The 57,671-nt window shown below is 72.0% G+C and carries 49 protein-coding genes (2 of these 49 only partly in view); 26 read left to right on the forward strand and 23 right to left on the reverse strand.

What is annotated here, in order from left to right; translation table 11 throughout:
- On the reverse strand, positions 1–44 hold the 5' portion of the coding sequence (locus OIB37_RS08415) for a hypothetical protein (RefSeq protein WP_330456900.1). The gene continues 484 nt to the left of window position 1, outside the view; the window shows 44 of its 528 coding nt (coding positions 1–44); the start codon lies at positions 42–44; its stop codon lies off the left edge, out of view.
- A 151-nt stretch (positions 45–195) separates the two neighbouring features.
- On the opposite strand from OIB37_RS08415, the gene hmgA reads away from it, so the two are divergent.
- The 3 genes from hmgA to OIB37_RS08430 all read left to right on the forward strand — a co-directional run bounded on the left by hmgA (position 196) and on the right by OIB37_RS08430 (position 3,589).
- Entirely contained in the window at positions 196–1,545 is a 1,350-nt protein-coding gene (gene hmgA, locus OIB37_RS08420; protein ID WP_330456901.1) for a homogentisate 1,2-dioxygenase, read from the forward strand.
- Between the two features lie 45 nt (positions 1,546–1,590).
- Positions 1,591–2,340 (forward strand): GntR family transcriptional regulator, encoded by a 750-nt coding sequence (locus OIB37_RS08425; protein ID WP_330456902.1) that lies wholly within the window; start codon positions 1,591–1,593, stop codon positions 2,338–2,340.
- An 85-nt stretch (positions 2,341–2,425) separates the two neighbouring features.
- Positions 2,426–3,589, forward strand: coding sequence for a type ISP restriction/modification enzyme (locus tag OIB37_RS08430; RefSeq protein WP_330456903.1), 1,164 nt, complete (start codon positions 2,426–2,428; stop codon positions 3,587–3,589).
- Between the two features lie 341 nt (positions 3,590–3,930).
- Here OIB37_RS08430 and OIB37_RS08435 read toward each other — a convergent pair whose 3' ends face one another.
- Entirely contained in the window at positions 3,931–4,641 is a 711-nt protein-coding gene (locus OIB37_RS08435; RefSeq protein WP_330456904.1) for a TetR/AcrR family transcriptional regulator, read from the reverse strand.
- Positions 4,642–4,704: 63 nt separating this feature from the next.
- Here OIB37_RS08435 and OIB37_RS08440 point away from each other — a divergent pair, with 63 nt between their 5' ends.
- Together OIB37_RS08440 and OIB37_RS08445 are read left to right on the forward strand one after the other, a co-directional pair.
- Positions 4,705–5,661 carry an ATP-binding cassette domain-containing protein gene (locus OIB37_RS08440; RefSeq protein ID WP_330456905.1) on the forward strand — a complete coding sequence of 319 codons (957 nt, stop codon included), beginning with the start codon at positions 4,705–4,707 and terminating at the stop codon, positions 5,659–5,661.
- A complete protein-coding gene (locus OIB37_RS08445) occupies positions 5,658–6,440 on the forward strand; it encodes an ABC transporter permease (protein ID WP_330456906.1) in 783 nt (260 codons plus the stop codon). The genes OIB37_RS08440 and OIB37_RS08445 overlap by 4 nt, the downstream gene beginning before the upstream one ends.
- 308 nt (positions 6,441–6,748) lie before the next feature.
- Here the strand turns inward: OIB37_RS08445 and OIB37_RS08450 are convergent, their stop codons facing one another.
- The 3 genes from OIB37_RS08450 to OIB37_RS08460 form a co-directional block, all read right to left on the reverse strand.
- Entirely contained in the window at positions 6,749–7,018 is a 270-nt protein-coding gene (locus tag OIB37_RS08450) for a hypothetical protein (RefSeq protein ID WP_330456907.1), read from the reverse strand.
- Positions 7,019–7,143: 125 nt separating this feature from the next.
- Positions 7,144–7,962, reverse strand: coding sequence for an anti-sigma factor (locus tag OIB37_RS08455; RefSeq protein ID WP_330456908.1), 819 nt, complete (start codon positions 7,960–7,962; stop codon positions 7,144–7,146).
- Complete coding sequence (locus OIB37_RS08460; protein ID WP_330456909.1) at positions 7,959–8,501, reverse strand: sigma-70 family RNA polymerase sigma factor; 543 nt, start codon at positions 8,499–8,501, stop codon at positions 7,959–7,961. The genes OIB37_RS08455 and OIB37_RS08460 overlap by 4 nt, the downstream gene beginning before the upstream one ends.
- A 218-nt stretch (positions 8,502–8,719) precedes the next feature.
- Here OIB37_RS08460 and OIB37_RS08465 point away from each other — a divergent pair, with 218 nt between their 5' ends.
- From OIB37_RS08465 to OIB37_RS08480, 4 genes are all read left to right on the forward strand, one after another.
- A complete protein-coding gene (locus OIB37_RS08465; RefSeq protein WP_330456910.1) occupies positions 8,720–10,261 on the forward strand; it encodes a DUF4331 domain-containing protein in 1,542 nt (513 codons plus the stop codon).
- Between the two features lie 109 nt (positions 10,262–10,370).
- Entirely contained in the window at positions 10,371–11,981 is a 1,611-nt protein-coding gene (locus OIB37_RS08470; protein WP_330456911.1) for a tetratricopeptide repeat protein, read from the forward strand.
- Positions 11,978–13,687 (forward strand): HoxN/HupN/NixA family nickel/cobalt transporter, encoded by a 1,710-nt coding sequence (locus OIB37_RS08475; RefSeq protein ID WP_330456912.1) that lies wholly within the window; start codon positions 11,978–11,980, stop codon positions 13,685–13,687. Before OIB37_RS08470 ends, OIB37_RS08475 begins: the two co-directional genes overlap by 4 nt.
- Positions 13,688–13,714: 27 nt before the next feature.
- Positions 13,715–15,382, forward strand: coding sequence for a serine/threonine-protein kinase (locus OIB37_RS08480; protein WP_330456913.1), 1,668 nt, complete (start codon positions 13,715–13,717; stop codon positions 15,380–15,382).
- 69 nt (positions 15,383–15,451) lie between these two features.
- Here the strand turns inward: OIB37_RS08480 and OIB37_RS08485 are convergent, their stop codons facing one another.
- Positions 15,452–16,261: an SGNH/GDSL hydrolase family protein gene (locus tag OIB37_RS08485; RefSeq protein WP_330456914.1), complete on the reverse strand. Its 810-nt coding sequence runs from the start codon at positions 16,259–16,261 to the stop codon at positions 15,452–15,454.
- Between the two features lie 307 nt (positions 16,262–16,568).
- Between OIB37_RS08485 and OIB37_RS08490 the strand changes: the two genes are divergently transcribed.
- From OIB37_RS08490 to OIB37_RS08510, 5 genes are all read left to right on the forward strand, one after another.
- Positions 16,569–17,003: a hypothetical protein gene (locus OIB37_RS08490; RefSeq protein ID WP_330456915.1), complete on the forward strand. Its 435-nt coding sequence runs from the start codon at positions 16,569–16,571 to the stop codon at positions 17,001–17,003.
- A gap of 393 nt (positions 17,004–17,396) precedes the next feature.
- The gene (locus tag OIB37_RS08495) at positions 17,397–18,218 is read left to right on the forward strand and encodes a glycosyltransferase family 2 protein (RefSeq protein ID WP_330456916.1); all 822 of its coding nucleotides are present in this window, start codon (positions 17,397–17,399) and stop codon (positions 18,216–18,218) included.
- Positions 18,215–19,285, forward strand: a complete 1,071-nt coding sequence (locus tag OIB37_RS08500; RefSeq protein ID WP_330456917.1) for a glycosyltransferase family 2 protein — start codon at positions 18,215–18,217, stop codon at positions 19,283–19,285. The genes OIB37_RS08495 and OIB37_RS08500 overlap by 4 nt, the downstream gene beginning before the upstream one ends.
- Complete coding sequence (locus OIB37_RS08505) at positions 19,282–20,082, forward strand: polysaccharide deacetylase family protein (RefSeq protein WP_330456918.1); 801 nt, start codon at positions 19,282–19,284, stop codon at positions 20,080–20,082. Before OIB37_RS08500 ends, OIB37_RS08505 begins: the two co-directional genes overlap by 4 nt.
- On the forward strand, positions 20,075–23,992 hold the full coding sequence (locus OIB37_RS08510) for a lipopolysaccharide biosynthesis protein (protein WP_330456919.1): 3,918 nt from the start codon (positions 20,075–20,077) through the stop codon (positions 23,990–23,992). Before OIB37_RS08505 ends, OIB37_RS08510 begins: the two co-directional genes overlap by 8 nt.
- A gap of 18 nt (positions 23,993–24,010) precedes the next feature.
- Here OIB37_RS08510 and OIB37_RS08515 read toward each other — a convergent pair whose 3' ends face one another.
- Positions 24,011–25,441 carry a GH39 family glycosyl hydrolase gene (locus OIB37_RS08515; protein ID WP_330456920.1) on the reverse strand — a complete coding sequence of 477 codons (1,431 nt, stop codon included), beginning with the start codon at positions 25,439–25,441 and terminating at the stop codon, positions 24,011–24,013.
- A gap of 120 nt (positions 25,442–25,561) precedes the next feature.
- Between OIB37_RS08515 and OIB37_RS08520 the strand changes: the two genes are divergently transcribed.
- Positions 25,562–26,656 (forward strand): DUF5925 domain-containing protein, encoded by a 1,095-nt coding sequence (locus OIB37_RS08520; RefSeq protein ID WP_330456921.1) that lies wholly within the window; start codon positions 25,562–25,564, stop codon positions 26,654–26,656.
- A gap of 94 nt (positions 26,657–26,750) precedes the next feature.
- Positions 26,751–27,533, forward strand: coding sequence for a DUF72 domain-containing protein (locus OIB37_RS08525; RefSeq protein WP_330456922.1), 783 nt, complete (start codon positions 26,751–26,753; stop codon positions 27,531–27,533).
- Between the two features lie 86 nt (positions 27,534–27,619).
- On the opposite strand, the gene OIB37_RS08530 is transcribed toward OIB37_RS08525, so the two are convergent.
- Positions 27,620–27,988 (reverse strand): GntR family transcriptional regulator, encoded by a 369-nt coding sequence (locus OIB37_RS08530; protein ID WP_330456923.1) that lies wholly within the window; start codon positions 27,986–27,988, stop codon positions 27,620–27,622.
- A 72-nt stretch (positions 27,989–28,060) separates the two neighbouring features.
- Between OIB37_RS08530 and OIB37_RS08535 the strand changes: the two genes are divergently transcribed.
- Together OIB37_RS08535 and OIB37_RS08540 are read left to right on the forward strand one after the other, a co-directional pair.
- Positions 28,061–28,990, forward strand: coding sequence for a GNAT family N-acetyltransferase (locus tag OIB37_RS08535; protein ID WP_330456924.1), 930 nt, complete (start codon positions 28,061–28,063; stop codon positions 28,988–28,990).
- Positions 28,971–29,471, forward strand: a complete 501-nt coding sequence (locus OIB37_RS08540; RefSeq protein ID WP_330456925.1) for a DUF402 domain-containing protein — start codon at positions 28,971–28,973, stop codon at positions 29,469–29,471. The genes OIB37_RS08535 and OIB37_RS08540 overlap by 20 nt, the downstream gene beginning before the upstream one ends.
- A 70-nt stretch (positions 29,472–29,541) precedes the next feature.
- On the opposite strand, the gene OIB37_RS08545 is transcribed toward OIB37_RS08540, so the two are convergent.
- From OIB37_RS08545 to OIB37_RS08555, 3 genes are all read right to left on the reverse strand, one after another.
- Positions 29,542–30,042 carry a GNAT family N-acetyltransferase gene (locus tag OIB37_RS08545; protein ID WP_330456926.1) on the reverse strand — a complete coding sequence of 167 codons (501 nt, stop codon included), beginning with the start codon at positions 30,040–30,042 and terminating at the stop codon, positions 29,542–29,544.
- 186 nt (positions 30,043–30,228) lie between these two features.
- Positions 30,229–31,092: an esterase/lipase family protein gene (locus OIB37_RS08550; protein ID WP_330456927.1), complete on the reverse strand. Its 864-nt coding sequence runs from the start codon at positions 31,090–31,092 to the stop codon at positions 30,229–30,231.
- 167 nt (positions 31,093–31,259) lie between these two features.
- Complete coding sequence (locus tag OIB37_RS08555) at positions 31,260–31,706, reverse strand: MarR family winged helix-turn-helix transcriptional regulator (RefSeq protein WP_330456928.1); 447 nt, start codon at positions 31,704–31,706, stop codon at positions 31,260–31,262.
- Positions 31,707–31,790: 84 nt separating this feature from the next.
- Here OIB37_RS08555 and OIB37_RS08560 point away from each other — a divergent pair, with 84 nt between their 5' ends.
- Positions 31,791–32,165 carry a cupin domain-containing protein gene (locus OIB37_RS08560; protein ID WP_330456929.1) on the forward strand — a complete coding sequence of 125 codons (375 nt, stop codon included), beginning with the start codon at positions 31,791–31,793 and terminating at the stop codon, positions 32,163–32,165.
- Positions 32,166–32,182: 17 nt separating this feature from the next.
- Here the strand turns inward: OIB37_RS08560 and OIB37_RS08565 are convergent, their stop codons facing one another.
- The 7 genes from OIB37_RS08565 to OIB37_RS08595 all read right to left on the reverse strand — a co-directional run bounded on the left by OIB37_RS08565 (position 32,183) and on the right by OIB37_RS08595 (position 43,257).
- Complete coding sequence (locus tag OIB37_RS08565; protein WP_330456930.1) at positions 32,183–33,157, reverse strand: DNA polymerase Y family protein; 975 nt, start codon at positions 33,155–33,157, stop codon at positions 32,183–32,185.
- Positions 33,154–36,585: a DNA polymerase III subunit alpha gene (locus tag OIB37_RS08570; protein WP_330456931.1), complete on the reverse strand. Its 3,432-nt coding sequence runs from the start codon at positions 36,583–36,585 to the stop codon at positions 33,154–33,156. Before OIB37_RS08570 ends, OIB37_RS08565 begins: the two co-directional genes overlap by 4 nt.
- A 563-nt stretch (positions 36,586–37,148) precedes the next feature.
- Complete coding sequence (locus OIB37_RS08575) at positions 37,149–38,231, reverse strand: S1 family peptidase (protein ID WP_330456932.1); 1,083 nt, start codon at positions 38,229–38,231, stop codon at positions 37,149–37,151.
- A 378-nt stretch (positions 38,232–38,609) separates the two neighbouring features.
- Positions 38,610–39,512: a S1 family peptidase gene (locus tag OIB37_RS08580; RefSeq protein WP_330456933.1), complete on the reverse strand. Its 903-nt coding sequence runs from the start codon at positions 39,510–39,512 to the stop codon at positions 38,610–38,612.
- A gap of 211 nt (positions 39,513–39,723) precedes the next feature.
- Positions 39,724–40,506, reverse strand: coding sequence for a DUF1684 domain-containing protein (locus OIB37_RS08585; RefSeq protein WP_330456934.1), 783 nt, complete (start codon positions 40,504–40,506; stop codon positions 39,724–39,726).
- A 139-nt stretch (positions 40,507–40,645) separates the two neighbouring features.
- On the reverse strand, positions 40,646–42,403 hold the full coding sequence (locus OIB37_RS08590; protein WP_330456935.1) for an FAD/NAD(P)-binding protein: 1,758 nt from the start codon (positions 42,401–42,403) through the stop codon (positions 40,646–40,648).
- Positions 42,400–43,257, reverse strand: a complete 858-nt coding sequence (locus OIB37_RS08595) for an amino acid ABC transporter permease (RefSeq protein ID WP_330456936.1) — start codon at positions 43,255–43,257, stop codon at positions 42,400–42,402. The genes OIB37_RS08590 and OIB37_RS08595 overlap by 4 nt, the downstream gene beginning before the upstream one ends.
- Before the next feature lie 470 nt (positions 43,258–43,727).
- On the opposite strand from OIB37_RS08595, the gene OIB37_RS08600 reads away from it, so the two are divergent.
- Entirely contained in the window at positions 43,728–44,684 is a 957-nt protein-coding gene (locus tag OIB37_RS08600) for a transporter substrate-binding domain-containing protein (RefSeq protein WP_330456937.1), read from the forward strand.
- Positions 44,685–44,694: 10 nt separating this feature from the next.
- Here OIB37_RS08600 and OIB37_RS08605 read toward each other — a convergent pair whose 3' ends face one another.
- Entirely contained in the window at positions 44,695–45,834 is a 1,140-nt protein-coding gene (locus OIB37_RS08605; RefSeq protein WP_330456938.1) for a DUF5685 family protein, read from the reverse strand.
- A gap of 311 nt (positions 45,835–46,145) precedes the next feature.
- On the opposite strand from OIB37_RS08605, the gene OIB37_RS08610 reads away from it, so the two are divergent.
- The gene (locus OIB37_RS08610; RefSeq protein WP_330456939.1) at positions 46,146–46,583 is read left to right on the forward strand and encodes a cell division protein SepF; all 438 of its coding nucleotides are present in this window, start codon (positions 46,146–46,148) and stop codon (positions 46,581–46,583) included.
- Positions 46,584–46,619: 36 nt separating this feature from the next.
- Here the strand turns inward: OIB37_RS08610 and OIB37_RS08615 are convergent, their stop codons facing one another.
- Both OIB37_RS08615 and OIB37_RS08620 read right to left on the reverse strand, forming a co-directional pair.
- Positions 46,620–47,810, reverse strand: a complete 1,191-nt coding sequence (locus tag OIB37_RS08615; protein ID WP_330456940.1) for an acyl-CoA dehydrogenase family protein — start codon at positions 47,808–47,810, stop codon at positions 46,620–46,622.
- A gap of 145 nt (positions 47,811–47,955) precedes the next feature.
- Positions 47,956–49,572, reverse strand: coding sequence for an MFS transporter (locus OIB37_RS08620; RefSeq protein ID WP_330456941.1), 1,617 nt, complete (start codon positions 49,570–49,572; stop codon positions 47,956–47,958).
- Between the two features lie 257 nt (positions 49,573–49,829).
- Between OIB37_RS08620 and OIB37_RS08625 the strand changes: the two genes are divergently transcribed.
- Positions 49,830–51,191 (forward strand): mannosyltransferase family protein, encoded by a 1,362-nt coding sequence (locus tag OIB37_RS08625; RefSeq protein WP_330456942.1) that lies wholly within the window; start codon positions 49,830–49,832, stop codon positions 51,189–51,191.
- 238 nt (positions 51,192–51,429) lie between these two features.
- Positions 51,430–52,458, forward strand: a complete 1,029-nt coding sequence (locus OIB37_RS08630) for a phosphatase PAP2 family protein (protein ID WP_330456943.1) — start codon at positions 51,430–51,432, stop codon at positions 52,456–52,458.
- 115 nt (positions 52,459–52,573) lie between these two features.
- Here OIB37_RS08630 and OIB37_RS08635 read toward each other — a convergent pair whose 3' ends face one another.
- A complete protein-coding gene (locus OIB37_RS08635) occupies positions 52,574–52,789 on the reverse strand; it encodes an I78 family peptidase inhibitor (protein WP_330456944.1) in 216 nt (71 codons plus the stop codon).
- Between the two features lie 379 nt (positions 52,790–53,168).
- Between OIB37_RS08635 and ctaD the strand changes: the two genes are divergently transcribed.
- Positions 53,169–54,857, forward strand: a complete 1,689-nt coding sequence (gene ctaD, locus OIB37_RS08640; protein ID WP_330456945.1) for an aa3-type cytochrome oxidase subunit I — start codon at positions 53,169–53,171, stop codon at positions 54,855–54,857.
- A gap of 190 nt (positions 54,858–55,047) precedes the next feature.
- On the opposite strand, the gene OIB37_RS08645 is transcribed toward ctaD, so the two are convergent.
- The gene (locus OIB37_RS08645; protein ID WP_330456946.1) at positions 55,048–55,779 is read right to left on the reverse strand and encodes a transglycosylase family protein; all 732 of its coding nucleotides are present in this window, start codon (positions 55,777–55,779) and stop codon (positions 55,048–55,050) included.
- 539 nt (positions 55,780–56,318) lie between these two features.
- Here OIB37_RS08645 and OIB37_RS08650 point away from each other — a divergent pair.
- On the forward strand, positions 56,319–57,131 hold the full coding sequence (locus OIB37_RS08650; RefSeq protein WP_330456947.1) for a hypothetical protein: 813 nt from the start codon (positions 56,319–56,321) through the stop codon (positions 57,129–57,131).
- Positions 57,132–57,302: 171 nt separating this feature from the next.
- A protein-coding gene (locus tag OIB37_RS08655) for a hypothetical protein (protein WP_330456948.1) crosses the window boundary here: on the forward strand, positions 57,303–57,671 show its 5' portion. It continues 30 nt past the right edge of the window; the window shows 369 of its 399 coding nt (coding positions 1–369); the start codon lies at positions 57,303–57,305; its stop codon lies off the right edge, out of view.

Here is a 57,671-nt window from a genome sequence, read left to right on the forward strand (position 1 = left end):
GCGAGCGCGGTGCGACTTGCGCGCGTCCACGACATCCACGACATACCAGCGACATTAGAACAACGCTGCGGCATTCGAATCCCCCAGGAGTCCGGTTCTCGCCCTCCTTCGGGCGGAGCAGCCGTCGCCCTCTTGCGTCCGTCTCCGCTCATTCCTACGGTGAAGCATAGGAATCAGGAGCGCAAGGGAGCGATCATGAGCGACGGGGGCACCTCCCGCACGAGCGGGTTCGAGCGTGGGGAAGCGCGGAAGGCCGCGGAGGGGCTGTCGTACCTCTCCGGTTTCGGCAACGAGCACGCCTCCGAGGCGGTGCCCGGCGCCCTGCCCGAGGGCCGCAACGCGCCGCAGCGCGCGCCGCTCGGCCTGTACGCCGAACAGCTGAGCGGTACGGCGTTCACCGAGCCGCGGGCGCAGAACCGCCGCTCCTGGCTGTACCGCATCCGCCCCTCGGCCGCGCACCCGGCGTTCACCCGGACGGGTAACGGCGCGGTCCGCACGGCCCCCTTCACCGAGACCGTGCCCGACCCCAACCGGCTGCGCTGGAACCCGCTGCCCGAGCCGCCGGCCGGGACGGACTTCCTCGCGGGCCTGTGGACCGTGGGCGGCAACGGCGACGTGGCCCAGCGCACCGGCATGGCCGTGCATCTGTATCACGCCAACTCCTCGATGGAGCGCGTCTTCTCCGACGCGGACGGGGAGCTGCTCATCGTGCCCGAGCGCGGCGGGCTGCTGCTGCACACCGAGTTCGGGCGACTTCATGTGGAGCCCGCACATGTGGCGCTGATTCCGCGTGGAGTGCGCTTCCGTGTGGAGCTGCTCGATGATTCCGCCCGCGGGTATGTGTGCGAGAACTATGGGGCGCCCTTCCGGCTGCCCGACCTGGGGCCGATCGGCGCCAACGGCCTCGCCAACGCGCGGGACTTCCGGGCGCCGGTCGCCGCGTACGAGGACGTGACGGGCCCGGTGGAGGTGGTGAACAAGTTCTGCGGCAACCTCTGGACGGCCGTCTACGACCACTCCCCCCTCGACGTGGTCGCCTGGCACGGCAACCATGTGCCGTACGTCTATGACCTTCGCCGTTTCAATGTGATCGGCACCATCTCCTACGACCACCCCGACCCGTCGATCTTCACGGTCCTGACCTCGCCCTCGGACACCCCGGGGCTGGCCGGCGTCGACTTCGTGGTCTTCGCTCCGCGCTGGCTGGTGGGTGAGGACACCTTCCGGCCGCCCTACTTCCACCGCAACGTGATGAGCGAGTACATGGGGCTCGTCGAGGGCGCCTACGACGCGAAGGCGGAGGGTTTCGTGCCGGGCGGCGGCTCGCTGCACAACATGATGTCCGCACACGGCCCGGACCAGGAAACCTTCGAGCGGGCGAGCGCCGCCGAGCTGAGGCCGCACAAGATCGACGACGGTCTGGCGTTCATGTTCGAGACCCGCTGGCCGGTCACCCTCACCCCCCAGGCGGCGCACGCGGATCACCTCCAGCAGCGCTACGACGACGTGTGGCGGGGACTCGAACCTCACTTCCGCGCCCTGTGACCCCTCCGTTGCGCCGACCGTTCGCCGACAGGTACGGATAGCACCGTGACCTCTTTCGCTCCGGATTCCATAGTCCTGAACCGCAAGCTGCCGCTCTGGTACCAGGTGTCGCAGTCGCTGCGCGCCTCGATCCTCGGCCGTTCGCCGCAGGACCCGCTGCGCCTGCCCACCGAGGAGCAGTTGGCGGAGCACTACGGGGTGAGCGTGCTGACCATGCGGCAGGCGCTGAAGGAGCTGGAGGACGAGGGCCTGATCAGCCGGCACCGGCGGCGCGGCACCTTCATCGAACCCGGTGTGCGGCGCGGCGCACCGGTGCGGCTGCTGGGCTCGGTGGACGCGATCGTGGCCCAGCAGTCCGGCATGACGACCGAACTGCTGGACCACGCCCGGGTGCCCGTGCCGCCCGACCTCGCGGAGCACTTCCCGGACCTCACCGAGGTGGCGGCCTACCACCGCCTGCGCGGCGACGAGAAGACCGGCGAGCCGACCAACCACGCCGTCAACCACGTACGCCCCGAACTGGCCGCGCGCATCGACCCGGCGGACCTGCTGCGCTGGCCGATGACCAAGGTGCTGCGGGACTTCGTGGGCGCCGACATCAGCCGTATCACGGACACCGTGGAGGCCCGGCTCGCCGACCCGGAGACGGCACGACTGCTCCAAGTGCCGTTGCTCAGCCCGATCCTGCACTACACGGGCATCACGTACGACGGCGGCGGCCGGGTGCTGGACGTGGCGGTGATCCACTACCGGGGCGACCGCTTCTCCTTCACCGTCACCCTGGAGGCCACCTGATGACCGACCGCGCCACCGGACACGGCACGGCGGGGCCCCGCGCGGCTGTCCGGCACCGGTGCCCGGTCCGGGTTCAGGTCGTACGATGCCCAGCGTGACGCACGACGACGCGCCGCCGCTGGCCGACCTCATGCCGTGGTCCGTCGCACCGCTGCGGCCCGGCCGCGCGTGGCCGACGGCGCCCGACCCGGCTTCCCTGAAGGCTCGCTGGGAGGCCCTGCTGAAGGCCCAGGGTCCGCACCGGGAGGCCCTGTTCGAGCCGACCCGGGCCCGCACTCCGCGCTCGGCGGTGGGCCAGCTGCCCGGCCGGCGGACCGGCACCGAGCGGCTGGCACGCGCCGAGGGGCCCTGCGCGGACCTGGTGCGCGTGCTGGCGGCACCCTTCGACGAGCAGTGGCTGATCCCCGACCACCGACTGCTCGACACGGCCCGTCCGGAGCTGTGGCGGGTGGCGGACGAGCGGCAGGTGTTCGTGGTGGAGACGGGCGGGGAGGCGGCCGGGCAGGCCCCTGTACTGGCGACCTCACTGTTCCCCGCCCTCCGTACGGGCCGCATCCGCCCGCTGTACCGCCGCCCGGACGGCGCCGAACCGAACCTGGCCCCGGGCCTGCTGGACCATCTGGGCGCCCGGCTCGGTGAACGCCCCTCCCCCGTGGACGTCCTGGCGTGGATCCTCGCCGCGGCCCGCCCCGACCTCACCGTGCCGCTCAGCGGGGACGCCGGAGTGTGGGCGGAAGGGGTGGAGCTGGGCCGTCGCATGCTGTGGCTCATGCGGCGCGACGGCGAGCGCCCCAAGCTGCCGGGCGGCCGCCGGCCCTACGTACGCGCGCCCCTGCCCGACCGCCCGCGCACCCTCGTCTACGACCGCGCCGAGGAGACCCTGTGCCTCGACGAGGGCCGCATCTCCCCCGTCCCGCCGCGGGCCTGGGACCACGAGGTGGCCCGAGTACGTGTCCTGGAGGGCTGGTTCGCGGCCCGCACCGCCACGGCCGAGCCCGGCACCCTCGCGGCGATCCGCCCCTCGGCCTGGCCGCAGTCCTGGACCTCGGAACTGCTGGAGCTGATCACGGTCCTGGCCCTGCTGGCGGAACTCCGCCCCCTGCGGGCCGACTTGACGATGACTTCACCGGTCACATCGACGGAACTGCGCCAAGCGGGCGTCCTACCCACCCCCTCGTCCTCCCACCGCCCCGCCTCGGTCCTGGACCACCAGGAGGAAGGCCCAGAGGGCCAGTTCGCCCTGCTCTAGCCCCCGCACAATGCCCCTCCACCCCACCAGCCCACCTCACGACAACCCCCCAAGGGGCGCGAGGAACTGCGCGACCAGCCCCACCCGACCCGCACCCCCCACACCACCGAGACCCCCCACCACACCAACCCACCTCACGACAACCCCCCAAGGGGCGCGAGGAACTGCGCGACCAGCCCCACCCGACCCGCACCCCCCACACGGCCGAGACCCCCCACGACCGAGACCCCCACACGCACCAACCCACCTCACAACAACCCCCTCAGGGGCGCGGGGAACTGCGCGACCAGCCCCAACCGACCCGCACCCTCCACACCACCCCGACCCCCAACAACCCTGAGCTAGCGCAGCGCATACGCGTCGAGGACTCGCTCCAGCGCCCGCTGGAACACCGCCTCCAGGTCGATCGGCCCCGCGTCCTCCGCGAACGCGGCCGCCATCCTCGGGTAGGCGCCGGAGCCGATCCGGCTGCCGAGGTAGGCGATGCGGACGGCGTTCTCCTGTTCCTCGGACCAGGGCAGCGCGCGCACCCGCTCGGCGGTGTCGAGCTCGTTGCGGACGTAGGTGGTCACGACACCGTTGATCATGGCGACGAGTTCGAGCTTGGTGCCGTAGGACGCGTCGAGCGGGTCCAGGCAGGCCAGGCAGTGCTCGAGGTAGCGCAGGGCGTGCGGGCTGAAGCCGTACGCCGGGGACATCAGGCGCGGCATCCACGGGTGGCGGTGCAGCAGTGCGCGCGTGTCGTGGGCCACCCGCAGCAGATCCGCCCGCCAGTCCCCGCTCGGTTCCCACGGTTCGTGCTCCGCGCTGACCGCGTCCACCATCAGCTCGTACAGGTCCTCCTTGCGGGGGACGTAGTTGTACAACGACATGGTCCCGCACCCCAGTTCGGCGGCGACGTGCCGCATCGACACGGCGTCGAGCCCCCCGGCGTCGGCGACCCGGACGGCAGCCGCCGCGATGTCGTCGCGCGTGTACGCGGGCTTGGGACCCCGGCCGGTGCGCTCGGGGCGCGCCCAGATCACTTCGGGAACGGCCCCTCGGACTGTCATCGGTCATCACCTCGCCCACCATCCTAGTTACGTACAGCGTACGTAGTGCGCTATGGTCGGCACATGGCTACTACGTACGCTGTACTTAGTGAAGGTCTGGAGAAGCGCTTCGGCGCGGTGCACGCCCTGCGCGGGCTCGATCTGGCCGTGGCCCGAGGCACGGTGTGCGGGCTGCTCGGCCCCAACGGGGCGGGCAAGACGACGGCTGTGCGGCTGCTGACCACGCTGCTGCGGCCGGACGCGGGCTCGGCCAGGGTGGCGGGGCACGATCTGGTGCGCGAGGCGGCGGCCGTACGGTCCCGGATCGGCGTCACCGGCCAGTACGCCTCGGTCGACGGCGACCTCACGGGCCGGGAGAACCTGCGGCTGTTCGCGCGGCTGCACCGGGTACGGGAACCGGCCCGGCGGGCCGGCGAACTGCTGGAGAGCTTCGGACTGACCGAGGCCGCGGACCGGAAGGCGGCCACCTACTCGGGCGGCATGCGCCGCCGGCTCGACCTGGCCGCGAGCCTGGTCCGGCGTCCCGAGGTGCTCTTCCTCGACGAACCGACCACCGGACTCGACCCGGCCAGCCGCGGCCAGGTCTGGGAGGCGGTCCGCCGGCTGAAGGCGGACGGCACGACCGTACTGCTGACCACCCAGTACCTGGAGGAGGCCGACCAACTCGCCGACGACATAGCCCTGGTGGACCGGGGACGGGTGGCGCACACCGGGTCACCCGCCGAACTCAAGGCGCTCATCGGGTCGTACGCGGAGGTCATCGTCGCGGACGCCGACGGGATGCCGCGGGCCGCCGCGGTTCTGGACCAACTCACCGGCAAGCTGCCCGCGTTGGACGCCGACCGCCGCACCGTCGGCGCGGTCACCACCGATCCGACCCTCACACTGCCGCGTCTCGTGCGCGAACTCGACGCGGCGGGCGTGGCGTTGCTGGACGTGAGTCTGCGGCCGCCCACTCTCGACGACGTCTTCCTGCGGCTCACCGGAGCGGCCGCCGACAGCAAGGAGCTGGTGACATGAGCGCGTTGGTGCACGACGGCCTGGCGATGACGGGCAGGCAACTGCGCCGGGTCCGCAACAGCCCGGGGCTGGCCGTCCTGACCCAGATGATGCCGGTGAACATGCTGCTGTTCTTCGGCTACGTGTTCGGCAGCGCGCTGGCGATGCCCGGCCGCGAGTACCGGTCCTTCCTGGTGCCCGGGCTGCTGGTGGCGACCGCGGCCGGCGGTCTGATGACCGGCATGTTCCAGGCCGCCCAGGACACGCACCGGGGCGTGATGGACCGCTTCCGGACGATGCCGGTGAGCCGGGCGGCCGTGCCGCTCGGCCAGGCGGTGGCGGACCTCGTCGTCACCGCCGTCGGCACTGTGCCGCTCCTGCTGGTGGGACTGGCCGTGGGGTGGCGGATCCACGGGTCCGCGGCGGAGGCGGCCGGCGCGGTGGGGCTTCTGCTGCTCTTCCGGTTCGCCTGCACCTGCGTCGGAATCCACCTGGGGCTGCTGACGCGCAGCGAGGACGCCGCCGGACAGCTCGGCGCCTCCTCCTTCGTGCTGCCGCTGCTGTCCAACGCGTACATCCCGACCGGCAATCTGCCCGGCTGGCTGCGCACGCTCGCCGAGTGGAACCCGATCAGCGCGGTGACGACCGCCCTGCGGGTGCTCTTCGGCGACGCGCCCGCCCCGGCCGGATCGGCCTGGCCGGTGGCCCATCCGGTCGCCGGGGCGCTCGCCTGGAGCGTGGCCCTGACGGCGGTGTTCCTGCCGCTGGCCGTACGGCGGTACGCGCGCGGCGGGAAGTGACCGCCCGCCCGAGAAGGGCGGAGGGGAGAAGCGGTGGGGAGGGGTGAGGAGAGTCTCGCCTCCCCTCCCGCTGCCGGGCGGGGTGGGGACGGGCTCGGAGGCGTACCCGCGTTCGGCCGGCACATCGCGACCTCGCCGCGCGCCGTGGGGATGACGGACGACGCGGTCGCGGCGTGACACCGAAACGGTGTGGTGACCTGAACGCGGGCTCTCGAGAAGAACTACGGGGAACACCGGTGCACTCGGGACGCGAACGGAACCCTCACCGGGTCCGCTCGGCGGCCACTCAGGACGTGCTCAGGATGTGCTCACTGTCCGCCGAACAGCGAACGGCGCAGCCTGCGCAGGGGCGCGAAGAGCGACACCCGGCTCACGCGCGTACCCCGGTCACTGCGCTGGTGCGCGGTGTCACGGGTGGTCAGCTCACGCATCAGCGAGGTCGCCTCGACCGTCTCCCGCTGCGGTATGGCGGGTCCGGCCAGCACCGACAGATGGCGGTCGAGGCGCGAACTGGTCGCGCTGCTCCCGCAGGTGATGGCAGGGATCCTGGCCCTGCTGCGCATTGCTATCTGCTCCATGTCACTCCCCACCCGTACGAGTCACCCGGCCCGGGCAGGGTAACCCTATCGCCCCATTGGGGCATGCGGGTATCTCGCCCACAGGATTCACCTTCCCCGCAAGGCGGTTGATCACCCGCATTTGACTACTCTCCGAATCCGACCGAATTCAGGGTGAGTTGGACAATCGGCTGGCCGGTGGGTTGCGATGAGCCGCCGTCGGGCTCGATGGTCACGGCGAGTGACGTGGCCGACTTCTCCAGACCTTTGGCGACCAAGGGCGTGTCGCCCGCCAGGAGCCCGAGGGAGCGCGGTTGCGCATGGGGGCGCATGACCCACAACTGGCGCACGCGTCCACCGGACGGGGTGCCGTAACCGCTGAGGGTGACGACGGCCCGGCCCTGCGCCGCCGACGCGATCACCGCCATGCCGCGCCCGCGCGCGTCCTCGCTGCCGGCCGCACGGGCGTCGGGGGCGGCGAGAACGTGGGCGATCTCACGTGCCTGGGCGCGCTCGGCGTCGAGCCGGTCCTGGGTCCGGCCCGCCTGGACCGCGAAGAGGGAGGCGACGACGAGGGCCGCCGCGGCGGTCGCCGTGGCCAGCGGTACGAACAGAGGGCGCGCGCGGGGTACACGGGTACGGGCCGGCGGGGGCTGGGTCCCCCAGACGTGTGGCGGCAGTTGGGGGGCACGGGTCCGGGCGGGGGCCGGCGCCTGTTCCTGCGGGGTGGTGCGGACGGCGGCCAGGACCCTGTCGCGCAGGGCGGCGGGGGCGGGAGCGGCGGTGGAGAGGGCGAGGCGCACGGCGTCCTCGGACAGGGCGCGGACCTCGGCCGCGCACCGGTCACAGCCTCCGAGGTGCTTCTCGAAGCGGCGCCGCTCGCCGGGTTCGAGGGCGTCGAGGGCGTAGGGGGCGGCGAGGGAGTGCGGGTCCTCGCGGCGCAGCAGACGGCCGAGGATGCTCATGCGGCGCCTCCCAGGCACTCGCGCAGCCGGGTGAGTCCGTCGCGCATCCGGGTCTTGACCGTACCGAGCGGCAGTTTCAGCCGCTCGGCCACCTCACGGTAGGTGTACCCGTCGTAGTAGGCGAGGGTGACGGACTGGCGTTGCAGGGCGGTGAGCCGGTCCAGGCAGCGGCGTACCCACTCGCGTTCCAGGGCGGCCTCGACCTCCTCGGCGACTTGGTCGAAGGCGGGTTCCCCGGCGCGCAGGGCCTCGCGCTGCTCGCGTTCGCCGGCCGCGCGGGCGCTGCGCACCCGGTCGACCGCGCGGCGGTGGGTGAGGGTGAGGATCCAGGACAGGGCGCTGCCCCGCACGGGGTCGAACCGGGCCGCGGAGCGCCACAGTTCGAGCAGCACCTCCTGGGCGACCTCCTCGGACTGGGCACGGTCGCGCACGATCCGCCGTACGAGACCGTAGACGGGTCCGTTCACCAGTCCGTACAGGTCCTCGAACGCCTTCTGGTCGCCGCCCGCCACGCGCACCAGAAGTTCTTCCGCCTCCAACCCGGCCCCCTCCGCCTGGCTTCCGTGGCCGCAGCCGGCCCTGCCTCTGACCCCACGCATCCGCACGAACGCACACCTCCGGTGGGTGGTACGGATCAGCGGGCCGGAAACGCGGGCCGGAAACCCGGAAAAGAAAATTCCCGTCCGACCAATCCGAACGGCGGCCCCGCTCCGTATACCCGTCCGTCAAAGGCAAGTCGGCACTGAGGACGGACGGCATGACTGCTCTCTTCTCCAGGAGCGACACAGGGCGCAAGGGCCTGGTCTCGCTCATCTGTGGTGCGCTGGCCGCCGGGGGGCTCGCAGCCGCCGGCGTCACCGCGCTGGAACCCGGGGCGGCCTCCGCCTCCTCCCACCGGGAAGCCCCGCTGATATCGGGGACCCCGCAGTACGACAACACGGACCTGTACGCGTTCGCCAGCCCGGACAAGCCCGACACGACGACGATCGTCGCCAACTGGATCCCGTTCGAGGAGCCGGCCGGCGGGCCGAACTTCTACACGTTCGCGGACGACGCCCAGTACGACATCCACATCGACAACAACGGTGACGCGCAGGGCGAGTTGCTCTTCCGGTACACCTTCAGGACCAGGACGAAGAACGGCAACACGTTCCTGTACAACACCGGTCCGGTCACCAGTCTGGACGACCCCGACCTCAACGTCACGCAGACGTACGACATCGATCTGGTCCGGCTCAGGAACCAGCGGGTGGTGTCGAAGACGAAGCTCGCGGACGACGTGCCCGTGGCGCCGTCGAACGTCGGCAAGGCCTCCATGCCGGACTACGGCAAGCTGCGCACGCAGGCCGTGTACAAGACGGCGGGCGGCGCGACGACCTTCGCCGGCCAGGCGGACGACCCCTTCTTCCTCGACCTGCGCGTCTTCGACCTGCTGTACGGCGGCAACCTCACCGAGGTCGGCCGGGACACGCTCAAGGGCTACAACGTCAACACGATCGCCCTCCAGGTCCCCAACGACCTGATCCGCGAGTCCTCCGGCCAGCCGGTGGTCGGCGTCTGGTCCACCACGCAGCGCCGCAACGCGCGGGGCGCCTACGCCCAGGTCTCCCGGCTCGGCAACCCGCTCGTCAACGAGGTGGTCAACCCGCAGAAGGACAAGGACAGGTTCAACGCGTCCGCGCCCTGGTACGACGCGCAGTTCCTGAAGAACGTCACCAACCCCGAGCTTCCCAAGCTCATCGAGGGCATCTACAAGATCAAGGCGCCCGCCGAACCGCGCAACGACCTGGTCGACGTGTTCCTCAAGGGCGTCAAGGGCCTCAACCAGCCGCCGAACGTGCGCCCTTCGGAGGAACTGCGCCTGAACACCTCCATCAAGCCGAGCATGCATCCCAAGCGGCTCGGAGTGCTGGACGGTGACAACGCGGGCTTCCCGAACGGCCGTCGGCTCACCGACGACGTGGTCGACGAGGCGCTCCAGGTCGTGGAGGGCGAACTGCTCGGCTCCAAGAACGACTTGGGTGACGCCGTGGACAAGAACGACAAGAAGTTCGAGAAGTACTTCCCGTACGTCGCCGAGCCCACCTCGGGTTCGCGCGGCCCGCTCGCCAAGGGCACGACCTCGGGTGCGGACGTGCGCAGCCAGCTCGGTGACGCGCTGCAGCCGACCGGCTCCTCGTCCGGCGGCACGGACGACACGATGCTGATCGCCGGCTCGGCCGCCTCGGGCGCCGCCGGGATCCTGCTGATCGGCACCGCCCTCGCGTGGTGGCGCCGCCGCATGCAGCGCCCGTACTGACCCTCACCCCACCGACCGGCGCGGCCCGTGACCCCACTCCCCCACGGCGGGCCGCGCCTTCCCTTCCGAACACCATCAGGCACTGGCACCAGGCGACCTAGGAGAGGGCATGGCCCCGCGTACGCATGACGAGGAGACGGGCGGGCGCCCCGCCGGGCGGGACGAGCAGACGGGCCCGCCTGCCGACGGACGGGACGAAGAAGCTCCCGCTCTCGCCGACGCGAGGGACGACGTGGAGACCGTGCCCGGCGACGGGCGGGACGCGGAGGCCGTGCCCGCCGACGAGCGCGACGCGGAGACTCACGGCCGTACCGACCGGCGCGACGCGGAGACTCACGGCCGTACCGACCGGCGCGACGAAGAGGCGAGTGCGTCGCGGCCCGACCGTGCCCGGACGCGTCTGCGGCGTGTCCGGCTGGCGGGCTGTGCCGTCCTGTTGTCCGTCGCCCTGACCGGCGGGGCGATCGCCTTCGGGGCCGGGCGGGGCGGGACGCCCGTGGCGGCGGCCGCCGCCTCCGGTGCCGTCGATCCGGGCGTGCTGGCCGGCGGCAACCTGGACGCGGGCATCGCCGCCCTGCAGACTCATCTCCGCTCTCAGCCGCGGGACTTCGGCGGCTGGTCCACGCTCGGCCTGGCGTACGTCGAGCAGGCGCGGACCAAGGGTGATCCTGGCAGGTACCCGCAGGCGGAGAAGGCGCTGAAGCGGTCCCTCGCGTTGGCACCCGGCAACGACCAGGCCCTGGCCGGCCAGGCCGCCCTCGCCGCCGCCCGCCACGACTTCACGGACGCCCTCACCTACGCGGACCGGGCGCTGGAACAGAATCCGTACAGCGAACGAGCGCTGTGCTCCCGGATCGACGCACTCGTCGAACTCGGCCGGTACGCCGAGGCGTCCAAGGCGGCCGAGACCGCCGACACACGCAGGCCGGGCGTACCGGTCTTCACGCGGTACGCGTACGTGCGCGAACTGCGCGGCGACGTGACCACGGCACGGCGGGTGCTCGAACAGGCACTCGCCGGGGCCGCCACACCCGGCGATGTCACGTACGTGGCCGCACAGCTCGGCCAACTCGCCTGGAACCAGGGCGACTACAAGTCCGCCCTCACGTTCTACGCGCGCGCCCTGGCCGCCGACGACAGTTACCTGCCCGCGCTCGAAGGACGAGCCCGCGCACAGGCGGCGAGCGGCCGGCGGGCGGAGGCGGTCAAGGGCATGGAGGCGGTGGTCTCGCGCGCTCCGCTGCCCGGCCCGCTCGTCGAGCTGGGCGAGCTGTACGAGGCCAGAGACGCGGCGGGCGACCCGACCCGGGCCCGCGAGCAGTACGCGCTGGTCGACGCGTGGATCGCACTGGCCCGCGCCAACGGCGTCGACGCCGACCTCGACACCGCGCTGGCCGCCGCCGACCACGGCGACAAGGCGTCCGCCCTGCGCGCGGCCCGGGCCGAGTGGGCCCGCCGCCACACCGTGCACACCGCGGACGCACTCGCCTGGGCGCTGCACGTCAACGGCCTTGACCGGGAGGCCCTCCCGCACGCCCGGCAGGCCACGGCGACCGGCTACCGCAACGCCGCCTTCCTCTTCCACCGGGGCATGATCGAGCTGGCGACCGGCCACGCGAAGGACGGCCGTGCCTCCCTGCGGGCGGCTCTGAAGCTGAACCCCGGTTTCTCCCCGCTGGGTGCCGCCGCGGCCCGTGAGGCACTGGGGGCCGCGAAGTGAACCTCCGCCGCCCGCTCGCCGGCGCCGCGGCCGTCCTTTCGGCCGCCTGCGCCCTCGCGCTCGGCCCCGCCCCGGCCGCGAGCGCGCACCCGCTCGGCAACTTCACCGTCAACCGGTACGACGGTCTCGTCGCCGCCCCGGGTCTGCTCCGCGTCGACCATGTGGAGGACCTGGCCGAGATCCCGGCGACCCAGGCCAAGCCCGACATCGAACGGCTCGGCATCGCCGAGTGGGCCCGCAGGCGCTGCGCGACGGCAGCCCGGGACAGTGCACTCACCGTCGACGGCCGCGCCGTCCCGCTCACCGCCGGGTCCGCCACGGCACACCTGCGTCCCGGGCAGGCCGGACTGGACACGCTTCGCGTGGAGTGCGCCGAGACGGCACGCCTGCCCAAGGGCGCTCATGTCACCCTCGGCTTCCACAGCGCGGGCGCGTCCTCCGGTCCCGGCTGGCGGGAGATCACCGCGCGGGGCGACCGGATGACGCTGACGGCGTCCGACGTGCCCAAGAGGTCGGCCTCCCACCGGCTCACCGTCTACCCCAAGGAGCTGCTCTCCTCCCCCGCCGACACCTCCACCGCCCGGCTGCGGGTGCGCGCCGGCGGCCCCGCCCTGGCGGCGGAACACCAGGACGCCCCCGCCGCCTCGGTGCTGCCCCGGGGCGCCGACCGCTGGACCCAGGCCCTGAACGACCTGGTCGCCCGTCACGACCTCACCTTCGCCTTCGCCGCCCTCGCGCTGCTCATCGCCGTCGGGCTCGGCGCGCTGCACGCCCTCGCACCGGGCCACGGCAAGACCCTGATGGCCGCGACGGCGGCCGCGCGCGGCGGCCGGGCCCGCCTGGGGGACGTGCTCCCCCTCGCGGCCTCGGTCACCGTGACCCACACCCTCGGCGTGATCACCCTGGGCCTGCTGGTCACCGCCGGTTCCGCCGCCACGCCCTCGGTGATCGCCTGGCTGGGCATCGCCAGCGGCGCCATGGTCCTCACGGCGGGCGCGAACCTCGTACGCCGGGCATGGCGCAACAGGACACACGGACACGAAAGCAGCCACGCCCACGGACACGGGCACGGACACACCCATCCGCACCCGCACACCCACGACCGCGCGCACGAGCACGAGCACGAGCACGCACGCTCACACGCGCGTGAACACACGCACGAGCACGCGGAAAAGCGCCCGTTGGCCCTGGCGGCCGCCCTCCCCGGCACCCCGTCGGCGCACCACACCCCCGAACTCCACCACCACGAACACGAACACGGACGGGAACACGGACAGGAACCGGAGCACGACCACGACCACGCCCTGGCCCACTCCCCCTCCCACACCCACGGCGGCCACACGCACACCCACTCCACCGCTCCCACCCTCCGCGGCACGATCCTGCTCGGGTTCGCCGGTGGTCTCGTGCCCAGCCCCTCCGCGGTGGTGGTGCTGGTCGGGGCCGCGGCGCTCGGGCAGGCGTGGTTCGGGCTGCTGCTGGTCGTGGCGTACGGCGTCGGGCTCGCGCTGACGCTGACGGCGGCCGGGTTCGCCGTCGTACGGCTGGGCTCGGGGGTCGGCCGGCTGCTGGACCGGCGCCCCCGCTGGACCACCCACCCGGTCGCCGCCCTGGCACGCCGGACCCTGCCGCTCGCGTCCGCGCTGGTCGTCGTGGCCCTCGGTGCCGGATTGGTGCTCAGGGGGGCCGCATCCGCGCTCGGCTGAGCTACTTTTGTGGAGGAATCGCGTGAGATGCCGTGGGGGGCGCTCGTGTCCGAAGATCCGGGCCGTGAACGTGTGATCGCGGGACGCTACCGTCTGCTGTCCCCGCTGGGCGAGGGCGGCATGGGCACGGTGTGGCGCGCCCGCGACGAGGTACTGCACCGCGAGGTGGCGGTGAAGGAGGTACGGGCCCCCGCGGGGCTGCCCGCGGCGGACGTCGAGCGGATGTACGCCCGACTGGAGCGCGAGGCGTGGGCGGCGGCCCGCGTCGCCAACCGCAACGTCGTCACGGTGTACGACGTGGCGATGGAGGGCGGCCGTCCCTGGATCGTGATGGAGCTGGTGCGCGGGCTGTCCCTCGCCGACCAGCTGGACGCCGAGGGGCCGTTGTCGCCGCAGCGGGCCGCGCAGATCGGCGCCGAGGTGCTGGCCGCGCTGCGCGCCGCGCACGCCGTCGGGGTGCTGCACCGGGACGTGAAGCCCGCCAACGTGCTGCTGGCCAACGACGGCAGGGTGGTGCTGACCGACTTCGGGATCGCCACGGTGGAGGGCAGCTCCGCCCTGACGATGACCGGAGAGGTGATCGGGTCGCCCGAATTCCTCGCGCCGGAGCGGGCGTTGGGGCGCATCCCGGGCCCGGAGTCGGACCTGTGGTCGCTGGGCGTGCTGCTGTACGCGGCCGTCGAGGGCAACTCCCCGTTCCAGTACGACACTCCGCTGAGCACCCTGCGTGCCGTGGTGGAGGACGAGTTGCCGCCGCCGCGCCGGGCCGGACCGCTCGCTCCCGTCGTCGAGGGGCTGTTGCGCAAGGACCCCGCCGAGCGGCTGTCCGCCGGGCGGGCCGAGCAGGATCTGCGGCTGGTCGCGGCGGGCGGCACACCCCTCGCGGACACGGTGCCCTTCTCACCGCCGTCGCCCCGGTCGCCGTATCCGCCGACGGTCGCGGCTCAGCCCCGACGGCCGTCTCCCACACCGCCGATGCCGGTACCCCTCGGACACCCGGATCCCCGGACGACGGGCGAAGGCGCGGCCGAGCACACCACCGGGGCCGGGACCTCCGGACCGGGCGGCGGCCGGCGGGCGGGGGCGGTGCTGGTCGCGGGGCTGCTCGCGGTCGCGCTCGCGCTGGCCGGGCTGACGTACGCGCTTCTCCACCAGGGCGGCGGTGGTGCCGAGGGGAACGGCGGGGCGGGCGCGAGCCGGACGGGGACCGCCACGGCGCACTCCTCCGCCACGGGCTCCGGCACGGACGCGGACACCGGGGCGCCCCCGCCGGCGAGGACGACCTCTGCCGCGAGCAGTCAGCCCGCCCAGTCCGTGCACGTCACCGTGGTCGGGGAGCACACGCGGTACGACGGGACCTGTCCGCCGCCGGCCGCGCAGGCGCCCGCCTTCACGGCGACGTTCACGGTGGGGCGGCTGCCGGCCACGGTGGAGTACCGGTGGGTGCTGGCACACGGGTCGTTCGCCGAAGCGGGCTGGAGGACGCTGTCGTTCCCGGCGGACGGCGAGCGGACGAAGCAGGTGCGGGTGACGGTGACCGCCTACTCCGACAGCGGGACGATCGAGAACGAGATCGCGGTGGAGGTGCGTTCTCCCGTGCGGACCACGTCCGGCTCCGTGCCGTTCTCGGTCGGTTGCGCGACGACGGAGACCCCGTCGGACGGGGCCTCCGCTTCCTCTTCCGGCTCACCCTGACCGTCACCCGGACGGGCTCGCCGTGTTCACCCGGACGGGCTCACCCCGTCGGGCAGTGCGGTCCACCTCTCAGGAGGCGGCGTTCGTGAGCACCGGCAGGTAGCCGCCGGACTGGCCGGCCGACGTCGGGTGGTACGACTCGCCGATGTCGAGCCAGTCGACGCTGTGCAGCCAGGAGTTGCTGGAGCAGATCTGGTGACCGGAGAACGTGGGGCCGACGTCACCGAAGATGAAGCCGTGGGCCTGGGCGCGACCCTGGATCACGCTGTCCATGTAGGCGGACGCGTCGTTGATCGCCGACCGCTTGGTCTCGGAGAGGCCGAGGCAGCTCTGGCCGAGCAGATAGAAGACGGGGTAGCCGAGCACGACCACCCGGGCGGACGGGGCCTTGGCGTGGATGGTGTTGTAGAGGTTGTCGAGCTTGCCGGGGAGCGTGGAGCCGACGTACGCCCGGGCCGTGTTGATCCGGCTCAGGCAGGAGCTGTCGGACTGGATGACGCAGGACGTCATGACGTCGGCGAAGCCGGCGTCGTTGCCGCCGATGCTGATGGACACCAGGCCGGTGGAGGAGTTGAGCGAGCCGAGCTGGTTGGCGAGCACGTCGTCCGTCGTGGCGCCCGAGCAGGCGTTGAAGGCGAACGAGGACGGGCTGTGCGCGGCGTTCCACAGGTACGGGTACGCCAGGGTGCTCCGGTCACAGCTGCCGCTCGAGCTGATGTAGCTGCCCGATCCGACACCGGAGGAGTAGGAGTCGCCAAGCGCCACGTAGCCGCCGGTCACGGCCGTGGTGGACGCCTGCGCCGATGCGGCCCCGCTGATCGCGAGGCCGGTGGCGAGGAGGAGCGAGGTCACGTATGCCGTAATTCGGGAACGTCTCATGGAACCTCCCTTTAGCAGGATCTCTGCGTCAACTTTGGTAACAGCTACGCGCGTTGACGGGGCGTGTCCATGTCAAGACTTTTTGAATCCGGAGTGCACCCTGACAGAACCCGACCAGGATGTTCATTACCCCAACTATTGCGTGTGCATGTCAGTCTTGTTGCGCGTGTGTCAACTCCCGTGTCCCCAGGGCCCCTTCCGGGCGCGGAGAACACATGTCCACGGCAGAAGGGCCGTCTTGACGGCCCGTGCGCGGGTGGGCCACATTGAAGCCCGGCATCCGGCGCGTCGGGGGGCAAAGTCGCCAATGCAGACCTTACGTATCAAGACACCTTCACGAGACGGCGCCGACGACGACGCCGGGCGAGTGCGGCCGGGTCCGGGGAGGAACCTGTCACCGCTGCTCGCGGGGGCCGCGACGGCCGTCGGCGCAGCCGGTGCGCTGCTCGCGCTCACCGACTCCGACTGGCCGCTGCGCGGTCCGTTCGCCCTGTTCTTCCTGCTCGCCACGCCGGCGGTCGCGATCGCCGCGGCCCTGCGCGGACTGGATCCGTTCGGTCGGGCGGTCGGCGCACTTGCGGGCGCGGTCGCCCTGGACATGCTGGTCGCCCAGGGCATGCTGGCCGTGCACCGCTGGTCGGTCCGCGGCGGAGTGCTCGCGGTGACCGTGCTCAGCCTGCTCCTGCTCGCCGGCTTCCTCGCGCGGGGGAAATTCAGTTCGAAGAAACACCCGCAAGAGTGAAGAACCCAGGCCAAAGTTGTGTAACGGCCAAACCAACAAAATCGTGAGACCCGTTCCAGGTCTTGCCATTCTGCTTCAATCGTCAATACCGTCGTACATCTCACCCGCATCGGTCCGTCAGCACACGGTTCAGGGGAGGGCTCAGGGCCGTGACGTTCCGGCGCGGGGCGCGGTAGGGGGGTGCCGTGCTCGGTGACCGCACCATGTGACCGAGCCGTGCCGCGCGACCGGCTGCCTTCTTTTCCCGGCAGCCCGGCCAGCTTTGCCAGCTCGTCCTCGGGTACGGAGAGCGATCCGCCGCGCCCAGGACGAGAACCCCCCTTTCGAACCGGACACATAGCCGGGCCGCCCAGGGGCGGGCGGTCCACCGGACGAGAGGGACCGACCACAGTCATGAGTTCAGTTCTGCGCCCGCCCAGTTCGGGCAAGGATCCGTCGATCGCCGCCCACTACCGGCCGATCTCCTCGCATCTCGCGATCACTCCGCCGGTGAGCGTGGTGATCCCCGCCATGAACGAGGCCGAGAACCTGCCCTACGTCTTCAAGACGCTGCCGCCCTGGATCCACGAAGTGGTGCTGGTGGACGGCAACTCCGCCGACGACACCGTCGAAGTGGCCCGCTCCCTGTGGCCGGACGTGAAGGTCGTCGAGCAGCAGGGCAAGGGCAAGGGGGATGCCCTGATCACCGGGTTCGAGGCGTGCAGCGGCGACATCATCGTGATGGTCGACGCCGACGGCTCGGCCGACGGCAACGAGATCGTGTCGTACGTCTCCGCGCTGGTCTCCGGCGCCGACTTCGCCAAGGGCTCACGCTTCGCCAACGGCGGCGGCACCGACGACATGACCTTCATCCGCAAGCTCGGCAACTGGGCTCTGTGCACGGTCGTCAACCGCAAGTTCGGCGCCCGCTACACCGACCTGTGCTACGGCTACAACGCGTTCTGGCGGCACTGCCTCGACAAGATCGACCTCGACTGCACCGGCTTCGAGGTCGAGACCCTGATGAACATCAGAGTGGTCAAGGCCGGGCTGAAGGTGCAGGAGATCCCCAGCCACGAGTACCTGCGCATCCACGGCACGAGCAACCTGCGGGCCGTGCGCGACGGGCTGCGGGTGCTGAGGGTGATCCTCGGGGAGCGTTCCAACCGGCGCGCCCTGCGCCGCCGCATCCGCCAGGCACGGCTGCTGAACACCGGGCGGGGAGAGGTGTCTTGAGAGATCCCGGCATCTCCGTCGTGATCTGTGTGTACACCGAGGACCGCTGGGAGGACATCCTCGCGGCGGTCTCCTCGGTGCGCGCGCAGTCCTACCCGGCACTGGAGACGCTCCTGGTCGTCGACCACAACCCCGCCCTGCTGGAGCGGCTGGCGCGGGAACACAAGGAGGGGGCCGACGTCCGGGTGCTGCCCAACGCCGGCCCGCGCGGTCTGTCCGCGGGCCGCAACACCGGCATCGCCGCCTCCCGCGGCGAGGTGATCGCCTTCCTGGACGACGACGCCGTGGCCGAACGGCACTGGCTGCGCCGCTTCGCCGAGGGGTACGCCGACCCGCGCGTGATGGCGGTCGGCGGCCGTACGGAGCCGATCTGGGCGTCGGGCCGGCGGCCCGTCTGGTTCCCCGAGGAGTTCGACTGGGTGGTGGGCTGCACGTACCGGGGCCTGCCGCCCGGCCGGGTCCGGGTCCGCAACGTCCTGGGCGGCAACGCCTCCTTCCGCCGTACGGCGTTCGAGGTGGCGGGCGGCTTCGCGACCGGCATCGGCCGCGACGGCGACCGGCGCCCGCTGGGCTGCGAGGAGACGGAGCTGTGCATCCGCCTCACCCGCGCCCGTCCCGACGCCGTACTGCTGATCGACGACCGCGCGGTGATCCACCACCGCGTGCCCGCACCCCGCGAGCACTTCGCCTACTTCCGTACCCGGGCCTACGCCGAGGGCCTGTCCAAGGCCCTGGTCGCCCGAAGTGTCGGCGCCGACAAGGGACTTGAGTCCGAGCGCCGGTACGCCACCCGGGTGCTGCCCGCGGGCGTGGCGCGCGGCCTGCGCGACGCGCTGCTCGCCCGCCCCGGTGGCGCGGGCCGCGCGGGCGCGATCGTCGCGGGGGTGCTGACGGCGGCCGGCGGTTACGTGGTGGGGACCGTGCGGGCACGGCGCGGCACGACGGAGTTCACCGTGGCGCCGATCGGGGCGTCGACGGCCCCGGACGGCCCGGGGCGGGAGCCCGCGGGGGACCCGACGGAGCGCGCCGCGGTGCGCGGCGCCGAGGCCGAGGAGGCGGGGGCATGAACAGCGCGGCCGTACCGATTCTCATGTACCACGCGGTCGCCACCGCGCCCAACGACGCCACCCGGGTCCTCTCGGTCGCCCCGGAGGCGTTCGCCGAGCAGATGGCGCTCATCGGCGACCTGGGCATGACCCCGGTCACCACCGCCGAGCTGGCGGCGCGCTGGCGCTCCGGACGGCCGCTGCCCGCCCGGCCGGTACTGATCACCTTCGACGACGGCTACGAGGGCGTCCACCGGCACGCCCTGCCGGTGCTCGCCAAACACGGCTTCCCGGCCACGCTGTTCGTCTCCACCGGCTGGCTCAGGGGCTCCCACGACACAGGGGGCGGCCTGGACACCATGCTCGACTGGCCGCAGACGCGTGAACTCGCGGGCTCCGGCGTCGAGATCGGTGGACACAGCCACACCCACCCGCAGCTCGACCAGCTCGACGACGTCGCGCTGGAGGCGGAGCTGACGCGGAGCACCGAGATCCTGACCGGTGAACTCGGCACGCGCCCGGTGTCGTTCGCCTACCCGTACGGCTACTCCAGCCGCCGGGTCCGCCAGGCCGTACGGTCGGCGGGGTACGGCCAGGCGCTCGCCGTCGGCAACGGGCTCGCCCGCCGGCGGCAGGGGCCGTACACCCTGCAGCGGGTCACCGTCCGCCGCACCACGGGCGTCGAGGAGTTCGAGCGGCTGCTGCGAGGCCGCGCGATCACCCGCACCTTCGCCAGGGACCGTGCCCTCACCAAGGGGTACGCCCTCGTCCGCAGAACCCGCCAGGTCCGCCGGAAGGCCATCCGTTCCCGTGTCTGACACGACCACCGCAACCGAGGCCGCGACGCCCGAGCCCGAGACGGCCGACCGGCCGGGGCGCCGCCTCCGCCTGCCCGGCATGGGCCGGCCGGGCGGCAGCCAGCTGTTCCGCAACGCCTACGCGCTGATGCTCAACACCGGCATCTCCGCCGTCCTCGGACTCGGCTTCTGGCTGGCCGCGGCGCGTTACTACTCCGAGTCGGCGGTCGGGCAGGGCTCGGCCGCCATCGCCGCGATGAAACTGCTCGCCGGGCTGACCGCGGTGACCCTGACCGGCGCCCTGGCCCGCTTCATACCGGTGGCCGGACGGCGCACCGGCCGCCTCATCTTCGGTACCTACGCCTGCAGTTCACTGGTCGTGGCGCTGGCGGCGGGGGGCTTCCTGCTGACGCTGAACGCGTGGGGGCCGTCGTACCGGTTCCTGCACGGGCCGCTCAACGGGCTCGGGTTCGTCGCGGCCGTCGTCGCGTGGAGCCTGCTCACCCTCCAGGACGGCGTGCTGACCGGACTGCGCAACGCGCCCTGGGTGCCGGTCGGCAACACCGTGTTCTCGGCGGTGAAGCTGGGGCTGCTGGTCGCGTTCGCCGTGGCCATCCCGGCCACCGGTGTCTTCGTGTCCTGGGTCGCCGCGATCGCCACCTCGGTGGTGCCGCTGGGCTGGCTGGTGTTCCGGCGGCTGGTGCCCCGGCACGTCCGGGCGACCGCGGGCCACACCAAGCCGCCGACGGTCCGGGAGATCGGCAGGTTCCTCGCCGGGGACTACACCGGCTCGCTGTTCTCCCTCGCCGTGGTCTACCTCGTCCCGGTGATCATCGCCTCGCAGGTCAGCTCCGAGGACAACGCCTACTTCTACATCACCACCACCATCGGCGGCACGACCAACCTGCTCGCCATCAACATGGGCGCCTCCCTGACCGTGGAGGGCTCGCACGAACCGGGACGGCTGGCCGCCGACACCCGGGCCGCGCTGAAGCGGATGGCCCGGATCATGCTGCCGATCGCGGCCGTGCTGTTCATCGGCGCGCCCTGGATCCTGGGCGTGTTCGGCGCGGGCTACGCGGACGCGGCGACCCCGCTGCTGCGCTGGTTCGCGGTCGGCGCGGTGCTGAGGGTCGTCATGGAGACGCACTTCGCGGTGCTGCGCGCACAGAGTCGTACGGCCGGACTCGCCTGGCTCCAGGGCCTGTTGTGCGTGCTGGTGCTCGGCCTGACCCTGCTGCTCCTGCCCCGGATGGGGCTGACCGGCGCGGGCGTCGCCGAGATCTCCAGCCTCGCGGTGATCGTGGCGATCGCCGCGCCGAAGCTGTGGAAGACGATCCGGTCCGTCCCCGCCGACGTTCCCCGGGCGGTGGCACCGGACGGAGACCTCGCCGACCTCGGGGCGCGCGAGAAGCCGTCCGGCCCGTCGGCGCGCCGGCGCGGTCCGTCCTGGGCGCTGGACAACGACACCCTCGCGCTCGGCATCCCCGTCGACTTCGACCACGTCGAACGCCGGCCGGACGTACGCCCCGGACCCGGCACACCGCCCACCGGCACACCCCTGCGGCGACTGCCCGCCGAACAGCCGGAGCCGGGCACGGAGGCGTCCACGAGCCCGGGCCTGCCGTCACCGAGGGCCGGCACGGAGGCCCGCAACGGAATCGGCGCCGGAATCGGCACCGGCTTCGGCACTGAAGCCGGAACCGGCGTCGGAGCCGGAGCCGCAACCGGAGCCGGAGCCGCAACCGAGATCGACGCCGCGGCCGAAGTCGACGCGGGGGCCGCCGCGAAGGAGGTCGACGCGCCCTTCGAGGAAGCCGGGCCCGCGACGGCCGGGAAGGAACGACGCGCGCCCGCCGCCACGCCGGAGGACGGGACCGTACCCGGCGGGCCGGTCTCCCCCGCGCGTACCCGCCGGACGCCGACCCGTTCCGGAGTCGTCCTCGGCTGCCTGCTGATCGCCGCGCTGCTGCTGTACTGGGTGCCCGCGCTGCGCCTCGGCGACGCGGACCTGGACCGGATGGGCGGCCTCGGGCTGGTCTCCGTGCTGCCGTTGCCGACGCTGGTCGGGGCCGCGCTGCTGATCACGGTGTTCGCCTCGCTGCTCTGGCTGCGCCGCGAGCACCGGGCGCTGCTGCTGATCACGCTGCTGGCGACCGTGGTGTCCCTGCATGCGCTGCCCGCCGTCATCGAGACCGAGCCCCGGTTCCCGACGGCCTGGCAGCACCTCGGCTTCATCGACTACATCGACCGCACCGGGTCCGCCGTACCGGACCTGGACGCCCGCTGGAGCTGGCCAGGCTTCTTCGCGGTGGCCGCGTTCGTCGGCCGGACGTGCGGTGTCACCGACTTCACGGAGATCATCCGCTGGTGGCCGACCGCGATCCAACTGGCCTATCTGGCACCGATGTTCCTGCTGACCCGCTCCCTGCGGGCGAGCTGGCGAGCCAAGTGGACCGGCGTGTGGCTCTTCGTGCTGTGCGGCTGGGTCGGCCAGGACTACTTCTCCCCGCAGGGCTTCACGTATCTGCTGTACCTCGCCTTCGTGGCGATCCTGCTGGTCTGGTTCCGTGCCCCGCACGTGATCTGGAGCAGGTTCCGCCCCGGCGAGGCCGAGGTGGAACCCACCGGCCGGCGTCAGCGGGCCGTGCTGCTGCTGGTGCTGACCGGTCTCTTCGCGGCATCCGTCCCGGCCCACCAGCTCACGCCGTTCGTGATGCTGGGCGTCCTCGCGGTCCTGGTCCTGCTGCGCCGGTCCGAACTGCGCGGCCTGCCACTGCTGTTCGCGGTCGTGGTCGCGGCCTGGGTCGGGTTCATGGCGGAGCCGTACTGGTCCGGGCACTTCGACGATCTCTTCGGCGGGGTCGGCGGGGTCGGCAGCAATGTCTCGACCTCCGTCTCCGGCCGTATCCAGGGCGGCAGTTCGACCCACAAGCTGGTCCTGTACACCCGGGTGCTGCTGGCCGGCTCGGTGATGGCGTTCGCCTGCTGGGGCTGGTGGCGCCGGCGGGAGAACAAGTACCGCGAGCGCTCGCTGCTGGTGCTCGCCTTCGTGCCGTTCCTGGGCTTCGGCATGCAGTCGTACGGCGGCGAGATGGCGCTGCGCGTCTTCATGTTCGCGCTGCCGGGCGCGGCCCTGCTCGGCGCGCTCGCCCTTTTCCCGCGCACCGGCGTCACCGCGAAGGAGCGGGAGCGGGACCGGGCGAGCCTCGCCCCGCTGGCCGCGCTGCTCGCCGGGCTGCTGCTCATGGGCGGCTTCCTGGTGGCCCGGTGGGGCAACGAGCCGTTCGAGCGGGTCCGGCCCGGCGAGGTCGCGGCGATGAACTGGGTGTACGCCCACGACAAGCCGACCGTACGCCTGCTGTGGCTGAGCAACGACACGGTGAACGACGTGACCCCGGCGCTGCCGTGGGGCGCGCGGGACATGGAGCGGGTGGACTACCTGCCGACGCAGGCGCCGGTCGACCCGGTGCTGGTGTCGGGCCTGGTCAAGGCGCTCAAGGACGCGGGCCCGAACTCGTATCTGATGGTCAACGAGAGTCAGGCCACCTATCTGCGGCTGGACGCGGGTTACCCGACGAGCTGGGAGTCGCGGCTGATCCGCAACCTGGACGACCGGCAGGAGCTGACGAAGGTCCTGGTCAACGACGACGTCTCCGTGTACACGATGCGTGCGCGGCCGGCGGGCGCGGTGCCGCAGGCGGATCCGGGGCCGATCGGGCCGCAGGTGACGTGGACCCCGTGGTCGGTGGTGGGCGCTCTGGCCGCCGTCGCGCTGATCCTGCTGCTCACCGCGCGTGAGCTGGTCCGTGTCGCGGAGCCGCCGAGTGTGCGCCGGCTGCGTCGGCTGCAGGGCGGGTTCTGGTTCTCGCTGCCGCTGCTCGCGGTGTTCCTCGCCTCGCTGGTGCAGCGGTTCCTGACCATGAAGTGACGGGGGCGGGGTGGCTCCTCAGCCGTCACGGCGGTCGAGCCACTTCACCTCGTACGCGCCCATCGTGAACCGCTTCCCGTCGACCTGGGCGGTGATCGGCCGGTCGAGGGTGTTCACCACCATCAGCGTGGTGCCGCTCGCCAGGACCCGCACGTTGGGTACGTCGTCCGGGGCGACGGACACGTTCTCGTACCGGGTGCCCGGCGGGAAGGCCTTGCCGAACCGGGACACCAGGTCGTACATGGGCAGTGGTTCGCCCCCGCCGGTGCTGCCGGTCGGCGTCCACAGGCAGCCCGGGCAGTCGCGTCCCTTCTCCTCCTCCGGGTTCCAGTAGAAGCCGGAGTCGGCGCCGCCCTTGACCATGGCGATCAGCGCGGTGGCGTGCACGGCGCGCCGGTGGGCCTCGGACCAGCCCTTGCGGTCGTCGTTGCCGTCGGCGGGCTCGACGTAGTACTCCGCCCACCACAGGGGCAGGTCGTGGGTCTGCGACCGCACCCACTCGCTCACCGCGGTCAGCTTGCCGGTGGCCGCGAACTCGTCGGGCAGCAGCTCGTCGTCGTTGGTGTAGCTGGAGCCGTCGACGACCACGAAGTCGGCGCCCGCCTTGTGGGTGTTCCAGTAGCCGAAGGCGTCGAGGACCCGCTGGTCCATGGCGCCCCAGGCCCCCCGCAGTTCGGTGGAGGCGTCGTCCTGGCGCGGGTCGACGCTGTCCATGACGAGGTAGGGGCCGCCGACCATGATGCCCGGGTCGACCTTCTTGAGCGCCTTGTGGACGAGGTTGTACATCGCCGTGTAGCCCTCGTAGTCCCAGCGGCCCTTGGCGTTGTTCCAGAAGCCCTTGAACTCGTTCCAGACGACGAAGTGCCGTACGTCGGGATAGCGCCGGGCGACGGTGGCCGCGAGGTCGGCGAAGTCCTGGTAGTGGTCCGGGGTCGGCGCGGTCTCCAGGGCCGACTGGCTCCAGTCGGTGTTGCCGACGCCGGCCCGGCCGCCCTTCATCCAGTCCGGCGAGCAGCACAGCGTGACCACGGGGGTGCCGCCCGACTTACGGATGAAGTCGATACGGCGGTCCATCGCACCGAAGTCGTAATGCCCCTTCACCGGCTCGGGATTGTCGGCGCCCCAGCCCATGAGGGCCTGGTCCTGCGGCAGGCCGCCGCTCTTCGCCAGCAGCCCCTCGACGCGCTCACCGGCCGCGCCGCTGCCCTGGTCGGCGCTGTACTGGGTATGGGTGAAGCCCCAGCCCACGGACGGGTCCGGGCGCTGCGCGGGCGTGGCGGGCGTGCCGTGCACCTGGTCGCCCTGACGCGTGGTGCCGTCGGTGCCCGTGTCCGTCCCCGGCAGCGTGCCGATCAGGGTCACCACCAGGGCCAGCGCGATCGCGCCCACCCCGAGCAGGGCGGTGAGCCGCCACCGCCGAGCCCCCGTATACCACTCATGACGTCCCATCGAGGACCACAGTATCCGCGCGGCGCGGGCGGGGGGAGGTCTTGGCAACACCCGGACAACACCCGGAAGAAGGGGCGGAAATGCCGTGCGCGGAGTGCGTCCGTGCCGGATCATGGCGGCATGTCTGCGAACCCACACGACGCTCTGCCGATCAGGCTCAACGTCGACGACTCCGACTCGCCCTCCGATGTCGTCGACGCGCTGTTCCTCGGTCGCTTCGCGACGGGCGAGCAGCCGTACTCGCACGCGGCCAACATCGACCGGGTGCGCTCCGGCGCGACCCTGCTGCCCGAGGGCGCCCGGGTGCTGCGGGTCGCCCGGGACGACGACCGCAGCGCGACCCTCGCCGAGGGCGACGGCTGGACCCTGCTGGTCTCCCGCTGGAACCGGGGCGCGGACGTCACGGTGACGGCGACCACCGCCGAACTGGCCAAGCAGGTCCTGGACCGGGCCACGGACGGCGCCACCGACGAACCGGAACCGCAGCCGGAGAACGTGACCATGGGTTTCTGGTACGTCTCCCCGCGGCGCGGCCCGCACCGCACCACCCGCCAGATCTCGGCGGGCACCTGGGACGACGTCCGGTCCAACTACACGGCGCCGGTGGCCGAGGCGATGGACCGCCTGATGAAGACGACACCGGAGGACATCGCCGGCCGGCTGCTCCTGCTGCACGGCCCGCCCGGGACCGGGAAGACCTCCGCGCTGCGCACCCTCGCCCGGTCCTGGCGCGACTGGTGCCAGGTGGACTGCGTGCTGGACCCCGAGCGGCTCTTCTCCGACGTCGGCTATCTCATGGACATCGCGATCGGCGAGGAGGACGGCCCGGGCAAGGGCCGCTGGCGGCTGCTCCTGCTGGAGGACTGCGACGAACTGATCCGCGGCGAGGCCAAGCACACCGCGGGCCAGGCCCTGTCCCGGCTGCTCAACCTCACCGACGGCCTGCTCGGCCAGGGCCGCAACGTCCTGGTCGGCGTCACCACCAACGAGGACCTGGAGCGGCTGCACCCCGCGGTGGTCCGCCCCGGCCGCTGCCTGGCCCGCATCGAGGTGGGCCCGCTGACCCGCGGGGAGGCGGTGGACTGGCTGGGCACGGAGGAGGGCCTGGGCCGCGAGGGCTCGACGCTGGCCGAGCTGTACGCCCTGCGCCGGGGCACGGCGCCGACGGCGGTGCCGGGGGCGCGCGGCGAGGCGGACGCGGGGCTGTACCTGTGAGCACGGGCCCGAGACCGGGTCCGTAGCGGCGAGCGGCGGCCGCGAACACCGGCTGTGAGCTGTGAGCATGATCCACGCGTGCTTTGATGGGGATATGACCCTGCTCGTCGGCACGTCGGGGTGGCAGTACAAGTCCTGGCGGGGCGTTCTCTACCCCGCCGGATGCCCGATGCGGCTGTGGCTGGAGGAGTACGCGCGGCACTTCGCCACGGTGGAGCTGAACAACGCGTTCTACCGGCTGCCGACGCGGGAGAACTTCGAGTCCTGGCAAAGCCGCCTGCCCGACGGCTTCGTGATGGCGGTGAAGGCGAGCCGCTACCTCACACACGTCAAGCGGCTGCAGGACCCCGAGGAGCCGGTCCACCGTCTGATGACCCATGCGGCGGGCCTCGGTGACCACCTCGGCCCGATCCTCCTCCAGCTCCCGCCGTCCCTGCCCGCGGACCCACCCCTGCTGGACGCCTGCCTGGCCTGCTTCCCGCCGGGCACGCGGGTCGCGGTGGAGCCCCGCCACGACTCCTGGTGGACCCCGGCGACCCGTGAGGTCCTGACGTCCCGGGGCGCCGCCCTGTGCTGGGCGGACGTCCGGTCCCGCCCGGTCACCCCGCTGTGGCGCACCACCGACTGGGGATACGTCCGCTTCCACGAGGGCCGCGCCCGGCCCCGCCCGCGCTACGGCACCCGCGCCCTGGCGACCTGGGCCGACCGCATCGCGACCACCTGGCCCGAGGGCGCCGACGTGTACGCCTACTTCAACAACGACGCACGCGGGGCGGCGGTGCGGGACGCGGTGGCCTTCGGCGAGACGGCGGGGCGGGCGGGCCTGCCGGTGGCACGGGTTCCGGAGCCGATCGGACGGGAGCCACGACCTTCCTAGGCCCCGCCTCCCACCGCCCCTCCTGGTCCCCGTACACCGCGCCCATCGCCGCCCTTGCTCCCCGTACACCGCGGCACCCGCAGCCCCTACTCCCCGTACGCCGCTCGCAGAGCGTCCCGGACGGTGGCCAGTGCCTCCGCCTCCGTCAGGCCGAGCCGCCGCGCGCGCTCCGCGTAGGTCTGGGCGGCCGTCGAGGCCTCGCGTTCGGCGGCCGAACCGGCGGCGGCCACGTACGTGCCGTGGCGGCCGCGCGTCTCGATCACCCCGTCCCCCTCCAGTGCCCGGTACGCCTTGGCCACCGTGTTCACCGCGAGCCCCAGCGACTCGGCCAGCCCGCGCACGGTGGGCAGCCGGTAGCCCACCGGCAGCACCCCCGATCGCGCCTGCTCGGAAATCTGCGTACGCACCTGCTCGTAGGGCGGCGCGCTGTCATCGATCTGGATCTTCAGGCTCACAAGGCCGATTGTCCCGCAGCCGACGGAAAATGAGAGGCACTCCGGCCCGTCCGGCCCGTACGGTGCCTGCCCATGACAGTGATCGTGCGCGACCTGCGCCTCGACACCCCGGCCGATCCCGAGGGCTTCACCCGCGTCCGCCGCCTCGCCCTGCCCTACATCCTGTTCACCCCGGACTCGGTCCGGCACCTCCTCACCCGCAGCCACCCCGACGCCCACTTCCGCTCGCTCGTCGCGGAGGAGGACGGCGAGGTGATCGGCACCGCCCAGGTCGCCCTCGCGCACGACAGCACGGAACCGGGCCAGGGGTACCTGAACGTCTACGTACGCCCGGACCGGACCCGTCGCGGCGCAGGTGAGCTGCTGGTCAGGGCCGGCGAGGAGCACCTGGCCGCCGTCGGCGCGACCAGGGTGTACACCTGGCTGCTCGACGAGCCCGGCAACCGGGCCTTCGCCGAGCGGCACGGTTACACCCGGGGCCGCCCCGCCCACTTCCTCCGCCTGGACCTCGCGAACGGCACCCTGCCCCCTCTACCCGAGACCCCGCCGGGTGTCGAACTGCGCACCGCCGCCGACTTCGCGGACGACCCGCGGCCGTTGTTCGAGCTGGACGCGGAGACCGTGTCGGACGAGCCCGGCGAGATCGACTACGAGTTCACGGACTACGACGCCTGGATCGAGCAGACCTGGCGGCATCCCCTCCTGAACCGCGAGCTGACCGTGGCCGCCGTGGTCGACGGCCGTCCGGTCGCCTTCAGCCTGGCCTTCACGGACGACGCCACCCACTACTCCACCTCGATGACCGGTACCGCCCGCGCCTGTCGCGGCCGCGGCCTGGCCAAGCTCGCCAAGATCCACTCCCTGTACCGGGCCCGCGAGGCCGGTGTCACCGAGGCCTTCACGGGCAACGACGCCGGCAACGACCCTATGATCGCGATCAACAAGTGGCTCGGATACGACATCTGTGCGACGGAGGTGCGCTATGTCCGTGAACTCGGCTGAATCCGGCGTCCAGGTGGACGTCGTCCTCGTCAAGGCGGGCCGTACGAAGATCCGTTACGCGGCGGAACTGCTCGGCGACGACGGCAACCGGCTCGCCGTCCGCGCCCCGTGGGCGGGCGAGGGCGTCCGTGACTTCGGCTTCGTCCGCTTCGAGCCGGGTGACGTGTTCACCGAGTACTACTGGCGGGACCGCTGGTACGCGGTGAAGGAGGTCCGCGCCGGGGACGGCACCCTCAAGGGCTGGTACTGCGACATCACCCGGCCGGCCACCCTGTCCGGCACCGAACTGGTCGTCGAGGACCTCGACCTGGACCTGTGGCGCTCCGCCGACGGCGAGGACGTACGGCGCCTGGACGAGGACGAGTTCGCCGAGAGCGGGCTGGCGGAGAGGGACCCGCAGGCGGCGTCCGCCGCCGTGGCGGCCCTGGACCACCTGGAGGCGCTGGCCCGCGAGGACGGCTTCGAGTCCCTGGTGGCCTGAGGCTCCCGGAGCCCGCCGGCCGCCTCGAAAAGCCGGCCGGTGGGCATGCCCACCGCCTCGCCGGCGACGGTCAGTCCAGCGACTTCCGGTAGTGGATCCGGTCGTAGGGGCCGTCGGTACGGCGTTCCACGACCTCGTAGCCGTACTTCGGGTAGATCTTCTGGTTCTCCCACATCATCGCGTTCGTGTAGAGCCGGACCTCACCGAGACCCAGCGCCCGCGCCCGTTCGTCGACGAAGCGCAGCAGCCGCCGCCCGACGCCGGTGCCGTGGACGTCGGGGTGGACGGCGATGCTGTCCAGGAAGAGGTGGTCGGTGAACGCCTCGATCACCACCAGTCCGACGACGGGGTCTCCGGTGACGAACACCCTGCCCGCGGCGACGTCGGCCGCGTGGTCGGCCTCCATCGGCTGCGGCACCACGCCGATGCGCTCGACATAGGGCTGGTAGGCCGCGTCGGTCACGGCCCGTACGGCCGGCACGTCGGCCGCGACGGCGACGCGGACCACCGCCTGTCCGGCACTCCCGGCGCTCTCAGCGCTCTCAGCGCTCTCAGCGCTCTCGATGTTCATGTCACACACGCTACTGACCTGAGCGCAGGCTGAGCAGGACCTTAAGGCGACCATAAAGATCGTCTCCAGCCGCTGCGCGCAGGCGTTTTCGCGGTTTCCTGGTGACTGTTCGCTGATCACCCCCACGGGAACCGGCGCCCAGCGGGGCCTGTCCGGCGGCTCAGGCCGGGCAGGCCCCGCCGGCGGTCAGCTGAAGACGGACGCGCAGCTGGTGGTCGTGGCGTGGGCGGGGTCGAGGGCGTTGACGACCTCGTGGAAGGCGATGCGGTCGATCAGGGCGATCGCCAGGTGCTCGGACAGGTCGAGCGAGCACAGGTCCTGGAGCGAGACGTTACGGACGTCGGAGCCGGTCAGGAACTGGCTGCGCCAGGGGGTGGCCACCTCGTCGTACTGCGTGGCGATGACCGTGTAGTGCACTCCGGGGACGGTGTCTCCGCCCGCGTTGAGTTTGGTGAGGAAGGCGGATCCGGGGAGCTGGTCGGCGAGACCCGGGGTGGTGGACTTGATCAGATCCTCGGCGCCGGGGAAGTACGGCAGCAGGTTGGTCAGGCCGCTCAGGGTGGCGCCGTGGTTGTCGGGGGCGAGGCCGACGAGAGCGTTCACCTTGGCCGCACCGCCGAGGAACTTCAGGTAGTAGCGCGGCATCATGCCGCCCTGGGAGTGGCCGACGAGGTCGGCCTTGGCGGCTCCGGTCGCGGTGAGCACCTTGTTGACGAAGTCGGACAGCTGCTGGGCCGACTTGTCGATGGGACCGAGGCCGTAGAAGAGGGGGACGCCGGGGAGTTGGCCGTAGTCGAGGGAGAAGACGCAGTAGCCGCGGTCCTCCAGGTAGGGGGCGAGGGACAGCCAGTTGTCGACGGAGTTGCCCAGGGTTCCGTGGACGAGGACCACGGGGCGGGGGTGGGCGGCGGACGGCTTGCAGGAGTAGTCGTTCCAGCCGGTGCTGGGAGCGGCGGCCGCCGCCTCAGCGGTGGCGGCGGGCACGGCTGCGACGGCGGCCGTGAGGGCCAGCGCGACGAGCGGTCTGAGCACTCGTTTCCAGGGCAGCATCGGGTGATCTCCTTGCGGCTCAAGGGAGGTGGGGGCCTAACCCTGTGATCCGGATCACGAGGATGCTGTTCACTCGTCAAGTTACGGGCGAGTAGCTGACGTGTGAAGTTACGCGTCAGTAAAAACTTCCGGTAATGGCCGGAATCCTGAGGTGACCTGAAAGATCATCACCAGGTGGGCCTGATCGGACCATAGGGTGCGATCCGCAGCAAACCCTCCCGCAACGCGCGCACTTCACCCTCCCCCAACAGCGCGACCCAGTCCCCCACGACGTCGGCCGCCGCCTCTTCCGCCGCCCGGGTACACTCCCGGCCCCGCCCGGTGAGGACGACCAGCCGGGCCCGCGCGTCCCCGGGATGCGGCCGCCGCTCGGCGTACCCCTTGCGCACGATCTCGTCGACCAGCTGACTCGCGGCCTGCTTGGTGACCCCGAGGTGGGTGGCGAGGTCGGTGACGGTGGCGCCCTCCGGGGCGAGCCGGGCGAAGGCGAAGCCGTGGGCCGGCCGGAGGTCCGTGAACCCCCGGGCCACCACACCGTCATGGATGCGCTGCGTGAGGTCACCCGCGGCGGCAAGCAGGGCGGCGGACAGGGCCATGGCTTCGGATTTCTGCACGGGAGCATTGAAACACTCTTGACCAACTGGTCAATCACCTTGACCATACAGTCAAGCAGCTTGACCACTTGAACGGAGATCACCGTGCCAGTCGTCCGCTCCCACGAAGCCGTGACCCACGAGATCCACGGCGCCCGCTTCGTCTCGTACGCCACCCCGCTCACCGGCAGCAAGGAACTGTGCGCGTGGCGGGGCGAGATCCCGCCCGGGACGAAGGCCCCCGCCCACACCGTCAACCGTGAGGAGATCTTCCACCTGCTCGTCGGTGAACTGCTGATCACCCTCGACGGCCACGGCCTGCGCGTCTCCGCCGGCGACACGGTGATCATCAACCCCGGCGCGACCCTGTCCGTCGAGAACCCGACGGACCACACCGCGCTCTCCTGGGTCACCACGTCCATCGGCCTGGAGGCGGAACTGGCGGACGGCACCCGCATCACGCCCCCATGGGCCAACTGACATTCCAGGGGGCAGAGTTACGCCGCCAGCGTTCCCGGCACGACCGCGCGTGGGCCGAACTTCGCCCGTGCGCGGTCGGCGACCTCCTCGATGCGGCGGATCTTCTCGTCCGCGGGATCGAGGGTGAGCTGGTAGGAGGCCTGGCCTGCGGAGGCCAGACCCTCGGCGCGCAGGGCGACACCGCGGACCCGGGCGCGCTGGAGGCCGAGCGTCTCGTACATGCCGTAGGCGGCCTTCGCGAGGGCCGCCGAGTGGGCGGACGGTTCCGGGAGGGTGCGGCTGCGGGTCGTGGCGGAACGGTCGGCGTAGCGCACGGTGAGGGTAAGGGTGCGGCAGACCTTCTCCTCCGCGCGCAGCCGGACGCCCAGTTCCCAGGCGGCGGACAGCAGTGCCCTGCGGTGCCGTCCGGGGTCCAACTCGTCCATGCCGAAGGACCGTTCGACGGCCGACGAGCGCGAGACGGCGTTCGGGACGACGTGGCCCCGGTCGACACCGATCGCCCTCTCGCGCAGCTCACGGCCCGCCTTCGCGCCGATCAGCCGCTGGAGTGTGGACAGTGGCGCGGCGGCGACGCGACCCAGGGTGTCCAGGCCGTACTCGCACAGGACGCGGGCGGTGGCCGTGCCGACGCCGGGAAGGACGGAAACAGGCCGGCCGACGAGGAACTCCGCGATGGCGTCAGGGTCTTCGGGGACGACGCAGGTCACCCCGGGGCGGGCGGCGCGCAGCGCCACGCGGGCCAGCATCGGACCGGGACCGGCGCCGATCGCGCAGTCGACGCCATACCGCGCGAGGGCGCGGACCCGGATCACCGAGGCCAGTTGCATCGCGTCACGCCCGAAGTACCGTTCGGCGCCCCGCAGATCGGCCAGCGCGCCGTCGGGCGGCAGCGCCTCGACGACAGGGGTGAACTCCTCCAGCAGCCCGAGCAGCCCGGGCAGGGCGGCCTCGTACATGGGCGGCAGCTGGAAACGTACACAGAGGATGGTCATCCCGCACTCCCCGGACTCTGGTGCCACAACTTCCTCACCGCGACGGGCCCTTGCTCGGCCCCCTGCCCCGCGGGCCGCAGATCGGCCCACGGGTGCATGTCGTATCCGGTCGGCAGATGGATCCGCCGCCCACCCGTCGCATCCGGGCCCGCCCCCTCCGCACCGGTCGCGGCCAGCCGGGCGGCCACCTCGTCCAGGCCGCCCTCCGCCCGCAGTTCGACGAGTTCGGCGAGATTCCAGACGGCGGATCCCACCACGCTCAGGCTGCGCGGACCGCGCCGCTGCACCACTCCACGCACCAGCAGCAGCCAGGAGTGGAAGACGGTGTGCGCGCAGGCGTCGTGCGAGTCGTCGAAGAAGGCGAGGTCGACCAGGCCGGTGCCGTCGTCCAGCGTGCTGAAGATGACCCGCTTGCCGGACCGGATCGGCGGCGTCTGGGTGGCCGCCTTGGCGCCCGCGACGAGCACCGTCTCCCCGTGCCGGGCCTCGCGCAGCCGGCGCGCCGGCACGACGCCCAGCTCGTCGAGGAACTCCCGGTGGTCGTCCATCAGATTGCGCGAGGTGTCCATGGACAGCACACCCAGCTCGGCGCTGAGCCGCTCGGCGGACGACAGGTCCGGCAGCCCGGCCGAGGCGGTCTTCCGCCCCCCGGCGAGCGGCAGTTGACCACCACCGCCACCCCGCCCGCCCCGGTGCAGCTCGGCCAGATGCAGTTGCAGATCACGCCGGTTGGCGCCGAAGGCGTCCAGCGCGCCCACCTGCGCGAGCCGCCCGGCGAGAGGCCGGCTCGGCCGCGCCCGCTCCCAGAAGTCCAGCAAGGAGGAGTACGGCTGCCCGTCGGCGATCCGCCGCGCCTCCCCCTCGCTGATGCCGTACACGTCGCAGAGCGCGAGCCGTAGCCCCCACACCCCAGACTCGGACACCAGTTCGATCCGATGCCGGACCCCCGACACATTGACATCCACCGGCAGGATCGGCACCCCACGCCGCCGCGCGTCCGCCAGCAGCAGCCGCTTCGGGTACATCCCGGGGTCGTGCGTGAGCAGCCCGGCGTAGAAAGCGGCGGGACGGTGCGCCTTGAGCCACGCCGACTGATAGGTGGGCACGGCGAAGGCGACCGCGTGCGCCTTGCAGAAGCCGTACGACCCGAAGGCCTCGACGATCTCCCAGGTCCTCCCGACCGTCTCCGCGTCGTACCCGTTGGCCTCCGCGGCCCGCGCGAACCAGACCTTGATCCGCCCCTGCGTCTCGCGGTCGGACAGACCGCGCCGGACCTGGTCCGCCTCCCCGCGCCCGCAGCCGGTCATGATCGCGATGATGTCGATGACCTGCTCGTGGAAGACGACGACGCCGTAGGTGTCCTTCAGCGCCCGCTCCAGGTCCGGGTGCGGATACCGCACGGGAGCGCGCCCGTGCCGGGCCTCGATGAACGGCCGCACCATGTCGGCGGCGACCGGTCCCGGCCGGAACAGGGAGATGTCGACGACCAGGTCATGGAAACCGGCCGGCTGGAGCCGCCCCACCAGGTCCCGCTGTCCCGGCGACTCGATCTGGAAACAACCCAGCGTCTCGGCGGACCGGATGAGCCGGTACGTCGCGGCGTCGCCCGGCGGCAGGGCGTCCAGGTCGACCCGCTCCCCCGTGGCCCGCTCGACCTCGGCGACGGCGTGCGCCATGGCGGACTGCATCCGCACACCCAGCACGTCCAGTTTGAGCAGCCCGAGGTCCTCCACGTCCTCCTTGTCGAACTGCGACATGGGCAGCCCCTCACCGCTGGTCGGCACCACCGGCGTACGGGCGAGCAGCGAGGCGTCGGACAGCAGCACCCCGCACGGATGCATGGCGACCCCGCGCGGCAGCGCGTCGAGGGCCTCGACCAGCTCCCACAGCCTGCCGTACCTCTCCCGCTCCCCGGCGAGCCGCTTCAGCTCGGGCAGTTCCTCCAGCGCCGCACGGGCGTCGCGCGCCCGGATGTGCGGGAAGGACTTGGCCACGCGGTCGATCTCGGCCGGGTCCATGGACAGGGCGGCCCCGACATCGCGGATGGCGTGCCGCACCCGGTAGGTCTCGGGCATGGCGACGGTGGCCACCCGCTCGGTCCCGAACCGCCCGATGATCGCCCGGTAGACCTCGAGCCGGCGTGCGGACTCCACGTCGATGTCGATGTCCGGCAGCGCGACCCGCTCCTTGGACAGGAACCGCTCCATCAGCAACCCGTGTTCGACCGGATCGGCGTGCGCGATGCCGAGCAGGTGATTGACGAGAGAGCCCGCACCCGACCCGCGGGCGGCCACCCGGATCCCCATGCCCCGCACGTCGTCGACGACCTGGGCGACCGTCAGGAAATAGGAGGCGAAGCCGTGGTGGGCGATGATGTCCAGCTCGCGGTGCATCCGCTCCCAGTACGCCCGGCGGTCACCGTAGCCGCGCAGCACCATCCCGGCGGCCGCCCGCGAGGCGAGCGCCCGCTGGGCGGTACGCGACCCGGCACCGACCAGGTGCGCCTCGGGGAAGTGCACGGCACCGATACCGAGGTCGTCCTCGGGGTCGACCAGGCATTCGGCGGCCGTGACCCGGGTCTGTTCCAGCAGCCGATGAGCGGTGTCCCGCCGGTACCCGGCCGCCTCCACCACCCGCTCGGCGACCCGCAGCATGGCCTGCGCGTCCTTCAGCCACGCCTCACCGGAGTCCAGCTCCTTGCGCGGATCGATGGGCACCAGCCGGCGGGCGGCGTCCAGGACATCGGCGACCTGCCCCTGCCCCGGGTCGGCGTACCGGACGGCGTTGCTGAGCACAGGCCGGACCCTCTGCTCGGCAGCGAACCCGACCGTACGGGCGGCCAGCCGCAAGGACCCGGCTCCCGTCCCCTGACGGCCGTGCCAGACGGCCTCCAGCCGCAGCGCGTCCCCGTAGACCTCCCGCCAGGGACCGAGCAACCCGGCGGCGCGATCGGGCCGCCCGGCCGCGAGGGAACGCCCCACATCGGAATCGGGGCCGAGCAGCACGATCAGCCCGTCCCCCTCATGGCGGTCCCAGGACAGCAGAGGAGCGCCCTCGGCCTCGTGCGCCGCGGTGACGATCCGGCACAGCCCGGCCCACCCGCGGGCGCCGTCCCGGGCGAGGAAGGTCACCCGGGGCGCCGACTCGTCGACGAAGGCACCGCCACGCACCGGAACGCGACGCCTCTCCCGGGCAGCCTCCGCCGGGACGGAAGGAGCCACCGCCAGGTTCACGCCGAACAGCGGACGGACCCCCGCCGAGGCGCAGGCCTTGGCGAAGCGGACCGTGCCGGCGAGGGTGTCGCGGTCGGTGAGGGCGAGAGCGTCCATGCCCCGCTCCGAGGCACGCTCGGCCAGCCGCTCCGGGTGCGAGGCGCCGTACCGCAGGGAGAACCCGGAGACGGTGCGCAGATGCGCGAAGCCCGACACGCGCACCTCCCGCACTCGTGAGCCCCGACCGACTCTCGAACATCTGTTCCAACCACCATACCCCCATTCCCGAACACACGTACGACACCAACCCACCCCCCCTCCCACCTGCAAAAACGCCCACCCATCCCCACCCCACACCCCGAACGAACCCGCACCACAACCGAACCCGCAGGCACGACCGAACCCGCAGCCACAACCGCATACGACGGACCACCCGGCGACCGAACCCCACACCACGAACGGAGCCGCAGTCGCGGGCGGCGGACCACCCGGCGACCGAACCGCACACCACGAACGGACCCGCAGTCGCGGGCGGCGACCAGGGGACGGGGCGGGGGGTGTCCGCCCGCAGAGGCCGGCGCCGACACCGGACCCCTTCGGAGAAACCAGTACGCCGGCCCGAGGACGGACACCCCCCGCCCCGTCCCCGCCCCCCGAACGCACCGAAGGCGCGACCCGAACCACAACAAATGGCCACAGGCCGCCGCAGGCACAAAAAAGGGAAGTCCCGCCCCGCACACGAGACGGGACGGGACGGAACTCCCCCGAAGAACGAAGCGTCAGCCGATCGAAGCCCCGGTGGCCGACAGCGCCTCCGTGACCGGCTGGAAGAAGGTCTCCCCGCCGGAGGTGCAGTCACCGCTGCCACCGGAGGTCAGCCCGATGGCGCTGCTGCCCGAGAACAGAGACCCGCCACTGTCACCGGGCTCGGCGCACACGTCGGTCTGGATCAGCCCGCTCACCGTGCCCTCCGAGTAGTTCACGGTGGCGTTCAGACCGGTGACCGCACCGTCGTGCACCTGGGTGGTCGACCCGCTACGGGTGACCCGCATCCCGACCGTGGCCTCGGCCGCGCCGGTGATCTGCTGGGCGGACCCGTTGTACAGGTCGACCTCGCTCGGGTGATCGACGCCCGAGGCGTACTTGACCAGCCCGAAGTCATTGCCCGGGAAGCTGGACTGAGCGTTCTGCCCGATGACGTTCCCGGAGGAGTCCGACCAGCTGGAGATGGCCTGGGTGCAGTGCCCGGCGGTCAGGAAGTACGGCTGGCCGCCCTTGACCACGTTGAAGCCGAGCGAGCAGCGCCCGCCCGACCCGGTGATGGCGTCGCCGCCGGCGACGAAGGGCTTGAACTCCCCCTTCGACCGCTTGAGTTCGGCTCTGCCACCGAGCCCGTCGACCACGGTGCCGAGCTTGGTCCACTGGGCCGGGGAGACGGTCTTGTCGGCGGTGACGACGACCTTGTTCGTGACCGGGTCGATCGCCCACGAGGTGCCGGGGACGGTGGCGTCCTTCTTCAGCGTCGAGCGCGCGCCGTCGAGTTCGACGAGGGAGTGCGTGACGACCTTGGCCTGGGCGCCGGCCGCCTCGACGACACGCGCGGTGGCGTCGTCGAGCACGTTGACGACGAGCCTCTTCGCCCGGGCGTCGTAGTAGCTGCCTGCCGCGTCGGAACCGAGGTCACGGACGAGCGTGGAGGCGAGCTTTCCGGCCGCGGGGGCGGACAGAAGCTGCGGCTGTGGAGCGGACTTCGCGGGTTCGCTGGCGTTCGCACTCTGGAAGGTGACACCCGCGGCGATCAGTGCGGCGACTCCCGCGCCGGCCAGGGCGGCCCGCCGCCCGGGTATGCGTCGGTGCTTCAACTCACGTCCTCCTGTGGGGGGTCGACCCGAAGACAGCAGGGACTACGGGCCGGAAGGCTGGTTGACGGGCGCCCACTCTTCCGAACCGCACAGGGGACACACAAGGTTGTGTCCAGGACGCACACAAAATTCGCACTGCAAACACTACGAGCGGGTAACCCACCACGAGCCAAAGGCCTGTGGCCGAAAAACGAGGGCAGACAAGTGCCCCCGCACGCGAAGGAGAGCGCACGGGGGCACGATGCCGTCACCACATTCCGAACCGGCCGAACCAGCCGGACCAGCCAGACCAGCCAGACCCGCCGGACCAGCCAGACCAGAACGAAACAGGTGGAACGAACAGAACAAGCGAAGCGAATGGAACCCGGAAGACCCCCGTCAGTAGACGTGGACTCCGTAGGCACTCAGCGCCTCGGTGACCGGCTGGAAGAAGGTCGTCCCGCCGGAGGAGCAGTTGCCGCTGCCGCCGGAGGTCAGACCGTAGGCCCTGGTGCCGCCGTACAGCGGGCCGCCGGAGTCGCCGGGCTCGGCGCAGACGTTGGTCTGGATGAGTCCGGAGACGATGTCGCCGCCGCCGTAGTTGACCGTCGCGTTGAGCGCCTGGACGGTGCCGCTGTGGATGCCCGTGGTGGAGCCGCGGCGGGTGACGGCGGTGCCGACGGAGGGCGTGGACGCGCTGGTGATGTCCTGGCTGCCGACCGTGCCCGACTTGGTCACGGAGCTGTTGGTGTACCGCACGATGCCGTAGTCGTTCCCCGGGAAGGAGGAACCGGCGGTGGTGCCGAGCGTGGTCGCGTGCGAGGAGTCCGCCCACCAGGTGCCCGCGCCGTCGGTGCAGTGACCGGCGGTCAGGAAGTAGTAGTTGCCCGCGGAGTCCTGGACGTTGAAGCCGAGGGAGCAGCGCCAGCTACTCGCATAGATGGCGTCGCCGCCGGAGATCAGCTTCTTGAACGTGCCTGGGGTGCGCTTGATGACCAGGGCGGCGGAGTCGGCACCCGCCTGCTGCTTGATCTTGGCGATCTCCGCCTGGGAGACCGTGCTGTCGGCGGTGACGACGACGCGGTTGTTCTTGCCGTCCACGGCCCAGGCGGTGCCGGGGATGTCGGCCTTCAGCACGGAACCACTGGCGGTGGTGAGCTGGTTGGCGCTGAACGTGGGGGTGGTGCTGGCGTTCGCGGTGGGGACGGTGAATGCCGCCGCGGCCAGGAAGCCGGCGGCCACGGCGATCAGCTGGGTCCGTCTGGCAACGCTGCTGCGGGAAGTGGTGCGCTTGATCCTCACTCGTTCCCTCCCAGGGGAAGTCGGGGGCCCGCGTGGGGTCGGGGCCCGTGAGGCGCAGCCAGGGACAGGGACTTGTACCGGATTCCGGACACGCATGACCCTGACAAGCGCTGAGGGGGAGTATTCGGCCGAACGGCCGGTCGGCACAAGAGTGCCTTTCGGCCGTCAATCTTTGAACCTCCTGTGAGCCCCGGGCGCACCACCCCTGGCGTCAGCCCAGCCCCCGCTCCCCTGCCTCGACCGCGGCGTCCAGCAGGTTGCCGGGCGGCGGGAAGGGGCAGACGAAGTGGTCGGCGAAGGCGCAGGGCGGCAGTTGGGCACGGTTGAGGTCGACGACGGTACGACCGTCGGCGTCGGGCGCGGGCGTGTGCAGGAACCGGAAGCGGAAGCTGGTGTCGCCGCTGGTGGCGTCGGCGAAGACCGCCCACAGCCGGCCGTCGCCCTGCCGCGCGACCTGGAGCGTGCGTTCGTGTCCGGCGAGGGGGAAGGCGAGCTCGCCGGAGAGGGCGAGACCGCGCTCGCGCCCGTCCGCGTTGCCGACCCGTACGGTGCGCGGGGTGTCGTAGGGGGTGAAGCGGCCGGGCACGGACCAGCGTGGGTCGTACGGCGTGGCGGTGATGCCCCGGAAGGCGCGACGGGCCTCGGCGGCGGGGTCGTAGACGCGTACGCCCCAGACGCCTTCGCGGATCAGGACGACCAGCCGCTTCTCGCCGAGCGCGACGCGTGCCCCGGCCTCCGGCCCGCTGTCGGCGGTGAGCCGGACCACCCCGGTGAAGGGCCGTCCGTCCAGGGCGAGTCCGTCGACCTCGGCCGCGGTGAGCACGACCGTGTCACCGTCGGCCACCCAGCGCCCCGGAATGTCCGGAAGTCGCCCCTCCGGATAGTCCGCGGTCCAGTGGGTGGCGGTCAGCGCGAGCGGCCCGTAGGGCGCCGAGACCGCGGCCTCGCGCTGTTCGTGCCACTGCTTCCACTCATCGGGAGCGTCCGTCGTCATGCGATCGGTTCCTTTCTGTTTCACCACACGAAGCACTTTCCTTCACGCGGGGGCCGAACCACGAACCGGCCCACGCACCGAACCACCCACCACCCCACGCACCACCCCACCGATCACCCCACACCCCACCCCCCGGAGTTCAAGCCACAGCACAGCCACCCACATCCCGCAGGAGTACCAGCGCGGCCCGCGCAGTGGCGTCGTTCTGCCGGAACGCGGGCCCGCCGGTGCGCGGCCGGGTGAAGGCGCCGGGGGTACGGCCGTCGGTGTACGGGCCGAGCGCGAAGCGCCGCGGGTGCGGGCGCCCGGCGCCGTCGAGGACGCGGCCGTCGCCGGGGTCGACCCGCAGCAGCCCGTCGGGCGTCTCGACGGCCCCGTCGGCGTGCAGCCCCCGCAGCAGGGCGTCGCGCGCCCGCGCCAGGGTGGGTTCGGGCAGCCGGGCCTCGACCAGAGCCCGTGCCGTGACGGAGAACCCCGGCACCGTGGGACTGGCCGCCCGGAACACCCCGTCCTCGGCCGTGACGGTCATACCGGCGCCGACGAACTTCAGCAGACCGGCCCGGGACAGTGCGAGCATCTGCCGCAGCCGGGGCCCGGGCGGCCCGGACGCCAGATAGCTGAAGAAGCCGTGCCACCAGGAGCCGATGTCCCCGAGCCGCGCCAACTGCCCGTAGACGGAGAGCAGTCCGAGGAAGACACCCAGGTCGGCGCTGTGCCCGGGGTCGTGCCGACGGCTCAGGTCGGCCTCGATGTGACCGCGCAGCCCTTCCTGGAACTCCTCGTACGAGGCATGGCGCACCCCGTCGAGGGGACGGTCGAGCGCGGCGAGGTCGAGGCGGTCGGCCGGGTCGGGCACGGCCGCCGAGACGAGCGCCGCCACCTCTGCGGGACCGGTCGCCGCCGCGTACTTCTCCTCGAAGTCGGCCCAGTTCATCGCCGTACGCCCGGGGTGGGCGTCGAACAGCCGGTGGTAGTGGGCGAAACCCAGCTCCTTCTCCACCAACGGCCATATGGAGCGCCGGAATTCATCTCCCCCGCGCCCGGCCGACAGCTCCCGCACCTGCTCGGGCCCGAAGAAGCGGGGCAGCGGCGGACGCGGGCCGGTCCAGTCGTAGCCGATCTTCGCGTGGTACGGCACCCCGCGCCGCGAGCCCGCGTACAGCACCGGCTCGCGGCCCGAGGGAACGTAGACGTCACCCTCGTACCGGCCGCCCCGCCCCTCGGTGAGCAGCACCATCAGGTCGACGAAGGCGAGCCCGAAGCCGCGGACGAGGACGGGTTCGCCGGGCCGGAGCACGGACAGGTCGCTGTCGGCGGTGAAGTCGGGCGGCAGGTGGACCAGGCCGTGTGTGCGGGCGTAGGCGGCCAACTCGGCCTGTTCGGGCTCGGGTTCGGAGTCGAGGTGGCCGAGGGCGAGGACGACCGCGTCGGCGGGGAGGGGACGCGGGCGGCCCTCCAGCCACACCTGCTGGCGCCCCTCGCGCGGGCCGCTGACCCGCAGGGCGCGGCGCGGGTGGTGGTGAACGGTGATGCCCGGGGGCAGTGCGGCGAGGGACCGCTCGTGGAACCAGCGCAGATAGCGGCCCTGGAGCCGGCGGTCGGCGAAGGTGCGGCCGTCCAGGCCGGCCCACTCGTGCAGGGTGGGGCCCTCGCGCACGGGTCCGTCCATGGGCACCGTCTCGTCGGTGAACATGGTGACGTCCTCGGCGTGCGAGTTCATCCACAGCAGCGGCGACTGCGCCTGGCGCCAGATGCGGCCGCCGCCCGGTGGGTGGGGGTCGACCAGATGGATGTCGAGGCCCGAACCGGCGTACAGCGTCGGCGCGTTGGCGGCGATCCGTTCGATCAGTCCGGTCCCCCGCGGGCCGGCTCCCACGATCACCAGCTGCGGTCTCATCGGGCGGACTCCGTCCCGCGCGCGTAGTACTTCTCGACGTAGTACTGGCCGACGCCGAGCACCGAGGTGACGAGGGTGTACCAGAGGGTGGCGACCATCAGCAGCGGGATCACCTGGTAGGTGCGGTGATAGATCAACTGGGTGGAGAACAGCAGGTCGTTGACGGCGATGACGCTGACGATCGAGGTGCCCTTGAGGGTGCCGATCAGCATGTTCCCGGCCGGCGGGACGATGGCACGCATGGCCTGCGGGAGCACGATCCGCCACCAGCACTGCCACCGGCTCAGGCCGAGCGCCTGAGCGGCCTCGGTCTGTCCGCGGTCGACGGAGAGGATGCCGCTGCGGACGACCTCGGCGGCGTAGGCGGCCTCGTGCAGGGTGAGGCCGATGACGGCGACGGCGACCGGGCTCAGCAGGTTGACGGTCCTGACCCCCAGCACCTGCGGGTACAGCGCCCCGATGTTGAACCACAGCAGCAGCTGCACCAGGATCGGGATCGACCGGAAGAGCCAGACGTAGCCCCATCCGACCGCCCGCAGAACGGGGTTGGCGGAGAGCCGGAACGTGGCGAGCAGGGTGCCGAGGGCGAAGCCGAGGACCACGACGACCGCGGTCAGCCACAGCGTGAGCCACAGCCCGCGCAGCACGGAGTCCGAGGTGAAGTAGTCGGCGACGACGTCCCACTGGAACGCCCTGTTGCGCAGGACCGAGTTGACGGCGAGAGCGAGCAGCGCGAGGACGACGACGGCGGCGGCCCACTGCCCGAACCGGCGCCGGGGGACGACCGTCAGGGCGTCCGCGCGCTCGGGCGCCGGGGGCGCGGCGGGGATCTTGGCGAGGGTGTCGGATGACATGCGAAGGCTCCGTGACACGAGAGGTCGAACACGGGGATGCCTGCACACGGGCGCGCCCTGCGGCGCGGTTGCGGCCGAGCCCCTCAGCGGGGCCGCCCGTCGAGAGTACGTGGGCGTTTCGGTCCGCTGTCAAGGCCGTCCACACTGTGGGCCGTTGGTCTCGACTCGGTTGACGCGGAACCGGATGCCTGTTCCACTTGGCCCATGCATCCACAGCAGTGGCTGGTCACCCGCTCCCACATCGACTTCGGTCGCGTGTGGTCCTCCTCCTGTTGAGCTGACCCCCTGCACGCCCGCCCCCGAGGCGGGCGTCTAGCGCGCGTTCCCTTTCCGCGCTCTCTTCCCGCACCCCCCTTCTTGGCCTTCACACGCGCGCCCCTCCCCTCGCGCACCCCTCGCGCTCCCTTCCTTCGCGCACCTCCCCTCGCGCCCGGCTCGCCTTCTGCCTGCTCCCAGGAGACCGCTTCCCGATGCATACGCACCCGATACATACGCCTGCTTATCGACTTTTCGCACCCTTTGCCGTCATCACCTCGGCCGTCCTCCTCCTCACCGCCTGCGGTTCGGGCGGCGGCGCGGGCACGGACGCCGTCGGTGTCGCGGCCGGATCGGGCGCGGCCCCCACCGAGGACGTGGTCTCCGCGCTCGGGAAGGACGACGCGGCCGCCCGGTTGCTGCCGGCCGGCGTCTCGCACCTCACCGTCGCCGTCAGCGTCGGCGGCACCCCGCCCGGCACCACCTACCTGGCCGACGGCAAGACCCTGACCGGCCAGGACGTCGACTTCACCAAGGCCGTCGCCAAGGTCCTGGGGCTGGAACTGACCGTGGACCAGGCGAGTTTCGAGGCGATCCTGCCCGCCCTGGACAGCGGCAAGTACGACGTCGGCGCGAGCAACTTCGGCGTCACCGACGAGCGCCGCAGAACCATCGACTTCGTCACCTACATCAACGACGGCCAGGGCTTCGCCACCCGCAAGGACAGCAAGCTGTCCAAAATCACCGACCTCGGGCAGCTCTGCGGTCTGAACATCGCCACCGGCGCCGGTACGACCTTCGAGGCCACGCTGGAGGAGAACAAGCACGTGTGCGCCGACGCCGGCAAGAAGCCGTACCAGGTGCAGACGTACGCCGAGCAGAGCGCGATCTGGTCCTCGGTCCAGCAGGGGCGCAGCGATGTCGTGATGTCCACGATCAACGGCCTGCGCTACGCCGTCGCCCAGCAGCCGGGGCTGAGGTTCCTGAACGAGTACCACCGTCTCGACGTCGGCTTCGCCTTCAAGAAGGGCACCCGGCTGGCCCCCGCCTTCCGGGCGGCGGTGAACCGGCTGATCGCCGACGGCACCTACGACAGGATTTTGAGGAAGTGGGGCACGACGGCGTCGGCGATCGACACGTCCCGGATCTCACCTCCGGAACTCAAGAACTGACCGGTACCGCTCAGCAGTCGCACGGACAGCAGCAGCCACAGCCATCGCAGCCGTCGCAGCCGCCACACCCGTCACACGGGCAGTCGCAGTCACAGTCGCGACAGCACCCTTCCCGCTTCTTCCGCGACCAGGGCCCTTCGTACTCCTCGGCACAGCACATCCGACACGTGCAGCACAGCGTCAGGAACATCCCGCAGCCGGCCAGGAATCCGCGGGGCTCCTTGGACTTGACGAGGCTGGGACCGTCGGGCGGCCACGGCGCGCCGGGCCCTGGGCCGTGCTCCGCGCACGCCGGAACCGACCCGAACGCCCGGTCCACCGACCGCCGTACCTCGTGCACGAGCAGCAGATGGGCGAGCCGTCCGTCCACGAACTCGGCCTCGCGCAGCGCCAGCCGGATGCCGTGCAGGGCGTCGTCGGCGAGTCGGCGGGCTTCGGGGAGGGAGGTCCCGGTGGCCGTGAGGGGGTTCCAGGCACCCGACAGGGCGTCAGCCTCCCTGTCCTCCACGGCGTCCAGCAGGTGCGCCAGCCGGCCGAAGAGGCGGCCGGCCTCGGCGAGCGGCTCGGCGTTGCCCGGCCGTCCGGCCAGCACCGCGGTGTGCGCGAAGGCGGCCGCGGTGGCGGTCTCGGTCGGTTCGGTGACCGTCAGCAGCGGGGTGCCGGGACCCGCCAGGGTCTCCAGTGCGACCTGCCGGTCCACGGCGTCGAGCAGGACCGCGGTGTCGAACCCGACCGCCGACCCGCCGCGCTCCCCGGCCCGCCCCCAGCTCGCCGCGACCCGGCGCGCCGCGGCCGCGACGGGCCTGCGGGCCAGCAGCCCGTCCCGGTCGGCGACGTGGTCGCGCACCTTGGCGGCGGCGAGCACCAGCGAGACGGCGGCGGCGAGCCGTGCCCCCTCGCCCTCGGCGACGGGCGCCGTCCGCATCCCGCGCAGCGCGCACGGCCCGGCCGTGCGCCGGGACCCGCTCACCACTCCGGCCTGAGCCTCCGTCAGAACCGATATGAGCAGTCCGTCGTAGTTCGTCACGATGCGCGCGAGCTGTCCGTGGTCCTTGCGCAGGGCGAGGCAGAGCCCGCACAAGTGCGCCGTCCAGTCGGCCTTGAGGCGCGCACCGAGCCGGTGCGCGCAGGGCCTCACGATTCCGAACATGGCGATCCCCCGTGGCGTGGAATGACGTTGAGCGGACCGCCCGGCCCGGTGCCGGCCGGCCCGGATCGGGCTCCGCGTTCACCCGTACGCACCGTGCATCACCCGTCCGCCAAGAACAATCATATTTCACTCACAGTCAGCAGCCGTATGAGTCAGAGCCCTTGGGGCGCAAGGACTCTCGACGGATCGGCTGTGCACCAGTACCGTCACAAACCCCCCGCGCGGCGTCTATCCACTTGGCGCGCCGTCCGCATCATGGATGACCATAGGGATGCGCAGAGCAAGAGAGACCGCTGTGAGAGGAGGCGTCCATGGGATCGGTACGCAAGGCGAGTGCGTGGCTCGGCCTCGTCGACGACAACGATGACGAGCGCTACTACGACGACGACTACTCCGAGGGCACCGAGGCCGGGGACGCCTGGGTCACGGACCCCCGGGTGCAGGTGGCCACGGACACGGCCGAGGGACAGGGCCGCCGGATCGGCACGGTCACCCCGGACAGCTTCCGGGACGCCCGCGCCATCGGCGAGCTGTTCCGGGACGGTGTCCCGGTCATCATGAACCTCACGGCGATGGAGCCGGTCGACGCCAAGCGCGTCGTCGACTTCGCCGCCGGGCTGACCTTCGGTCTGCGGGGCACCATCGAGCGGGTCGCGACCCGGGTCTTCCTGCTGACGCCCGCGAACACGGAGATCATCAGCGGCGAGCCGTCCGGGCGCCGCGAGGACGGCTTCTTCAACCAGAGCTGAGGCAGGGCCGCCCGTCGGCCCTGCCCCCTTCGGGGCTCACCGGAAGGCGTCGAGACCGGTGAGCGCCTTGCCCAGCACCAGCTGGTGCATCTCGACGGTGCCCTCGTAGGTGAGCACCGACTCGAGGTTGGTCGCGTGCCGCATCACGGGGTATTCGAGGGAGATCCCGTTGGCGCCGAGGATCGTCCGTGCCGTGCGGCAGATCTCGATGGCCTCGCGGACGTTGTTGAGCTTGCCGAAGCTGACCTGCTCGGGACGCAGGCGGCCGGCGTCCATCCGGCGCCCCAGGTGGTGGGCGAGCAGGATTCCCTTGTGCAGTTCGACCGCCATGTCGGCGAGCTTGGCCTGCGTGAGCTGGAAGCCGCCGATGGGCCGCCCGAACTGCTCACGCGTCTTCGCGTACTCCAGGGCCGCCTCGAAGCTGCTGCGCGCCGCGCCCATCGCGCCCCAGACAATGCCGTAGCGGGCGTGCGAGAGGCAGCTGAGCGGTCCGCGCAGGCCGGTGACCTCCGGCAGGACGGCGGTGGCCGGCAGGCGTACGTCGTCGAGGACGAGTTCGCTGGTGACGGAGGCGCGCAGGGACCACTTGTGCTTGATCTCGGGCGCCGAGAAGCCGCGGCTGTCCGTCGGTACGACGAAGCCGCGGATGCCGTCCTCGGTCTGCGCCCAGACCACGGCCACCCCGGCGACCGACCCGTTGGTGATCCACATCTTGCGGCCGTTCAGCATCCAGTCCGTGCCGTCGCGCTTGGCGTGGGTGCGCATGGCGGCGGGGTCGGAGCCGGCGTCGGGTTCGGTGAGCCCGAAGCAGCCGATCACCTCGCCGGCGGCCATGCGCGGCAGCCACTCCTGCTTCTGCTCCTCGCTGCCGAAGCGGTGGATGGCGTACATCGCGAGGGAGCCCTGCACGGAGACCAGGGAGCGGATGCCCGAGTCGGCGGCCTCCAGCTCCAGGCAGGCCAGGCCGTACTGCACGGCCGTCGCGCCCGCGCAGCCGTACCCGGTCAGGGACATGCCGAGGGCACCGATGCCGCCGAGTTCGCGGGCGAGGTCCCTGATGCCGGGCAGCTCGCCCTTCTCGTACCAGTCGGCGACGTACGGCAGCACCCGGTCCGCCGCCCAGCGGCGCACGGTGTCCCGGACGGCCAGGTCCTCCGGGTCCAGGAGGTCGTCGATCCCGAGCGGATCGGCGGCGTCGAACGGGGGCAGCTTCGCGGACGCGGACATGGGGCACCCTCCGGCACAGTGCGGCACACGGAAACTAGCAGCGCTAGTTAAGTCGTCGCGGGCGACGTTACGGTGCAGTGTCCCGCACGTCCAGAGCGGGCACGCCGCGCCGGGCGGGGATCGCCGGGCCGCGGGCCGGGCCGGGTCAGGCGGAGACCTTCGGCTTCTCGGCCTCGCGCGGGGCGGGCAGCTCGACCTCGGTGGCCTCGTCACCGCTCTCGCCGCACTGCATGATCCGGGGCAGCCGCAGCGCCATGACGGCGCCCAGCAGCAGCAGACCGGCGCTGACCAGCAGCGTCATGTGCAGCCCGTGCACGAAGGAGTCGCGGGCCGCGTGCCGCAGCGCGGCCCCGGCGGCGCCGCCGAGCCGTCCGGCGATGTCGTCGGCCTCGCCGAGCGAGTGGGCCGCCGCGCCCGAATCGCGCGCGGAGACACCCGGCACCGAGGCGAGTCCGGGCGCGTACGCGGCGTTCATCACGCTGCCGAGCAGCGCGATCCCGATGCCGGCGCCCAGCTGGTAGGAGGTCTCACCGATCGCGGCCGCCCCGCCGGCCCGGTCCGCCGGGCATTCGCTGAGCATCGACTCGTACGCCGCGAAGAGAGTGGTCTCCAGGCCGAAGCCGAGCAGCACGAAGCCGGACAGCAGCAGGGTCTCGTTGTCGGTGCCGCCCATGCCGGTCAGCATGAGGACCGCCGCGGCGGTGAGACAGAAGCCGGCGCAGACCATCCGGCGCGGCCCGAAGCGGCGCAGCATCCGCGCGCCGGCGAGGCCCGCGGCCATCGCCGCGATGGTCAGGGGCAGCAGCCTGAGGCCGGTCGCCAGCGGGGACAGGCCCAGCACCAGTTGCAGGTACTGCGCCGCGATCAGCTCCAGGCCCACCAGCGCGAGCATCGCCAGCACGATGCAGCCCACCGAGGTGGAGAACGCGGGCCGCCGGAACATCCGCAGGTCCACCAGCGGATGCGGGCGGCGCCCCTGGCGTCGTACGAAGAAGAAGAGGAGCGCCGCGCCCGCCAGCAGCGGCAGCAGGGTGAGGGGGCTCGCCACCGGCCCGCCACCGCCGAGCCGCTTCACACCGAGTACGACGCCGAACAGACCGGCCGCCGCCATCAGCGCGCCGGCCACGTCCCAGGGGCCGTCGTGCGCGCCGCGGGACTCGGGCAGGAGGATCCGCCCGACCGGGAGGCTCACCAGCATCAGCGGGATGTTGACCAGGAAGACCGAACCCCACCAGAAGTGCTCCAGCAGGAAGCCGCCGAGCAGCGGGCCGGCCGCGGCGCCGACGGCGGCGACCGCGCTCCAGACGCCGATGGCGAGGGCGCGCTCACGCCGGTCGGGGAAGACCTGGCGGAGGATCGACAGGGTCGCGGGCATGATCATGGCTCCGCCGACGCCGAGCAGCGCGCGGGCGAGGATCAGGGTCTCGGCGCTCTGCGCGAAGGCGGCGACGGCGGAGGCGACGCCGAAGAGGGCGTAGCCGCACAGCAGGACGCGTCTTCGGCCGACGCGGTCGCCCAGCGTGCCGAACAGGATCAGCAGCGAGGCGCAGACGAGCGGATAGACGTCGACGATCCAGAGCAGCGATATGGCGCCGGGCCTGAGGTCCTCGGTGACGGCGGGGACCGCCACGTGCAGCACGGTCGCGTCGACGGCGACGAGCAGCAGGCTGACGCAGAGCACGACGAGCACGACCCAGCGGTTGGCACTGGCCCCGGCCGCCCGACAGCGCTGCCGGACGGCAGCGGTGGTCGTCCCGGACATACGTACCTCCCAGATGATCCCTCGCGTGCGGCGGATCGGCGGGGTGGGGACTCCCCGTCGTACGGCCGGAGAAGTGTGGGGCTCCGGTCGCCGCGAACCCACGCGGGTGGCTCGTCAGCGTACGCGAGTTCGCCCTGCGGACACGTGGTGGACATCTCACGCGTCCGACCGAACCCGTGTGGCGTACGCCACTTCGTCCCCTCTTGACCACACCGGTGTGGACCGTGCGGTTCTCCGGCCGGTCGATAATCGAGCCCGTGACCGAACTCGCGACGCGCGTGGCCCCGCCCCACGCCCCACTCCTGCGCCGGGCGGCTCCGGCCCTCCTCGGGTACGCGGCCGTGCGTGCCCTGGGCCTGCTCGTCCTGGCGGTGTGGAGCGCCGCGCGCGGCAAGAGCGCGTACACGCTGCTGACCGCGCGCTGGGACTCGCTCTGGTACGCGCGGGTCGCCGAGGGGGGATACGGCTACGAGGTACGGCTGCCGAACGGTGACGTCCACTCCGACCTGGCCTTCTTCCCGCTGCTGCCCTGGCTGGAACGACTGCTGCACGCGGTCGCGCCGTTGTCGTACGCGGACGCCGGTTTCGTCGTCAGCCTGCTCGCCTCCCTGGCCGCGGCCGCGGGGATCTTCGCCGTCGCGGAGCGGGTGTACGGGGCACGGGCGGGAGTCTGCGCGGTGCTGCTGTGGGCGGTGCTGCCGGTCGGGATCGTGCAGTCGATGGCGTACAGCGAGTCCCTGTTCACGGCGCTGGCCGCCTGGTCGCTGTACGCGGTGCTGACCGGCCGGTGGGTGACGGCGGGTCTGCTCGCGGCACTGGCGGGACTGACCCGGCCGGTGGGGCTCGCGGTGGTCGCGGCGGTGTGGGTGACGGGCGTGATCTCGTTCGTGCGAGAGCGAAGCGCGCCGAGCGCGCACGGCGCGCGGGACGCCGAACACGCCCTTGCGGCGGTGAGCGAAACCCCCGCGAGGCGCGTTCGGCACGCGAACGGCGCGCACGACTCCACGCGCGCCCTCCCTCCCGGGACCGGCACCTCCGCCACTCCGCCGCCCTCACCGCCCTCACCATCTCTGCCGTCCTCACCGAGCGCCCCCGCCCCTGCCTCTCCACCGGCCGCCTCCGCCGCGCGCCGCGCTCTCGGCATGGCCCTCGCCCCGTTGGGTGCCGCCGGCTATGTCCTGTGGGTCGGACACCGGACCGGCAAGGGGCCGCTCGGGTATCTGGACGTGCAGGCCGGGTGGCGCAACGGCTTCGACGGCGGCTACGCGTTCGCCCGGTTCGTGGCCGACAAGTTCACGTCATTTCCGTCGGCCCTCGCCGGCCTCGGCCTGATCGTCGGCGTCGCCCTGCTGATCCGGCTCTACGTGACCTGCGTGCGGCAACGCCAGCCCCTCGCGCTGCTGGTGTACACGGGTGTCGTCCTGGCGCTCGCCCTGTGCGCGTCGAGCTACTTCGGATCGAAGCCGCGGCTGCTTCTGCCCGCGTTCCCCGTGCTGTTCCCCCTCGCCCGGGCCCTCGCGCACCCGCGCACCGCGCGGTCGGCGCTGGTCACGGCGGGCGTGGCGGCCGCCGCCGCGGCCTACGGCGCCCTCTGGCTGAACGGCTCCGGCCCTCCATGATCGACTTCGGAACCTCCGTGAGCAGCCCCTGAATTCCGCGCCATGATTCGGTGAACGCATTCATAAGTGGCATATAAGCGCCACCCGGCATGATCAAAGGAATTGCGGTGTGCGGGCCCGACGGATTGCCGAATCTCGCGAATTCGGACGGGCCTTGAGAGGTTTCCCACATCACATCGTCATCACAAAGCCCCTGTTACGACCGGGTACACACCTCACTCGCTGTAACGTCGTTTGGGTGCGTACCAAACGAAACCTCACCCGGAGTCTGGACCGGGTGTTCGCCAGGCTGGATCGTGAGCCGGAACGACCGGCTCACATCGATGTGCCGAGGATGAGCCGGCACCGGGTCGTTCTGTTCTCCTCGACCCTGGCCTTCTACCTGGCGATCGTGTGGGCCGTGATCACCACCTCATGGCTGGTCAGGCTCGACTGGCGGGTCATGTTCTTCCGGCCGTACCAGCAGTGGCCGCAGATCCACGCCTTCCTCGACTACTACGTGGTGCTCGGCCAGCGCGGCCCCACCGCCGTCATGGTCGCGGCCTGGCTCGGCTGGCGCTCCTGGCGTCAGCACACGATCCGCCCGCTGCTCACCCTGGCCGCCTCACTGCTGCTGCTGAACATCACGGTCGGGGCCGCCAAGCTCGGCATGGGGCGGCTCGGTCCGCACTACGCGACCGTGATCGGCTCGAACGAGATGGCCCGCGGCGGCGATATATTTCCCAGCGGCCACACCGCCAACGCGGTCGTGACCTGGGGGATCCTGGCCTATCTGGCCTCCACCCCGAGAGCGCGCCGCTGGCTGTCCGCGCTCTCCGCCGTCACCTCGCTCGGCGTCGGACTCACCACCGTCTACCTCGGTACGCACTGGCTGAGCGACGTGCTGCTGGGCTGGGCCGCGGGACTGCTGATCATGCTCGCGCTGCCCTGGTTCGAGCCGTTGATCGCCAGGACCGAGGCGGCACTGTTCTCCCTCCGCGACCGCTGGCGCGACCGCCGCATCCGGCCCCTGCCGGCACCTGCCGTACCGGTCACCCCGGTGGCGCTCAGGCCGCTCGCCACGGCCGCCGAGCAGGCCTCAGCACCGGCACGCGAGCCGGTGGCGGCCGGGCGCGGTGCCCGGGCCCCGATCCATATGGCGCCCGGTCCGCACACGGCCCGTTCCGAGCGCAGCCCGGTCACCCCGGCGGGCAGCCGGCGCCCGCCGCACGCCGACCGGCTTCCGCGCGGTTCCTCCCCGTCGGCCCGCCCCCTCACGGGCGGCTGACGCTCCCACACGGCGGCGGGTCCGGTACGCACACACCGCCCCGCCCGGCAGAAGGCCCCGCTTCCCGCACCGGGAAGCGGGGCCTCGCGCGTACGACGACCCGACGGAGGCCTGGTCAGCCCTTCCAGGCGCGGGCCACCCGGCCGTCCCGCACCTCGAAGTTGAGCCTGCCGAACCGGTACTCCATGGTGATGATCCCGCCCGGCGGCAGCGACCGCACCGTGGACCACCCCCGTTCCCGGGCGAGCCGCTCGGCCTGCGCCAGGTCGAGGCCGACGTACCCCTCCGGACTGTCCTTCGGCTCCTCGGGCGGAGTGGGAATCGATGTCATGCGGCCACGCTAGGCCGCATCGGGCGGCGGCGGAAGCCGGGCCCGTGACAGGTCCCCGGGGGTTCCTCTCCCGTCACACTTCTGTCACAGCTTCCGGTCGCCCGTTTCCTTCGAACTCCGTCACACGAACGAGGGTTTCCGTTCGCCTTCCCGGGGTAATCGAACAGAATTCCCGCGTGTCGGAGTGACCCTCCGAATTACCCGGCGGAAAGTGCCGGAGTGGTCAACGCGGCGGGTCCCGAACGTGATTCCCCCGGAATCCGTCGCCGGACCGCAGGAGCTGACGCCGCATAGGAAATTCACGGATTCAGCACACAACCGCCGTGCGCTGCCCACCGGAGCGCTCGGCCGCGCGGGGATCCGAAGGGGCGAGCGAGCGATGGGCACCGACACCGTAGGGGCGGCGGTACGGCCGGAGCGGCGCGGGCGGGCGGGGCGGGTGGCCGTGGACTGGCTCACCACCACCGACCACAAGAAGATCGGCCATCTGTACCTGATCACGGCGTTCGCGTTCTTCCTGGCCGGCGGTGTGATGGCGCTGCTGATGCGGGCCGAGCTGGCCCGGCCCGGGCTGCAGATCATCGACGCCGACCAGTACAACCAGCTCTTCACGCTGCACGGCACGATCATGCTCCTGCTGTTCGCGACCCCGAGCTTCGCGGGCTTCGCCAACGAGCTGATGCCGCTGCAGATCGGCGCCCCGGACGTGGCGTTCCCCCGCCTGAACATGCTGTCGTACTGGCTCTTCCTGTTCGGCGGCCTGATCGTGCTGGGTTCGCTGCTGACGCCCGCCGGGCCGGCGGCGTTCGGCTGGTTCGCCTACGCGCCGCTCAACGACGCCAGGCACTCCCCCGGCCCCGGCCCCGATCTGTGGATCATGGGGCTCGCGCTGTCCGGCTTCGGGACGATCCTCGGCGCCGTCAACTTCATCACCACGATCCTCGGCATGCGCGCGCCCGGCATGACGATGTTCCGGATGCCGGTCTTCACCTGGAACACGCTGTTCACGTCGGTCCTGGTCCTGATGGCGTTCCCGGTGCTGGCGGCGGACCTGCTGGTCCTGGAGGCCGACCGGCGGTTCGGCTCGCAGGTGTTCGCCGCGGCCAACGGCGGGGCGCTGCTGTGGCAGCACCTGTTCTGGTTCTTCGGGCACCCCGAGGTCTACATCATCGCGCTGCCGTTCTTCGGGATCATCACGGAGATCATCCCCGTCTTCAGCCGCAAGCCGGTCTTCGGCTATCTGACGCTGGTCGGCGCGACCATGGCGATCACCGGCCTTTCGATCGTGGTGTGGGCGCACCACATGTTCGCCACGGGCGCGGTGCTGCTGCCGTACTTCTCCTTCATGTCCTTCCTGATCGCGGTCCCGACGGGCGTGAAGTTCTTCAACTGGACCGGGACGATGATCCAGGGCTCGCTGTCCTTCGAGACGCCGATGCTGTGGGCGACGGGCTTCCTGATGACGTTCCTGCTCGGCGGCCTGACCGGCGTCATCCTGGCCTCGCCGCCGATGGACTTCCACGTCACCGACTCGTACTTCGTGGTCGCCCACTTCCACTACGTCGTCTTCGGCACGGTGGTCTTCGCGGTGTTCGCGGGCTTCTCCTTCTGGTGGCCCAAGTTCACCGGGAAGATGCTCGACGAGCGGCTCGGGAAGATCCACTTCTGGACGCTGTTCGTCGGCTTCCACGCCACGTTCCTGGTGCAGCACTGGCTGGGCGCGGAGGGCATGCCCCGCCGGTACGCCGACTATCTCGCCGCCGACGGCTTCACCGCGCTCAACACGGTCTCCACCATCGGCTCCTTCCTGCTGGGGCTGTCCACGCTGCCGTTCCTCTACAACGTCTGGAAGACCGCGAAGTACGGCGTGCGGGTCGAGGTGGACGACCCCTGGGGCTACGGCCGCTCACTGGAGTGGGCGACCTCCTGTCCGCCGCCCCGGCACAACTTCGTCACCCTGCCCCGGATCCGCTCCGAGTCCCCGGCGTTCGACCTGCATCACCCGGAGTTCGCCGCGGGGGCCCCCGGGGCCGGCCGGGAGCCTCGGACCGGCCCCCGGCCGTCCTGACCGGCCCGACGCCGGCCCGACGGCTGCCCGATGGCTCCCGGCGGGGCCGACAGGGCCGGAGGGGTCGACAGGGTCGACAGGGTCGACAGGGGGCGGCGGTATCGCCGGACGGCCGCCGCCCTCGTCGCGCACGGGGCAGCGGCCGCACCGGGTCAGGAGACCGGCACGGTGACCGGTGTCCGTCGCCGGCTCAGAGCGCGAGGCGCTGGCCCGGGACGATCAGGTCGGGGTCGTCTCCGATGACCTGCCGGTTGGCGGCGTAGAGCCGCTGCCAGGAGATGCCGTGCCGGGCGGCGATGCCGCTGAGCGTGTCTCCCTCGCGCACCAGGTGGGTGCCGTGGCCCGTCCGGTGGCCGGTGTCGGCCGCCGGGTGCTCCGGCGTCCTCGTCGCGGGCGCGGACTTCGTGCTCACGGAACCCTGGCCGGCGCTGCCGGACGCCTTCCTGCCGGACGCCGTACTCGAGGCCGTGCCCGACGTCGTACCCGAGGCCGTGCCCGACGCCGTGCCGGAGTGGGCGGCCGATGGTGCGGCGCCCGAGGCTCCGGCGCGGGCCGAGCAGACCGGCCAGGCGCCCCAGCCCTGGGCGTGCTGGACCTGGGTGGCGACGGCGATCTGCGCGCTCCTGGAGGCCTGGTCGGCCGTCGGGGCGTAGGCGGTGCCGCCGTACGCGCGCCAGGTGCCGGCGGAGAACTGGAGCCCGCCGTAGTAGCCGTTGCCGGTGTTGATGTGCCAGTTGCCGCCGCTCTCGCACCGGGCGATGCGGTCCCACACTCCGTTGTCCGCCGCTACGGCGTTGCCGCTCGCGGCCAGCAGCCCCAGCGGGGCCAGCAGCGCCGCCCCGGCGAGGGCGGCCGTCGTACGGCCCTTGCGGGCGCTGTCGTGACGAGCGGTGCTGCGGGTGGTATCGGCACACTCGGACATGTAATTCCCTCTCCACATACCCGGGCTCCCCCGGGCGAGGGCGCCGCGCCGCGCATGACCGCGGTTCCGCGCGCCTCGCCCCGTCCGCCGGGCCGGTGCGGCGATCGTGCTCTGCCTGATGCCGGCCGGCGGACGTACCCGAGCGGTGCTCGTTGCACACGGCGGAGGAATCTAGGGAGAAGAGCGGGTTGATTTCAACCAACTCCCTGTCATTCCAGGCCAGTTCACGGTTACCTCCGGTAGCAGCCATTTCCGGACAGCCACTTCATCCGCATATTTCATGATTTGCCGACCACCTACCGAGAGGATGTGTGACCCACTTCACCCTTTCAAGTTCCTTGACAATGCGCAGAGTTGACGGTGAGTGTCAGAACCCGTACCAAAGGTGACCGTGTGCGGTGGGTGGTTCGACTCCGTTCTCGCCGGGGCGTGACTCCCACCACAGGACGCCCGTTGTCTTCTTCATGAGCCCGGAACCCCGGGGCTCATCGGCCGGGAGCCACCTGGCCGGTCCAGCACCGCATCCCGAGGGAGCCACCGTGCCGCGCATGCTCGACGTGAGTGACGCCGTACGCGCCGAGATCGGCGACGAAGAAGCCGACCGGCTGCTCGCCGGAGAGAACGCCCCGGGCAGTTACGACTGCACGTCCTGCCGCACCCCGGGCGACTCCGAGCAGGAGCTCACCAGCACCGTTCTGTTCGTCGGCGACGAGACCGCCGTGCTCGCATTCGCCCACGCCGGCTGCCTGCCCTCCCAGGTCGTCCAGGTCACCGAGGAGCAGCTGCAGGGCGCCGCCCGCTCCATCGGCGACGGGGTCTCCCCGGCCGGCGGGCCGGACGGGACGGCGCAGGCGCAGGCGCAGGCGCAGGCCGCACCCGAGCAGGCCGTGCTCGGCGTGACCAGCGGACTCGTTCTGATCGAGGGCGAGTTGCACCCGGCCCTCGTGGTCGAGCCGACCACGCCGATCGCGCGCCCGGGCACCGCCGGCGCCGGCGACGACTTCCTGCCGCTGCTCATCGAGCAGGGCTTCATGCCGATGACCGAGCTGACGTCCGTCCCGCCGGTGCTGCACGGCTGGTCGGTGCTGCTCGCGGTGGGCCAACTGCACGCGGTGCTCCAGCCCGGGGCCAACGCGGCGCAGCCGGTGGCCTGGTGGCAGGCGCACCAGCCGCTCCAGGTCACGGACAACTGGCGGGCCGCCGCGAACAAGCACCAGCAGGTGCTGATGTTCGCGGCGCCGGTCGGGTCGATCGGGCGGCAGCCCCGGGAGGACCTGCTGCGGATGTCCCTCGACAAGGCGGCGGCGCAGGGCAGGCTGGTGGCGGCGGCGCTGCCGCTCGCTGGAATCTGAGCACGGCCGGGAGCGAAGAGTCGCGGACGAAGAGCCGGGCGCGGCGGCGGCCGCGGGCGCGTGGTCGCCGACCGCGTCCACGCGGCGCAGTCGCATGCCGCTGCGGCCTCGCGCCCCTGAACGGGGGCTTCCGGGCCGCATCCCTTTGGGTGCGCCGTCGTTTGGACATACGTGCACGCATACGACATCTCCCACCGCCGGTCCGCCTTCTCGCCGGTCCCGTCCGCCCGAGCCGGGCAGGACGGGGCCGGCGGCACCTCTGCCACGCCCATCTACGACACGCTCTACGCGGAGTGGGTCAGGACCTTCCGCACGCTGCCGGGGGACCGCAGCGGCGAGGAGGACCTGGGATTCACCGCCTTCGGGAACCTCCCGCAGAGCACGGGCTCCTACGGCGGCTACCGGCCGGGGTCGTTCAGCAGCTCCTACAGCGCCTACAGCGCCGGGGCCTACAGCGCGCGGCAGCAGTCGCAGTGGCAGCGGGTCGGCACGCTCGGGCGCCAGCAGCAGAGCGACGGCGCTCGGCCGGTGCCCGCGGCG

It is taken from the genome of Streptomyces sp. NBC_00820 (assembly GCF_036347055.1).
Classification (GTDB): domain Bacteria; phylum Actinomycetota; class Actinomycetes; order Streptomycetales; family Streptomycetaceae; genus Streptomyces.

Coding starts and splice junctions, on each gene's coding strand:
- OIB37_RS08525 (WP_330456922.1), top strand. CDS start 26,751: ATGACCCTGCTCGTCGGCACGTCGGGGTGGCAGTACAAGTCCTGGCGG.
- OIB37_RS08455 (WP_330456908.1), bottom strand. CDS start 7,962: ATGAGCATCCTCGGCCGTCTGCTGCGCCGCGAGGACCCGCACTCCCTC.
- OIB37_RS08465 (WP_330456910.1), top strand. CDS start 8,720: ATGACTGCTCTCTTCTCCAGGAGCGACACAGGGCGCAAGGGCCTGGTC.
- OIB37_RS08520 (WP_330456921.1), top strand. CDS start 25,562: ATGTCTGCGAACCCACACGACGCTCTGCCGATCAGGCTCAACGTCGAC.
- OIB37_RS08490 (WP_330456915.1), top strand. CDS start 16,569: ATGCAGACCTTACGTATCAAGACACCTTCACGAGACGGCGCCGACGAC.
- OIB37_RS08605 (WP_330456938.1), bottom strand. CDS start 45,834: ATGTTCGGAATCGTGAGGCCCTGCGCGCACCGGCTCGGTGCGCGCCTC.
- OIB37_RS08550 (WP_330456927.1), bottom strand. CDS start 31,092: ATGCTGCCCTGGAAACGAGTGCTCAGACCGCTCGTCGCGCTGGCCCTC.
- OIB37_RS08610 (WP_330456939.1), top strand. CDS start 46,146: ATGGGATCGGTACGCAAGGCGAGTGCGTGGCTCGGCCTCGTCGACGAC.
- OIB37_RS08430 (WP_330456903.1), top strand. CDS start 2,426: ATGCCCAGCGTGACGCACGACGACGCGCCGCCGCTGGCCGACCTCATG.
- OIB37_RS08515 (WP_330456920.1), bottom strand. CDS start 25,441: ATGGGACGTCATGAGTGGTATACGGGGGCTCGGCGGTGGCGGCTCACC.
- OIB37_RS08485 (WP_330456914.1), bottom strand. CDS start 16,261: ATGAGACGTTCCCGAATTACGGCATACGTGACCTCGCTCCTCCTCGCC.
- OIB37_RS08645 (WP_330456946.1), bottom strand. CDS start 55,779: ATGTCCGAGTGTGCCGATACCACCCGCAGCACCGCTCGTCACGACAGC.
- ctaD (WP_330456945.1), top strand. CDS start 53,169: ATGGGCACCGACACCGTAGGGGCGGCGGTACGGCCGGAGCGGCGCGGG.
- OIB37_RS08595 (WP_330456936.1), bottom strand. CDS start 43,257: ATGTCATCCGACACCCTCGCCAAGATCCCCGCCGCGCCCCCGGCGCCC.
- hmgA (WP_330456901.1), top strand. CDS start 196: ATGAGCGACGGGGGCACCTCCCGCACGAGCGGGTTCGAGCGTGGGGAA.
- OIB37_RS08450 (WP_330456907.1), bottom strand. CDS start 7,018: ATGGAGCAGATAGCAATGCGCAGCAGGGCCAGGATCCCTGCCATCACC.
- OIB37_RS08545 (WP_330456926.1), bottom strand. CDS start 30,042: ATGAACATCGAGAGCGCTGAGAGCGCTGAGAGCGCTGAGAGCGCCGGG.
- OIB37_RS08480 (WP_330456913.1), top strand. CDS start 13,715: ATGCCGTGGGGGGCGCTCGTGTCCGAAGATCCGGGCCGTGAACGTGTG.
- OIB37_RS08495 (WP_330456916.1), top strand. CDS start 17,397: ATGAGTTCAGTTCTGCGCCCGCCCAGTTCGGGCAAGGATCCGTCGATC.
- OIB37_RS08535 (WP_330456924.1), top strand. CDS start 28,061: ATGACAGTGATCGTGCGCGACCTGCGCCTCGACACCCCGGCCGATCCC.
- OIB37_RS08440 (WP_330456905.1), top strand. CDS start 4,705: ATGGCTACTACGTACGCTGTACTTAGTGAAGGTCTGGAGAAGCGCTTC.
- OIB37_RS08470 (WP_330456911.1), top strand. CDS start 10,371: ATGGCCCCGCGTACGCATGACGAGGAGACGGGCGGGCGCCCCGCCGGG.
- OIB37_RS08635 (WP_330456944.1), bottom strand. CDS start 52,789: ATGACATCGATTCCCACTCCGCCCGAGGAGCCGAAGGACAGTCCGGAG.
- OIB37_RS08585 (WP_330456934.1), bottom strand. CDS start 40,506: ATGACGACGGACGCTCCCGATGAGTGGAAGCAGTGGCACGAACAGCGC.
- OIB37_RS08615 (WP_330456940.1), bottom strand. CDS start 47,810: ATGTCCGCGTCCGCGAAGCTGCCCCCGTTCGACGCCGCCGATCCGCTC.
- OIB37_RS08620 (WP_330456941.1), bottom strand. CDS start 49,572: ATGTCCGGGACGACCACCGCTGCCGTCCGGCAGCGCTGTCGGGCGGCC.
- OIB37_RS08445 (WP_330456906.1), top strand. CDS start 5,658: ATGAGCGCGTTGGTGCACGACGGCCTGGCGATGACGGGCAGGCAACTG.
- OIB37_RS08565 (WP_330456930.1), bottom strand. CDS start 33,157: ATGACCATCCTCTGTGTACGTTTCCAGCTGCCGCCCATGTACGAGGCC.
- OIB37_RS08600 (WP_330456937.1), top strand. CDS start 43,728: ATGCATACGCACCCGATACATACGCCTGCTTATCGACTTTTCGCACCC.
- OIB37_RS08435 (WP_330456904.1), bottom strand. CDS start 4,641: ATGACAGTCCGAGGGGCCGTTCCCGAAGTGATCTGGGCGCGCCCCGAG.
- OIB37_RS08505 (WP_330456918.1), top strand. CDS start 19,282: ATGAACAGCGCGGCCGTACCGATTCTCATGTACCACGCGGTCGCCACC.
- OIB37_RS08540 (WP_330456925.1), top strand. CDS start 28,971: ATGTCCGTGAACTCGGCTGAATCCGGCGTCCAGGTGGACGTCGTCCTC.
- OIB37_RS08590 (WP_330456935.1), bottom strand. CDS start 42,403: ATGAGACCGCAGCTGGTGATCGTGGGAGCCGGCCCGCGGGGGACCGGA.